This window comes from Niabella beijingensis, from assembly GCF_020034665.1.
In the GTDB taxonomy this organism is placed as follows: Bacteria; Bacteroidota; Bacteroidia; order Chitinophagales; family Chitinophagaceae; genus Niabella; species Niabella beijingensis.
Genome location: NZ_JAIQDI010000001.1, coordinates 518,396 through 574,882, shown reverse-complemented (window position 1 = coordinate 574,882; position 56,487 = coordinate 518,396). Strand labels below are relative to the sequence as shown.

Sequence of the window (56,487 nt, the reverse complement as noted above, 5' to 3'; positions counted from 1 at the left end):
AAGATTCTTAACAACCCCATTGATGAAATGGATGTGGGATAATTATCTACCTGATTTAAAAGAACGTAATAACAAATATGCTTCTCCATTAAAAGCTTCTTTGGAAGAATTAAAAGGTTTACCACCAGCATTGGTTCAGGTTGCCGAGAATGATATTTTGCACGACGAAGGTGTGGCGTACGGAAGAAAACTGGATGATGCAGGCGTTCCAACAACAATTACAGAATACAAAGGTTTCATCCACGATTATGGAATGCTGAATCCGTTGGCCCATATCCCGGCAGTCCAAAAATCAGTTTTAGATGCCGCAATAGCTTTGAAAGTGGCATTATTTTCAAAATAATGCCAAAAATATTAAAGAAAATCCTGCCTGGTATTTATAGGCAGGATTTATTTTTTTGTGAATTTCTAAATGGTGACTATCTATTGCTTAAAGTAATATTATTTGGACTGTATCCAAAATGCTTTTTAAAGGCATAAGAAAAATGAGATAAATCCTCAAAACCCAAATCAACATAAATTTCTGAAGGCGATTTTTTTTGTTCGTTGATCAGATAATGAGCTTCATCTAAACGTTTCTGTAAAATCCATTTGTGAGGCGATGTGTGAAAGACCTTCTCAAAATCACGCTTGAAAGTCGCTAAACTTCTTCCTGTGAGGTAAGCAAAACGGTCCAAATTGACATTGTACATATAATTTTTAATCATAAACGATTCCAAATCAATTTTAAAAGGCTCTGAAAAATCGAAAAAAATATTTTTGAGTTCAGGCTGCGCTTCTATTAAAATAAATAAGAGTTCCTTTATTTTGAGGTCGATAAAATCTTTGGTAAGCAGTTTCGGATTTTCAAGAATGGTTTTTAATGATGTGATGTAATTTTCAAGTACATCGTTCACTTCAATGGCGATCATTGGTAAAGAGACTTCGGATTGAACGGATACTAAATGATAATCCTTCGCCATCGTTCTCAAAATTTCGTCACTCAGAAAAATATTGAGACTTTCAAAAGTCTTGTTTGTAGCAGGTCGTTTGGTAAATTTTACCAACTGATTTTTTCGCAGTAAATAAAAATCGCCCTCATTAGCAACGTATTTCTTCTGCCCGTAAGACAGGTCAAAACTTCCTGAAATCTGCAAAGTCAAGACGTGTTGCGGTACGAAATTTTCGCCGTTCCTGCTCGTCTCGTGATAGCACGAATAGACAATGTCTGATTTTTCCATTTCAATTTAATGCTAAAAGATAAAGCGTCATTATCAAATAACGCTTTACCAAAAATACAAAATTATTGTAGAACAGCTTTCGGTTCCAAATAAGCCTCCAAACCATACACGCCATATTCACGCCCAATGCCAGACTGTTTAAATCCTCCAAACGGAACCATCGGGTCGTGGCTGAAGCCGTTGATACAAACCCTTCCAGCATCTATCTGTGAAGCCATCTTTTGTGCTCTTTCGATATTAGATGAACTTATATAAGCCGCTAATCCATAAGGTGTATCGTTAGCAATTGAGATTGCTTCCTCATCGGTTTTGTAAGGAATAATGGATAAAACCGGACCAAAAATTTCTTCCTGCGCAATCGTCATATCATTTTTTACATTGGTAAATATAGTAGCTTTTACAAAGTTTCCATCTTCCAATCCATCAGGTTTTCCTATTCCACCCACCAATAAAGAAGCGCCTTCCTCCAATCTAATTTTGATATAGTTTTGAACCCTTTCAAATTGTTTTACACTTACCATTGGGCCAACATTAGTATTTTCGTTTTGAGGCAATCCAACTACGACCTGTTCTGCCGTTACTCTGGCAATTTCATTTACCTTTTCCAATTGACTTTCAGGAACCAAAAGTCTTGTTGGCGCAATACAGGCCTGTCCGCTATTCATATAGGCGCCGAACACCGCTGTCGGAATAGCTTGTTCTAGAATCGCATCGTCTAAAATGATGTTTGGAGATTTTCCGCCGAGTTCAAGGGTTACACGTTTCATCGTATCCACCGCTGCTTTAGCAATTAGCTTTCCCACAACTGTGGAGCCTGTGAAGGAGATTTTGGCTACATCAGGATTAACTGTTAATTCGGTTCTGACTACGCTTCCCAAACCGGTTACAAAATTAATGACTCCTTTCGGTAACCCAGCTTCGTGAAAAGCTTCCATTAATACCTGGGTCTGAAGTGCGCTCATTTCGCTTGGTTTGATGACCACGGTACAACCCGCTGAAATTGCTGTAGCAACCTTACTGCAAATAGATCCATTGCTGGCGTTCCAAGGAGTTATGATTCCCACTACACCAACGGGTTGTAAAAAAACTTTTGATGAATTAATGGTTTGTTCAAATTCAAAACCTTTAACGGACTCAATCATCGAATCAAACCATTGACCTGTAAATTCGTTACTCATCGAAGAGAACTGGAAAGTACCGCCATATTCTTCCACCATCACATCTGTAAACTCTTTCTTTCTTTTTTCGACTGCCGATTTTAGTTTTTCCAAGTAGGAAATTCGTTCCTCAACCGTAGCTTTTGAAAATGTTTTAAAAGCTTCTTTTGCTGATGCGATGGCATTTTGGGTGTCAACTTCATCAGCAAGTGTGACTTCACCAATTTTTTGGTTATTTGAAGGATTTATGATGTCTAAAACTTCTCTGCCGTGGGGTTTTAAAAATTCGCCATTGATGTAAATTTTGTCTACTATTTTCATTTCTAAAATTTTATATGACAAAGTTAGAACAGAAATTAATAGTGAACTTTGTAAAAAAGCTCATTTTTACTTTGTAAAAAAGTCCATCTCAATAACAGTGGATTTTTATTTTAGTCCTATGCTTAAACAACAAAATGAAACTAGGAGATAACTAATTTGGCAGTATCAAATTTAGTAATGGGTGCAGCACCGCTAACACCATTTACTAATGATTGCCAAAAATCGTTTACATTGTTTCCTATGGGAGTTAAAGCTCCAAGTCCTGTAATGACAACTCTTTTCATATCTTCTTTTTTAAATCTTCAATAACTATCAACAATGCAAATGAAATTAACAGACAGCCAATTCCTGCATATAAACTGTAATGAAAGGCTGTAACAAAATCGTTCTTTGCTTTGGCAATCGTAAAAAATAAACCGCCTATGAAACACACCCCCATTGAAGAAGCTGTTTGCTGAATAGTATTATACATACCAGAAGCAATGCCTACAAAATGATGCGATATGTTTTTTAGGGTAAGATTGATTAAAGATGGTAGTACTAAACCACCACAAAAGCCCTGAAAAGATAGCAAAAACAAAAAAGTGATTTCATTTGTTTGGTTATTAAGGAAAATTATTTGCAAAATGTAAACGATTATCATTAGTGCAACACCTATCTGAACAGGCTTTTTACCAAACTTATTTACTAAACGAACCGATAGAAAAGACGATAACATAAACAATACACCGTTTACGACAAAGTACATTCCTGCCTGCATTGATGTAAGGTTTAAGCCGCTTTGTAAATAGAATGTAGACACTAACAAATAGGAAGTGTGCATAGCAAAATAAAAAGCAACTAATATCAATCCTATATTATAATCTCTGATTTTGAACAGGCGTATGTCCATTAAAGGTTTTTGTTGTTTCTTTAATTTGTTTTTTTGATTGACAATGAAAACAAAAAACAATATCAGCGATGCCAACAGCATTGCAAAACTCCATAAGGGATAATCTTGTTCCCTTCCTTCCGTAAGTGGATAAATAAAAAATCCTAGCGCCAATGTGAACAGCGTTACTCCAGAATAATCAAATCTTTCTTGGAAATTGAGTTTGGTGTTTTCAAGATGTTTTTTTGCTAACAAAAAAGCAACAATGCCAATGGGTAAATTCACTAAAAAAATAAAACGCCAACCTTCAATAAAAGTATGTAAGCCTGAAAATAAACCGCCTAAAAATTGTCCCATTACAGAAGCAATACCCAATGTGATACCGATATAACCGATTGCTTTTGTACGTTCTTTACGTTCGGGAAATAAAACTTGCACATACGCTAATGCTTGTGATTGCATAAATGAACCGCTTACACCTTGAAAAAAACGTGCTGCAATCAGTACGATTACATTTGGTGCTAAACCGCAAATACAAGATGTGAGTACAAAGAAAAACATTCCCCATAAAAAAATTTTTTTCCTGCCGAAAATATCGCCTGCCCTACTACCTGTAACCTGAAAAGACGCAAACCCTAACAAATAAGCCGCAACTACCAATTCTATTGCTCCATCTGACGCATTGAAACTTTGCTTTATGGACGGCATTGCTATATTTACTATAAAAATATCTATTACTGTTAGTAACGGTGCGGTAAGCAATATGAAATGTTGTAACCACTTGTTAGAATGTTGCTCCATTATTTGATTATAGTATTATTTGCTTAATGCTTCTAAAAATTATTTGAGTTTAAAAATCGGTTAACATCACTACCAAATATTTCAGGATATTGAAAAAGAAAACCGTGTCCTGCATCGGGATATAAATTCAGTTGGGCATTGGGCAACAGGTTATACAGTTCAACCGAATTATGCGTAGGCATTTGAAGGTCTACTTTTCCGCCCGCAACTAAAATCGGGTTGGTTATGTTTTCGTATTGTATAGAATGAAGTGTGTCATTTCCCCAATTAAATCGGGCAGTGGCTTGAGATTGGGCTGCTTCTTTACTCACTGCCAAATCTTGGGGATATTTACTTGCTAACTTGCGTTGCCAAAATGCTTTTCCCAATTCACGACTTTTATCGGAAGCATTGAAAAAAAGTGATAAAAATTCTTTCATTCCCAATGTGGGTCTTGTAACCAATTCTGCAATTTTCGGGTCTCGCTGATTGATGCTTTTTGCTCCTTTGGGTGAAGTGCCTGCCAATATTGCATTGCGTACTATTTCATTGTGCAATACAAGTAATTCCTGCACTACGCAGCCGCCTATTGAAAAGCCAAGTACATCAACTTTATTATAACCAAGTGCTTTAATGAATAGGTAAGCATCTTCCGCCATTAACGCAAAACTTTCAGGTGTTTGTCCACCTGAACTTGCCACACCACGATTGTTGAACGTAATAACTGTACGTTCTGCTGCCAATTTCTCAAGTAATGCACCGTCCCAACTATCTAAATTGCCACGGGTGTGGATAAACAGAATAAGCGGAATAGTTGTTTTGGTGTTTGCTCCAATTTTTCGATAAGTAAAATAATTGCTATTTACTTTAATACTGTCTGTTTTATATTCATTCTTACTTACAGAAGTTTTTGTTTGTGCTTTTACATTGTTGATAAATCCTGACAACAGGAAAAAAGCACCGCTACTTAACAAAAGGAAAGTTCTTATATTATTCATTATATTTTAAGTTTACTTGTTTATTTTTCAAAAATCATTATCATGTCTTTTCTTCTTACTATACAGTTGGAAATAAAACCTTTACCGCTTCTTTTTTTGTTTAAAAGTTTGGCTAATGTTGTGATAATTCTTCCGCCTGTAGTTGAATTGGGGTTTTAGATTTTTTGCATCAATATTTTCTTTGCTTCTATGGAGTATTCATCATTCATATATCCCGATTTTGGAACAAGACTTGTTTCGACCAAACTATTTAAAACGTTGGGATGAGCACCAACAGAATAGTCGTTTTTGAAATTACAAGTCATTTTTACATTTCTTTTAATTATACATTTACAAAGAATTGATATTATATAACTGCTGTTAATTCCATTTCTACCATTGCGTTTTTTGGTAATCCAGCAACCTGAACAGTTGTTCTCGCAGGTTCGAGTTCAGAAAATATTTCTGCGTATTCTTCGTTCATCGAAGCAAAATCTTTCATATCTGTCAGGTACACATTTACTTTAACCACATCAGACAGCGAATATCCCGCTTCCGAGACAATAGCTTTCATATTACTAAGCACTTGTTTGGTCTGCTCTCTTATTCCTCCAGTAACTAATTCTGTTTCTCCAGGTTTCATACCTATATTTCCAGATACATATAGTAATGCTCCTTGCGCTACGACCCCCTGTGAAAATGGACCTATCGGAGCCGGAGCATCCGAACTAAATATTACTTTTTTCATTTTGATTTTATTTAATTTTTGAGTGTGTATAATTTCTCCGTTGGCAAATGACCAGTTTTTCCAAGCTGTTTTCTGAAAGGAACAAACACATTTATATTAGTTTATCAGTAATTTCTTTGGCTCTGCCAATCATTATATTTCTTTTTTGAAAACTGGCTGTAATTGTGGCTCCCTCTATTAATAGATAGATAGTGTCTGCCAATTCCTCTTTGGTAAGTAGGTTATTTTGGGAACTTATGTCTTTTAGTATTTCCAAAATATAATCCCTAAACTTCATTTTATTTTTTTCAATGATTTGAAACGCTTTTTTATCATCTTGTGGTACCTCCGCACCAGCTTTGATAAAAGGACATCCTCCGAAACCACTTCGAACTTGTCTTTTTATCCTGAAATCAAACAGTCCTAAAATCTTATCTTTCGGTTTGTCAATTTTATCTATATAGGCATGTAATTGGACAAACCAATCGCTGCTACTGTCTTCCAGGTAAGCGTGAAGCAATTCTGTTTTGGATTTGAAATGATTATACAACGAACCTCTCGCAATTCCTGCTTCGTCAATAATCTGATTGATGCCTGTTGAATTATAGCCCTGCTTATAAAACAGGTTTGAAGCTGTTGTCAGGATTTTTTCTTTAACAATTTCAGATGGTGTCATATTATTTTTTCTTTAGTAAGTAAACTCCTAAAAGCACAATAAACGCTCCTAAAAAATCTGATAAAACGATGGGTTCTTTGCCTATAAATGCACCGATGATAAGAGCAACTATCGGGGGAATATATGTAACCGATGATGCTTTAACACCACCCAATTTATCAATGATAAAATAGTAAATAAGAAATGCCAATCCTGTACCTAAAAAGCTAAGACCGATAATCAAGCCTAAAGCAGCGTTTGTATTTGAAAACACGTTACTCATCCCCTCGAATGGAGTAATGGCAAGCAGAATAATGGTTGCTCCAATCAGTTGATAGGAGGTCAATGCAACACTCGGAATTTGTAAAGGGCTGACGAATTTTTTTGCATAGATAAAAGATGCCCCAAAACTTAACGAACCAACAACCATATAGGCTATTCCTTCCCAAGTAGTGGGAGTAAAATCAGCGTTAAAAGGTTTTGCAAGCAGAATGATACCGAGCAAACCAAGCAATAGTCCCAAAACTTTACGAAATGTGAGTTTTTCTTCATTCAAGAAAAGCATACCAAGTACAAACGAAAACAACGGAGTGGAACCACTCATTGCTCCGGCGATACCGGAATATAACAGATGCGACCCCATTACAAAGCAATAGTAATAAACCACTGCTGCCAGTAACGACATTACCAAAAAGTGATACCAATACTTTAAATGTTCTTTTTTGAATGAGTGGGTAAATATACCGTATGCGATAATAGGCAGTACAGATAAAGCCACTCTAAGAAATACAACTTGCATAGAGGCGATATAATGAGATACGAGCCTCATATAAATAAAATTACTCCCCCAGATTAAGCCTAATGCCCAAAATGCAAAAACGGGTAGCATTTTTTTTGAAGTTAGATTTTCCATTGTTGAATTAATATTTTCTATTCGAACAAAGATAGTAAAAAAACAATTAGATAGACAAGTCTATCTATCTTTAAATTATAACAAGGTCAGAAAAGGGCTATTCTGTTATAGAAATTTGCTATTATTCCTCTTCCTGCTCTTCCATCCGCTTTATCAGTGCATCACGCAGGCTGTCAAGAAATTTCGTTCGGTTTACCTTCCGGTTTTTAAGCTCCATAAAGGTATAATAGAAGTCGCCCAGGTCAATATGAAAGATGCTTTCAAAAGTTTTGGCAATGATTTTAATATCGGCATTATCGAATGCACCCTGAGCGTGAAGGGCGTATATCAGTTCGGTTAATGCAGTCTTGCTTCCCGCCCAGTTTAGTTTTGGCAGGTTGGTAGATTTTTCTTTATACACCGTTTTATGAAGCTGGTCTTCGAGATAGACTTGTATCAGGTCATTGGCGATAATCTTTGCTGCCTTGTAATCGTGAGAGGTAGAAAAGTCCGGGTCTGCTTCAAAATAAAACGTGTCCAGACTTAGCTTTATATCGTATTTGTTCCTTGAAAAACAACTGATCGTCAATGAAGGAATTATTGGTGCGGTAGTATTTATAAACTTCGAGGTTGTTATCAAAGTACCGTTTCAGCTTTTTCAGTTCATTGTTGAGGTAATTCCTGATAGGTTTTGCACCATAAGGCTTCTTTGTTTCGATTTTATAAATCGCATTATAATAAATCAGCTTTGATACGATGACAGGTTTCTGGTGTTTGAAAAAACGGATTTCTTCATCTGTATTCTTAAATCCTCTGTTCACTACATACTCTTTTACATTCGCCAGGCATTTGATGATAAGCCTGATTACGGTTTCAACCTGTTGTATGGAGCTATCTGCTTCCATTTCCAATTCTTTGATGTCCGTTTCGAGTTTTCTAATGTTTCATTGTAAAATTTTTCCATTCGGCTTTTGCTAAGTTCTGATTTGGGGAGATTAAAAAAAGTACGCAGGCATTACTTCCAAGCCAATAGTACGGTTCCGATGATAATAAGGCTTGCTCCTGCAAATGTCTTTAGCGTAAGCTGCTCGCCTAAAAACAGGACGGCAATGATGATTGTAAGGGCTACACTTAGCTTATCAACGGCTGCTACCTGCGATACTTTCCCTAATTGCAAGGCTTTAAAATAGAATAGCCACGATAAGCCTGTGGCTATTCCTGAAATGATAAGAAAAGTGATATTCTGTTTTGATAAAATGCTCATTCCTTTTGCTTCGCCTCTTGCCATTATGATGCTCCATATCATTATCAATATGACAACCGTCCGTATCCCGGTTGCAAGATTGGAATTGACGTTCGCTACGCCCAGCTTACCGAATATGGCGGTAAGTGCAGCAAATAAGGCGGATAATAAAGCATAAACTAACCACATAATACACTGATTTAAAAATTCTGTACTAAGCCGATACCGAAACCTTTGTTCTGATAGTAAGGCATAACCATCGTTGCCGTTCTCTTTTCCTTACCCGTAAGCAAGCCATTGATTTTAGGGAAAAGCCAGTAAGCCAGCTCCGTGGAGAGAATGCCAAATCCTGCTCCTGCTACCACATCGCTTACCCAATGTTTATCGTTTACAGTTCTGTACACTCCGGTAAAAACCGCAGTGTTCTTAAACCCTCTTTTCAGAACACGCTCTTTTACTTCGGACAAGCTTTTTACAATCGTATTGATAATGGCTTCTAACCGTTTGGTTGGGCAATCCTCCTCAATTTCAAGTTCTATTATTCCTGTTCCCAAGTTTTGCAACATTTCTTTGTAGAATTTGTCCATCTAACATCATGTTTAATGTATCTTATTATTCATGATTCTTAACATTATTTATATTTCTGACATCAGGCGAAAATATGTAAGTATCCCAAAATTTATCAATGCTCCAAAAAATCTATCATGAGTTCAACTGTCTCCGTTGGCTTTTCAGTTAAAAGGAAATGCCCGCTATTTTCTATTTTTTTTAGTTTTACATTGCTTATCATTTTAGGAAGAGACATTGCCAACATATCGTATCCGCTACCGCCAATTCCGAGTGTAGGAACCGAAAGTTTATTGTATGTCTTCATGTCTTGTATATCTTGAGGAAATGCTTGATACCAACCATTTGAAGCCCTTATAGCATCTTTATTATTATACGCTGCGGCATAGACCGATTTATGAAAATCACTTATACTGTTTACATCTTTCAATAAATGATTAAATAACCATTCTATAACAACATCCATACGCCCTTCAAGAAGTCGTTCAGGTAATTCTTTGACCTGATTAAAAGAAAGCCACCAAGGGTAAAGATAATTAGCACCTAATATAGGTAGCATTGGTAATTGATACATCCCTTCGTCAGGATGAGGGGTGTCTAACATAATAAGTTTAGCAACTATGTCTGAATAATTTACAGCGAAACTAAATGCAACATGAGCACCTATATCATGTCCAGCAATCGATATTCTTTTTAATCCCAAATGCTGTACGAGTTCAAAGACATCTTTAGCCATATTTCGCTTGTCGTATCCTTCAAAAGGTTTATCTGAACTTCCCATGCCACGAATATCGATAACAATAACGCGATATTTTTTTATGAGTATTGGCATTACCTTATTATAAGCCCACCATGTTTCGGGATAGCCGGGGATTAAAACCAAAGGATCTCCTTGACCACCTATTACATAATGTAGTTGAATGCCATTTACATTAATAAAATGATTATTGAAATTCGGTAGTAATTTTATAAGTTCCTCGTCTGAATATTGCATATACATTTCCTTTGTTATCATATAGTTTACCGATTCAATCCAGAAACAAAAATATTCACCGAAGTACATAATAGGACAGAATATATGTTTCCAAAGAGTGTGTTTTTGTAGTATAAATTATTTAACTGCGAAGGCTTCCATGTGTATAATAAGGTCGAGTATTTTGTTGGAAAAACCATACTCGTTATCATACCAGCTAATCAACTTTACAAAATTTGGAGACAACGATATTCCTGCCTTTGTATCGAATACGGACGTTCTTGTTTCTCCTATAAAGTCTGTGGAAACAACTTCATCTTCGGTATATCCTAATATTCCTTTCATTTCATTTTTTGAAGCTTCTTTAATTGTTTGGCATATTTCCTCATAAGTTGCAGGTTTTTTAAGTCTGCATGTTAAATCTACCACAGAAACATCTAATACGGGTACCCTAAAAGATAACCCAGTAATTTTACCCGAAAGTTCTGGGATTACTTTTCCTACAGCTTTTGCCGCTCCTGTAGAAGATGGTATAATATTTCCCGTCACTGCCCGTCCACCTCGCCAATCTTTCACAGAGGGGCTGTCAACAGTCTTTTGTGATGCTGTAGCTGCATGTATGGCAGTCATCAACGCTTCCGCTACTCCAAATTTATCATTTATTACTTTCACCAACGGGGCAACACAATTGGTAGTACAAGAGGCATTTGACACAAAAACTTCTCCATTATACATTTTCTCATTTACCCCCATAACAAACATGGGAGTATCATCTTTCGGAGGGCCTGACATTACTACCCGTTTAGCACCTGCATTTATGTGACCTTGTGCATTTTCCTTTGTCAAGAATATGCCTGTTGCTTCAATAATGTATTCTGCATTAATTTCATTCCATTTTAAATCTTCTGGATTTTTCTCGGATGTAATTCGGATGATTTGTCCATTTACTAATAAATTACCGTCCTTTACGCTGATTTCCCCGTCAAAATGTCCATGTACAGTATCATATTTTAGCATATAAGCCAAATAATCTACACTGGTCAAGTCATTAATGCCTACAACTTGGATGTTCTCGTATTTTTGAACTGCACGAAAGACAAGACGACCTATTCGTCCAAATCCATTAATACCAATTTTTATCGTTTTCATAATTAAAATATCTTTTTTGCAAAATTACTTTTTTATTGATTTGACAGAAAAGACATACTATATACAAATACTGCCAATATAAAAAGAATTACTATTTTTGTGAAAACAGTTGAAATGAAGAATACCAAAGATATTAGGCACGTTGTAGTGTTAGTCCACCCATACTCCACAATGTTAAGCGTATCTGCGCCAATAGAAGTTTTTCAAAGTGCTATCGACAATATGGAGCATTTAAAAAATGATGTTAGTTTTTCCTATGAAATACACGTTGTATCAGCTGTTATAAGTAAGAAACTTGAGATGAAACCAAGAATATCCATTAACTGTGAAAGCAATTATCATGAAATTGATTATCCGATAGATACACTAATAGTTGCAGGCGCTCCTCGAAAGAACGGATTTAAAGAAGATATTCTTATTTGGTTAAAACTACAGTCGAAAATTGTACGCCGCATATGTTCCATGTGTGCAGGAGCATTCATATTGGCTGAGGCCGGTATATTACGGAATAAAAATGCGGTAACCCACTGGCAGCTTTGTGAAGAAATGGCCAAAACCTATCCTGATGTATACGTAAATCAAGAAGCTATTTTCATTAAACAAGGAAATGTATACACTTCTGCCGGTGTTACGGCAGGATTTGATTTAGCATTGGCGTTAGTAGAAGAGGATTTAGGAAAAACGTTCGCATTGAGGATAGCAAAATTAATGGTGCTTTTTTTAAAACGCCCAGGTAATCAAACTCAATATAGCATGATGTTAGAATCCCAAAACATAGATTATCAACCGATAAATAATATTTTGAATTGGATTCACGACCATATACATGAAGATATTACTGTAGAAAAATTAGCAGGATTGTCATCAATGAGTCCTCGAAACTTTGCAAGGGTTTTTGTTAAAGAACTAAATACAAGTCCTATTAAATATGTGGAAAAACTAAGGACTGAAACAGCATGTCGTTATTTGACAGATACACAGTTGACAATAGATGAGATAGCCAATATATGCGGTTTTAGTAATTCTCTAAATATGAATCGCATATTTCTAAAAACATTTCATGTTACTCCTTCTCAATATAGAAAAAATTTCAGTTCATCCTTTAGTTATCCAAATCAATATTAATTTGATTAATCATTAATCCTGCTGTATCAAATGCTGTAAATCGGGGTCGTTCTTAATCCGCTCCATTTCACTTTCTACAATCTGCACAACGTCCGCTTTGACCTGCCTGTAATTGGCTTCAATGACCTGTTTCATATTATCGTTGCCGAGTTCATCAGTAAAGGATAATATCTGCGGTATCTTCTTATAGGCTTTGGTTTCGGCAGAAACCTTTTCGTTATCCACGACAATTTCAGCGTGGAAAATTTTCTGGTCGATACGCTCATCAAAGTTATCCGATACAGAACCGACAAACATACCTTGTGTAAGCGTTGAGATTTTGGAAGCTGGTATTAGGCTATCGAGCTGTGTGGATATAGAAGTAGATTTATCGTTGCGGTTAATCGTCATACTTTGGCGTTTCTGCAATACTTTCCCAAAGCGTTCCGAAAGGCTCTTTGCAGTTTCTCCGACAACCTGACCGGAGAAAATATTACCGACTGTGTTTTGAATAACTTTAGCCTCTTTGTCGCCATAATCACGTATTAATTGCGAAAAATCTTGAAAGCCCAAACATACCGCCACCTTATTACTTCTCGCCGTTGCGATAAGATTGTCCAGTCCTCGAAAATATATTGTTGGCAACTCATCTATAATCACGGAACTCTTTAATTGACCTTTCTTATTAATGAGTTTTACAATTCTTGAATTGTACAAACCTAATGCCGCCGAATAAATATTTTGTCGGTCGGGATTATTACCCACGCATAAAATCTTTGGCTCTTTGGGATTGTTGATGTCCAGCGAAAAATCATCGCCTGTCATTACCCAATACAACTGTGGCGAAATCATACGAGATAGAGGAATTTTCGCAGATGCAATTTGCCCCTGTAATTGGTCTTGTGCGCCACCTTGCCACGCATCCATAAAAGGAGATAAATAATTTTCCAGTTCGGGGTACGATGTAAGAATGGTAAATACATCGGCGTATTTCTTGTTCAGCAGTTCAATAGCGTGTGGGAATGTGCAATGCTTGCCGTTGTCATAAATTTTCAGGAACCAAATAATGGCAGCAAGCAATATAATCGGGCTTTCCACGAAAAAATCGCCTTGCTTCTGTATCCACGACCTGTTGAGGTTTAGCATTATGGTATAAGCCGCTTCGTAGGCATCTGAAATATCTGTCATAAAATCAGGATTGAGTGGATTGCAACGGTGGCTTTTACGTGGGTCGTCAAAATTTATCACGTAAAATTTCGGCTGAACTTTGTACTTATTCCTGTGTTTCAGCAAATGATTGTAGGCAATGGTAGAAAGGTCGTCGAACTTGAAATCGTAGATGTACATACTAAAGCCTTTCTCAATCTGCTGTTTGATGTAATTATTTACGATGGCATACGATTTTCCTGAACCCGGCGTACCCAACACAATCGAGGCTCGAAAAGGATTGACTATGTTAATCCAGCCGTTGTTCCATTTGCCTTTGTAATAAAACTTTGTGGGAAGATTGACAGAATATTCGTTTTCCATCAATTTAGTTTCCTGCTGAAAACTTTCGTTCTCGTTGTTGAAAACATCATCCATCAGATTGGTACGAAGCAAACGGCTCATCCAAACTCCGGCTACCATTAAAGCGATATAGCCTAAGCCTGTGGTAAGGATATAAAGGATTGTAGCGATTAATAATGGTAGCTTTAGTAAAGGGAAATTTAGAAAAAACAGGATAATACCAATCGCTAAAGCCACATAGATTTTAGACCAGGTTATCTTTTCATTTTTAACTCCCTTAGAACCCAAACAGCTCAAAGCCAGCAATACCAAAGCAAACAGCTTGGTATATAGGGTATGCGAAAACAGCCCTGCCGTTCGCTGAAAATTACCCAATATTTTGTTGATGATTTCTAATGTCCAGCCACGTTCTAAAAAGAAACCGTAACAGAACCAGTAAAAGTGCATCAGCATCAAAAGGATGCTTACAGCCCTCATAAAAGCCATAATCTTGGCTAAACCTCTTAAATCGTCTTCTCCTTGCATATTTCAATAAATTCAATTTTTGTAAGTGAATTTAGAGGTTTTACAGAGTGGCTATAAGAATATGGCAGTCTGTGGCATTAGCTGGAAGTGTTTGACCATAATAATGCTAAAAAATAAGAGTTAGATTGTAAGAATAATAAACGTATAGGAGTAGTCTAATTTCATTCTTCTGTATTTCCAATATTGCTTTTACATAAAGCAATTTGTTTTTTCATTGTCTTTAATTCTTTTATTTTTTGATCGATTTGTGCTAATTTGAGATCAAGAACTTGAATTTGTGCTTTTTGTGAAAGCTCTTTTTTATACCAAACATCGATAACTTCCTTTATTTCTGACAATGTGAACCCAACGGCTTTTGCCATTTGTATAAACCTAAGCTTTTCTACAACTTCATCTCCATAATAAACATAATTATTAGTGGTTACTTCCTTTTTTGTTTCTCCACTAAAAAGCCCGCTTTTTTCATAGAAACGTATTGTTCCAATCGGGATACCTGTTTCCTTGGAAAGTTGATTTATTAATTTCATTTGTTAAATATATTAAAAATATAAACCATACAGTATACTGCATACTTGTGTGTTGTAAAATTAGTTCCTACTTTTGTTTATCACAAGCTGGCAATCAAACAATTATCGTGTTGTACAGATTTGAGATAGTTAAATAATTTTGATTTTAATACCAATGCTTTTTTAATATGATAAATACCAAAAATCCTCACACCGATGAGCTAATCAAATTAGTTCCAAATTTCACTAACCATTATGCAGATGTAAATGGCGTAAAGCTCCATTATGTAATGGGTGGACAAGGAGAGCCTTTAGTTTTGATTCCGGGCTATCCCGAAACCTGGTGGGCATATCATAAGGTAATGCCTATCCTTGCGACTAAATACCATGTTATTGTTGTCGAAATGAGAGGAATGGGAAATTCGGACAAACCAATAGATGGCTATGAAAAAAAACATGGCCAAAGATATATTTGAACTCGTGAAAAAATTAGGATTTGAAAAGGTTTACATTGGCGGACACGACATCGGTGCACACGTAGCATTAAGTTTTGCAGTAAATCATCCAGAAACTGCTGCTAAATTGATCATGTTGGATACCCCGCATCCGGATACAGGAATGTATCATTTGCCAATGTTACCTGTATTCGGTGCAAACTATCTCTATCCTTGGTGGCTTGCATTTAATCAAGTAAAAGAACTGCCCGAACAACTACTTGAGGGACGAATGGATATTGTTATTGAGTGGTTATTTAAAAACCTATTGAAAGATCAGGAAAGCATAAGCGATTTTGATAAAGCTGTTTATAGCTCTGCTTATAATGATAAAAATGCTATCCGAGCGTCAAACGCTTGGTATCAAGCATTTCCAAAAGACATTGAAGATAGTAAAACCTATGATAAGCTTAAAATCCCTGTAATTGGAATTGGAGGAAGCGGATATGACCTGTTACAAATGTCGTTGCCCAATACTGCAACCAATCTACAATTAAAAAAAATAGAAGATTGCGGACATTTTATACTTTCTGAAAAACCAAATGAAACAGCTGAATTAATGATTAATTTCTTGATGCAGTAATATAAAGTACAAAACAAATATCATTTCAGTAATCGTGTAAATTGAAAATTTAAGGCTTTATTTCTTTGTAAATAGAGCTTTTTTTAATATAAGAATATTTAATAATTACCGATATACAGTCCATTAGTGCAAACCTCTTTTTCTTTTCTTCTTCATCTTGTTGGCAAAATCCTGTTCTTCGTAATCTTCACCCTGGGCTTCGGGAAGCAAACCACCCAATGCCTCAATCAAACCGTCTTCATGTTTCTCAGGGATAGGCTCTGTATTGAGGAAGTCGAATAAATGATGTGGTTTTTCTGAAGGCAGATCTTCGATATCTTTTGCGTATGTTTTTTTTGATTGATTCACTGCGGGCTCTTTTACTTCTGGTTGAATATTCTTATTCCAATAGTCATTGAAAATGTTGGCTGAAAGTTCCTTTGCTAAACGGGAACCGTTCCAAACGGTTTTGGAATTGTGGTCTATAAATGTCATTCCATAAATACGCCTTGCATCATTCCTCCGTACTACTACGTTAATGCCCTGTTCTGCCAACTGCTTTTTAAAGCTCAACTCATCGCTGGTAGTTTTCAGGGCAATGGTAATGGCGGATTTTAGGGTTTGTTTGGTTGAGCTGTCTTTCAAAGCTGTTTTGCATTTTGAAAAATGCAATTCCAAAGCAGGAAGCCCCGCACTCTTCCCGAAAAGGGAAGCCTTGAACGGATGCCCGGCTCTTTCGCCTTTTTCATTCAAGGGAATATACAACAAGCCCTGCTGTGCCTTACCGTGTAATTCTCCCTCAACTTTTTCAGTGGTAATATTAAAAAGGGAAAGCAAGGTATTGTATTCGCCCAAAGTCTGGTATTGGTAATAATTCGGCAGGTGGCGGACTACTGAAGCAATCTGGCTCTTGACGTCGCCTGCATGATAATCTACCGGACGGAAAATCTGCTCATTCTGCTTATGCTCCTTATCCGTTGCAGGTATCAATCCGTGTTGCTTTTCAAGTTCACGGCATACATTCATAGACCGCATTTTCTCGAACTTATCCGAGATCTTTTTACCCTCTTCATCCACACAAACTGATACGATATGGATATGGCTGCGGTCAATATCGGTATGCTTGAATACTACAAAAGGTTGTTCCCCGTAGCCCATTTCCCGCATATACTGTTCTGCCATTTCCCGAAACTTGTCATCGCTAACCTTATCATTCGGGTCGGGATTGAGCGAAATATGCAACGTATGCTTTTCGGTATTGCGGTTTACGATGAGGTAAGGAGCAAAAGATTGGGCTAATTGTGCAACGGAGTAATGACCATTAGTGGTTTCAATTATCCTATTGGTAAACAAAATCTGCCCATTTTCATGTTCCACTTTGAGCTGATTGTACGCCAATGCTCCATACAAATTTCCGCTTCTGCCAATTTTCGCTATCATTTCTAAGGCTGGTTTTTCAGGTGTTTCGCTTCAAACTCTTCCGTTAGCTGGATGATTTTTTGGCATAGCATCGCCATTTCAGCCGTCTGTTTTTCCAATTTGTATAGAAATGCTGCCGCTTTTTTCTCGGAGAAATGCTTGTACAGCAGCTTTACAATCTGGTTATAATTCACGCCTACGGAGCGAAATTGACCGTGAAACGAAGTCAGTCGCATATAGAAATCAACTGTTCCTTTGTCAATCTTAACCGATTTCATTTCCTTACCAAACAGTAGGGAAATGATAAACTTCGCTTTATTGGTCATTCCAGATGCTTCAAAAAGCGATAAAAGTTTGGCGTTTTCTTCATCGGTAAGACGGAAAACATGGCGGTGGATGCTTGGGTCGGTTTTAGGTGTCCGTCCGCCCTTATTCTTTTTACTGTTACTGTTCTCGCTCATCACAAATCCATTTTTAAATTCACACAAAACCCTGACTTCGGAAGGTGTTTTCTGCCCCCTGCAAAGGGCAAGTTGTTTTGAGGCACGAACTCGGTTTCGAGTGCCTCAAAACACAACTTGCCGTGTTCCGGTGAACACAAAAATCCGCCCTGCGGGACGGATTGGATGTAACAGGGAAAAACGGCTTGTTGCCGTTACCGTTACCTACCAATATGTCAAAAGTCATTTGCATAAATCCGTTAATAAAAATCACAATACAAAGTAAAGCCCTGTTCCCGATAGCGTTGCACTGTGCCACAGAGCCAAACAGTGCCTCTGACCGCCAAACAATGCCACAGGCATACAATCGAATGAAATTGATTGGTTCTTTGCTATTGAATGATGGCAGGAAGACAGGCAGCCCGTGCTTCAGGAAGAGCAGACAGCACGCATTCAGAAACGCAGGCAATCCTGCCTGCCTGATTGCAAGAAAGCAAGAAAGCAAGAAAGCAAGATTGTACGACTGCCGGAAAGCGTGAACACTTGCTATCCAACTATACGGCTCGCCTGAATGATTGGTTGATTGACGGAATGAAAGAATGACGGCAAGCCTGCCTGATAAGCTACCGGAATGATTGCAGGGCTGCTGTACTGCAAGGAAGCAGGCAATCAGGTAGGAACGTAGGCAACCCTGATAGCTTTCCTGAATGAAAGTGTGAAATCAGAACGGCTTTCTGGAACGCCTGCAAGACTGAAAACAAAATTATGTACACTTTAAATTTTTAAAATATGGACACAAAAAAGAAACCTCTGTTTATCGCCTTTTCTTCTCAAAAAGGCGGTGTTGGCAAAAGCACATTTACCACGCTTGTGGCAAGTACGATGCACTATCGGTTGGGCTACAACGTAGCCGTATTTGATGCGGATTTTCCGCAGCATAGTTTAATGAAAATGAAAGCCCGTGATTTGGCAATGGTAATGGAAAACGAGGCTTTGAAAAAATTGGCGTACAAGCAGTTTACCACCATCAACAAGAAAGCCTATCCCATTACACAGCATAAAGCAGATAGCGTACTGGATGCTGTACACGAATTTGTAACGGCTTCCGCCGTTCCGATCGACGTGGTGTTTTTTGACCTGCCTGGAACTGTGAACACGCCCGGCATTCTGAAAGCACTCGCAGGAATGCACCATATTTTTACGCCTATTACCGCAGACCGTGTGGTAATGGAAAGTACGCTCATCTTCACCCAGCTTTTACAGGATGTGATTATGAAAAAGGGCGAAACTTCCATACAGACCATTAACCTGTTTTGGAACCAGGTGGACGGCAGGGAAAGCACTCCCTTATATGACGTGTACAATCAGCTTATTGAGCAGCTGGGATTAAGCCTGATGCAGAGCCAAGTAAAGAACAGTACCCGCTTTCGCAAAGAAAGCGAAGCCGACAGTAAAACGGTTTTCCGTTCTACCGTAATGCCACCTGATGAACGTTTGATGAAAGCCTGCCAGTTAGACCTGTTCATCAATGAATTTCTAAAAATCATTCAATCATAGTCTTATGGAAAAAGATAATAAAAGAAAAGTCACGCCCGACATTAACGAAGAGTTGATGATGAACCTGATGGTGGACGGCGTTAAAAAAGAGGGCTTACAGCTTCCACCTGAACTGCCGGAAGAACCGGAAAAGGAAACTGTAAAAGAAGAAGTGAAACAGGAAGAATTGCTACCAAGCAAACCTGCACAACGGGAAAGGAACCGCACCAAGAAACATCTTGACGGCAGCTATGGCGAACATTTTTTGAAAACGCACTCGATGACAAAGCGGGGCGATAAAAGCATTTATATCCGACAGGAATACCACGAACGCTTATCCCGTATTGTACAGGTCATTGGTAAAGATGAGATCCCACTGTATGCCTATCTTGATAACATACTGGAGCATCATTTTGAAATGTTTGAGAAAGCAATTACCGATGATTTCAACGAAAAGTTTAAACCCATTTTTTAAAGCCTCTGATTATGGAAATAGTAATTGTGATATGCCTGCTCATCGTCATTGTTCTGCTTTTGCAGGACAAGATTGTCATTAAAAAAAGGTCGGAGCAAAAGCCTGTGCAGGAAAAAGTTAACCCGAAACTGCCCGATATTATGGGACAGCCAAAGCCAGCAAGAAGCCTTTCAGTGCCAAACACTGCCAATGAAAGCCAAATAACGGAACCGGAGATAAACCCCGATAATTTAGACATCGAATACGACGAGAACGAAATCGTCGGTAAGCAAATTCCGCAGGAAGAACTGGACGAAGTTTTTAGCAATATGCCTGATTTGGAAGATGAGGAAGAAGAATGGAACAGGTACGGAATATCCGGTGGTAATGACAGTCTTGCCCAAGGGGTTACCTACGACGAACTAAGCTCAGTAGGGGCGTTGCTCCAAAAAGAAAATTTGGAACAGGCTCAAAAGGAAATAGCGGTAGCCATAGTTCAGAAATTACAGGGAACTGAATTATTCAGCTTACTGGAAAATTCCATAGAGGGTGCTTCCCGAAGAATTGCCGAGCTTTTAGATAGCACACTTTCATCTGAAAGCGACGACGGTTCTTCCACCTTGCGGAAAAGTGATTTGAGTGATTTTGACATTGGGGAGTTTGTGTGAACAAACTCCCTTTTGTTAGTTACAATTATGATAAACTATGTTCCAATCGTTCTTTCCATTTTTTCCAGTCTGGCATTAGGCTTTTCTGGAGATCATAGAAATGCTTGGTATGATTATGATGTATCAAGTGACAAAGTTCATGTATAACAACGTACTCGATACTTCCTTTAGGAGCTTTAATCAATTCAGGGTTTAATATAACTTTGCCATCCGGGGTGCAACTTCCCCAGCGTTTTTCCATTTGTCTTATCTGTAAATCTGGCTTTGAAATTTTAAATTTACTGAGTAAAGGAAAGGTTTTATCCAGCATTTCCTTGAAATGTATCACGGCTCTTTCTCTATACCATTTATCTAATATCTCTTTGGCATCTTCTTTTTTACCACAATATATTATTAAATGACCCCGATAGAGTTTAACATCATTTATACTTTCTGTTTCTATTCGAAGTTTATATTGCCTGCCTAAATAAAGATGAGTTTCACCATTAATATATAAACGGGCGGGTGTTAATGGATGGTAAGATAAAAACTCACGTCGCTGTTTAATTATCCATGGGGCTTTTTTCTTTAAATAATTTTTTATCTCTATTTCTATTGTATCAAACGGTGCAGCGACTTTTACGCTACCATCAGGGTAAACTTTAATACCAAGGGTTTTTCGCTTCTGATAGGCAAGACTATATTTGATAACCGTAGAACCAAATGCTATTGATTGAAGTATTTCAGTCATCATACAAATTTAATCTTCGCTACATTTAGGACATCCTCAACAACCTTATCAATATCGTCAAATGAAAACTCGATATCGTATTTACTTTTTAAATCAAAAATATAATCATCAATATCGATACGTATCTTGCCCTCAATATCAGGTTTGCCTTGCCAGTCAACTACCAATTGATCATTTTGTATAACAATAGAACGGATAACATCTTCAATTCCTAAAGATAATTCTGTTGCCACATTCTGTTTTCCACTTAGCGTATCCTTAAAAGTATCTGATGCTATATTGTAGATAGCGATGCCAATATCATTACCTCTGAGAGAGTCGGGAATATTGTCTTTCTGTCCATGAAGAAAAGAAGCCTCATACTCTTTTGCCTTTCTTAAAAATTCTGCTTCATCGATTCGCTGCTGATGATATTCTTCAATTGCTTCCCGAATTAGTTTAGAAAGCTTTTTATAGAAAACAGGATCTTCATTCATTTTAATATTTATAGCCCTTATCGTTCTGCTGGCAATATGGTCAGCCTTTGCTGCCTTGCTAGTAAGTTTTTCAACTTCTGCTTCCCGTTGTTCCTTGTCAAAAATATCAACCAATTCTGTAATGCGAAGTACTTCTCCTTCAGTAGTAATATGCTTGTCAATGAGTTTTTGTACCTGCGGTTCGTATTCTTTATAGTCAATATCGTCAGAAAACCTTCTTTTTACAGATATTCTTAAGGCAAGGAAGAATTTTAGATCTGATTTATACTTGTCAATTTGTTTTTCTGGTGTAGAATTAGAGAAGTCAATACTTGATAATGCTAATTTTAGCAAACGGGCAAAGACAGAAACTTTCTCATAAAATTGATGTCGTATTGCCTCATCACTTAATAATTCCTCATAAGCTGGTTCATCATATTTGTTTTTAATCGTTTTAAAAATATCCCAGACTTCTGAGTGAGCTTGAGGTAATTTTTTAATTTCTTCTCCTATATTGGTCCAGCTTCCAACTAAATCTCCCTCATCAAACATGCTATCTCCCGAATATGTCTGTATTGCATTGTCAAGATTTTCAAGATTGCCGAAATAATCGATGATATATCCGTAATCCTTTCCAGGATAAACACGATTTACTCGGGCAATAGCTTGCAATAACGTGTGCTCTTTCAATTGTCGGGTTAAGTAGAGGACAATATTTTTTGGGGCATCAAATCCAGTTAATAGTTTATCCACTACTATAATAAGTTCCGGGATGTCCTGCTTTTTAAATGCACCGATGACCGATTTTTCATACTTATCCTGTGTCCCGTACTTATCCATACGGGCATTCCAGAATTTTTTCACCTTGTCATCAGATACATCAAAAGCATCTTCTTCACCTTCCCGGGTGTCGGGAGCCGACATAATTACTTCTGAAGTTACTTTTCCTATTTCATCTAAATACTCTTTGTACTTAATAGCTGTTGCTTTGTTAGGCGTAACTATTTGCCCTTTAAAACACGTACCCTGAAAATTATCGACAAAATGTTCAGTAATATCCCAAGCTCTTGCGTATATGATCTGGTCAGCTTTATTAAGAATATTTTTAGAGCTATATTTTCTTTTCAAAGCGGCTTTTCCATACGGAGTCAGTGGCTCGGACACTTTATCAAAATAGTTGTCAAGCGGCTTTTCGTTAACTTCAATCAAATTATGCCTCCCTTCATATAGCAATGGCACTACAGCACCGTCTTCAACAGCATCTGTAATGGAATACACATCAATAATGCCACCAAATTTATTTGCAGTGCTTTTCTCTTTCCTCATCAAAGGTGTACCTGTAAATGCGATAAAACAGGCATTCGGAAACACTTTTTGCATTTTCACATTGAAGGAGCCGTACTGGGAGCGATGACCTTCGTCTATTAAAATATAGATTTCGAGAGACTCGAATCCATCTTTAGCTTGATTTATCGCAGCTTCAAATTTGTGAATGAGTGTGGTTATAACAGCATCATCCGGGCTTCGTACAAGCTCCACCAGATGTTTTCCGGTCTGTGCATTTTCTACCGGGACATGACATTTCCTAAACGTTTCAGTAATTTGGTCATCAAGATCAATTCGGTCGGTTACTAAAAGTATTTTTGGATTTTTTATTTGAGGATGCGAAGCAATTAACTGGGCAAGCATCACCATCGTTAAAGATTTCCCACTTCCTTGCGTGTGCCAGATTACACCTCCTTCGTGTCGGCCTTTGACATCTGTTTTTAGGATTTTTGACAAGGTATTTTTAATAGCAAAATACTGTTGATAACGAGCTACCTTCTTGATCCCATCATCATATAATATGAAATTATAAATGATTTCTAATAACCGTTGAGGATGGCAAAAGCTAAAGAGCAATTTATCCTGAATAGTTACAACCTGTTCAGCCTGCTCTAAATTTTCAAAATAATGCAATACATTTTTAAATCGCTCTTTAAACAGCAAAGTACGATCACCCTTAGGCAGAGGACTATGTTTTATTTTCCCAATTTCATTTTCCCATAAACGTTCTTCCTCTTTAGTCCGAAAAATCTCTTTCCAAACACCCCAAAATTCTTTACTGGTTGCGGTGGTGCCATACTTTGCCTCATTACATGCAAGAGCAATGGTAAGATTGGAATATAAGTATAAGCTACGAATACCATTTTCCTGCTGGTTTCTCAAATGCTGTTCAATGGCCTTTTCTACTGGGTCTTTAATTTTAGGTGATTTGCATTCTATTATCACCATTGGAATACCATTGATAAACAAAACAATGTCCGGGCGATAATGGTCTGTACGATCTGAACGCAGTACGCTGTATTCTTCTGTAATATGATACACATTATTCTCCAGATTATTCCAGTCGATGTACTTAAAGGAGAAACTCTTCTTATCTCCTAAAACAGTCTGGTCAAAACTCTTACCTAAAGTAATAAGTTCATAATAAGCTTTATTAGCTGCCAGGAATCCGTCTTGTACAGGCAAATCGCGGATAGCAAGTATCGCGTTATTGATGGTGGATTCTGAAAAGGAGAATTCCTTTTGCTTGTATTCAATTTTGTTAATTTTTCCTAATTGCACTTTCAAGATGCCTTCCAGCAAAACATTTGAACTTCTACCTCCACGAGCTACCAAAGCTTCATCAGGAGACAGGTATTTCCAGCCCATATTCATCAGCAGTTTTAATGCTGGAATCTGGGAGATATGATCTTCTTTAAATGAAGGTGTGTCCATAATTATTTCTTAATTAGCATTTTCAACTACCCAGGAGATAAATCCGTTACATAATTTCTCCATTTCCTTTCTATTTAAGTTCTTCTTAGTAAAGTCACTCACTTTTGTAATATTTCCTGAAATGTTATTCTTTTTCGTTGCATGTAGATTAAAAACATCACCTGCTTTAGCTTCTATTTCAAATTGGTATAAATATTTTTTCCCTATTCCAACTAATTCTGATGAAGCATCTGTTGTCCAATAACCTGGGAAGTGAAGTTTCTCTAACTTTCTTCTCATTTCAAGCGCTGAAGAATATCGTTGTCCGGGATCCACATTTAGTGATTTATTAATTATAGTTTTTAATCTTGAAGGTATAAATGGTTGATAATTTCCGATATTAGGTATTTTGCCTTTAGCCTTTTCACTTTCATAAGCTATTGGACCTAAGGCATGGAATTCATTTTTTAAATGAGTTATACCATTCAACAACCGATAAGCAGTACAGCCCACCTGATATATGTCAGAATGAATACTAATTATCGGGGTTCCTCCGGCAGTCTCTGGTGCACGGTGAACTTTATATGAGTTTTTAGGTGTAATAGGAGTTATACTTGGAGAAAAACCTGCAATACCATAATCCGCTAATATAGCATTGTGCTGGTCATCGACTAAAATATTACCGGGCTTAATGTCATTATGATAAAAGCCACTGTTGTGTAAGTATTCTAATCCGAATAAAATATCCTGTAACACTTTTAATGCCTGTGGTAAAGGCAAAAAATTATGAGCATTCAACTGATTCGTAATCGCTCCATTTTTATAATACTCTTGTGAGATAAGTGTATATACCGTGCTTCCAACAGTAGCTACATCAGCATAATGAATGGGCAAAAGGTTTTTGTGATTAAACTTATTACCAATTCTTGCCTCATCTAATAATTTAGCGATAGGTTCAAATGATGGTTCCAGAATTTTTAAGGCAACTTCCTTATTGATAGAATTATCATTTGCATGCCAAACTTCACCAAAGTTACCGCCCAACTTTTTGATAAGGGTAAATTTGTAAATATTATCTCCAACGTTAAAACTCATTATAGTAAATTTTTTATTGCGGCTGCAATGGCATCTGCCATTTGTACATCCCAGTTGGTTTTGGATTTAGTAACCTTTGATTCAATAAAGGAAACGACTTCTTTACTTTTTGTACCTAATGAATTATAGGCATGTGACGAAAAAGGGGTGTTATTTTCAATTGCTATCATAGTTACCAGACAGTCCAGAAACATAACAGGCTTCACACTACTGTATCTTGTAGGTACGTTCTCATTTTGCTTAATAGCCATATGGTCGAAGGGACCATATTTGTCAAAAATTCTTTTATATTCACTTTTTACCCATTGATACATTTCAGCCTCTGTTTTGAGCGATTTAGGCATATCAATTTTGTTTTCATTATCATGATTACTAAAAGTAAATGTAGTCTTATCCCCATCTATTATACAAAATCTAATTTTAGAAGGAGCATTTCTAATCCCAAGTATTTTCATAATTTAATTCTCTTTTTTCCGGTTAACAACTGCTGCATCAAACCCTTTTTTTGAAGTTTGATTGCTTCTATTTTCTGTTTTTGGAGTTCGATTTCTTTATCAGCGGCATTCAGTAATCGGACTATTTTCTTTTGTTCTTCAATTGGAGGAACTGGAATTTTGAGCTTTAAAAACTCAGACTGACCCAAAGTCTTGTTTCGTCCTGCGCCACCAGGGGAAGCCAGTTCCAACAAATTTTTACCTTTTGCTGACTTGAAGAAGTACAATAGGTAATCCAAATCTAAAACACCTTCTTTAGGCTTATACATGGGAAAGCGATGAGAAGCAATCATTCCGACTTCAGCTTCTGTAGTTTTAGCTACAGCTTGCTCCCAGGCAAAAACAATGTTGACTACAAAGCAATCGGGTTCTATCCAAAACACGGATTTATTACCCAAACTCTTGCCTGTTACAGGTTCTTTATGAAATATCCCTTTAGCGTGAGACCTTATGCCGATTTCTTGGTAAAAAGCTTCATTTTCAGGGGTAAATCCTCTCTTTATTTTATTTACAAGGGAATTTATCGGAAAATATTTAACACATGAACTACTCCCTAGGTGATAGATAAATATCTGTCCTGTATGTTTTCTATGTTCGCTTAAACTCTCTAGTAGCTTTAGATTTAATTGAAGTGCTTGATGCCATTTAATAAGTACTTCACTGATTTCCTTTTGCTCTCTTAATGGCGGTAATAATGCAACAACGTTCTCTATCGAGTTTTTTGAAATCGTATATCTTGTCGACCCTGTTGCTAATTTTGTCAATCGTCGTAAAACATCAGGAGAATTAAATACATATCCTCTAAATTTATGGTCTATTAAACTCTGGTCAAAAAGTCTATATCTTACCAAATGGTAGCTGTAAAGAGTATCTGGTAAATCTTCTAAGACAGCTGCAGAATGTCCAATATCTTCAGGAGTTTCAGATGAAGGTGTAAATAATATGTCTCCTTTTATGATATTAAAACTTAACTTTTCTCTGTGCGAAGCTGACGTAATTGAAAGTTTAGTATTTGAATCAATAAAATGGTTTTTATAAACATCCATATAATTTATTAATGAAACCGTATCTTCACCATCCTCAATAACTTTATCAACACTACTTGTTTTAATAATCCCATGATCTCCTAAGCGAATTTGGCTCCATCCTTTAGGTATAGTTATCTCTGTCATTTCTAATCAATATTTACAAAAAATTCAGCGCTACGGGCTACGCAGACACCATTCTTAACAATAAAACACTCAACCCAATGCAATCCACTGTAGGATGAATATTCCTTTTGGTTTAAGCCGCCCTTACCGGCTGTTTGTGAGTGGAAAATTCCTCCCCGCAAACTGCCAGCTCTGGCTGCTTCATCACCAGTATTTACAACCTGCCAGTACACATCAAAAGGCTTCGGAACATTTGTTGAAGCAACAAAATAGATGTTGCAGTTTTTCGGAATCTGTGAGCGATTTGTGATAGTAACATGCTTACCATAATGGTTTTTATAATGCCCATGTACCTCAACGTTATATTGCAATTGTTGCAACCAGCTCGGGCGTTGGCGATGACTTACACTTAACAATGCAGGTGAGTAATTTACAGGCTGGTAGCTTTCATTTATTAAATTACTATAACCAACTTTTCTAATTGCTTCGTTTACCGCTCTTGTACCTAGTAGTTCTTTCAGATACCTATACGCTGTTGTTAAATCCATGGTACGGATTTGAGCAAAATCTGCTTTCGCTTTTTCATACCAATTGAAAAATGACTTTTCTCTTTCTGGATCTTCGAGCCATCTGTCTGCAAAATTCTCTTCAGGATTTACTGGATTCGAAATCCACCATATTTCCTTTCCGTGCTCAGCACTATATTTCTTGTAGATATATTGTGTATTGAGAAAATTTTCTAAAACGTTGGTTAGAGCTTGAATTAAGTCAGTTTCCTTGTTATAAGCATAAGCAGCCAATGTTGTGATTATGCATGATATAGGTCTGGTTTCGTTTGAACCAAACATAATATCTCTATGTCGTTTCAAAATCTGAACTACTCTAACAAGTATCTCTTTATCTGTTTGATATGCAGGGAGAGGTTCTACAGCTTCATTTAGAACGACCGATTTATAAAATGATGTGTTAGCTCTTTCTTTAAACCATGCTGCATACCCAAAGGGATTGCTTTTCATCCAATTGGATGAATTTGTTTCAGTCTTGTAATTCTTCCATCGTTTATCGGTAATTCGTATAGCCAGCTCCTCGATTTGGTCAGGTCGCAGACTATTAAATGATTTTTCCATGAGATTAACCACACCAACATTTACGACTGCAGGCAATATATCCATATGGAATTTTGCCGCTTCATGGTAAACAAGCGTCCAGCATCTATTCCCTTCTTCATCAAGCATTCTTTCATAATCAGCATTAGTTATTAGCTGATCTTTTACCGCATGCTTCAAATCGTATTGTGTCCACCAAGAGTTCTTTCCCTTTAGACGACAAACCACATCTACGTCAAGTTCATCATCCTCAATTAAAGGACGTATCATTGTGCCCAAAAGAAATGATCCTTGCGGTTTTATATCAGGCATATATCTGCTTAATGCAGATCCTTCTTGTGATAAATGATTGGAAACAGCTGTGTACCTGTTGACAACTTCTTTATACTGTGCTTCTGTTATATCTAAAGCTATGCCTACGTTTTCGAGAAGGTAACTTATGCTGGGTGTAGTAGTATTAAACATAGGCATTACTCTATTTTCAATGTTTTAAAAAATCCTCCTTTTGCTCTGTTTTGTTCATAAATGGTGAAAGCTAAATCAGCTTTGGGCATCCAAACCCTACCGAATTCTACGGCTGCAGCAACCGGCATCGCTGGAAAAATATGAAGTTCTGCATCTTCACCATGTTTACTCTTTATATTATCGAATATTTGCCTGAAGCATCTTCTCAATTCTTGTAATTGAGTTCTACTTCTCAAAAAATCATTATGAGGAGAAGGGATCGTTATCATCCATATTGCTGCATCGTCGCTTAGCACAGACGTTATTCTGTCATCTGAAACAGATGCGCTCAACGCTATTTTAAGAGCTACTTTTTTGGAGTTAATAACTGGTTCAGTGACAAGATAATTAATCTGCTCTGTCTCTTCCAGCCAATTCCAAGTCGCCGGTTCTCTATGTAATTGATAAATATTCGCAGGATAGATATCATTAAGCAATGTTCCTAACATTATCAATAATGGTTGCGGAGCAAGTGCAAATACTGAATAATGTTGAACACTATCATTCGCTTTGGTAAATGCAACATGTTCTCTAAACAGGTTTTTGAGATTTTCTGCTTCTACGATCCAGTAAGTGTCATCGGCATCATTAAAAGAGCTGTTTTTCAAGCTCAACTCAATCGCATTAGATTTTACCGGGTAGTAGTCTGGCAACAGAGCCAAAACAGCTCCTTTAAAATGGAGAGGAGATGTATGTTCACCTATTCTTGCTCCATATAATATAATGTGGCTTTTTTTGTCTGGCTGTATAGCTGTCAAAAGTTCAATCCTGTCTTCATGATCTTTCTTCATTTTTTGCAACCTAGAAGCCGGATACTCGCCTTCTAATTCTTTATCATCGAATGTTCTGTGGCAAACATCGCAAACCAACATTAAGTTACTGAAGTCCTTTTCTAGTTTGGGAGATAAATCCGCATCATAACGTGGCCCATTCTCTGAAAAAGCATATATATGAGCTATGTATGACGCATTCATTCTGCCCATCGTTAATTCATTTCTCCACAGTGGCTTGTTGCAATTATCAAACTGACATCTTCCGGCGGCAGATGTCCATAACTGAATCTTAACTTTTTCCGGTATTGGTGGCCTTCCACTATTTCCTGTTTCCTTTTTTGCCATATTAATAACCCAACTCTTTTAAATATTTTTCCATATCACTCTCCACATCAGCAATCTGATTCTTTAACAGGTTGATTTCGTCTTGCACAGCCTTAATATCAACTTCCTCTTCTTCTTCAAACGTATCCACATAACGAGGAATGTTCAGATTAAAGTCATTCTCTTTGATTTCGTTAAAGGTCGCTCTGTAAGCGTATTTATCTTCAATTACAACTCCTTCATCTTTCAGAGGGGCTTCAGCCTTAAATGCTTTATACGTTGTTACAATGTGCGCAATATCTTCTTCACGCAGTCTATTCTGGTTTTTTCCAGTCTCGAAACCTTTACTTGCATCAATAAATAGCACATCTGTATTAGCACCTTTGGCTTTATCAAATATTAGCATGGTCGCAGGAATACTGGTTCCGTAAAATAGGTTAGCAGGAAGACCTATTACAGCTTCCAATAAATTTTCTTCGATTAATTGCTGACGAATCTTAGCTTCACTGCTTCCTCTAAACAATACTCCATGGGGCATAATGACACCTACACGGCCTGTATCTGCGTAAGTAGTTTCGATCATGTGGCTGATAAAAGCATAATCTCCTTTACTCTTTGGTGGTATCCCGCGATGAAAGCGGCTATATTGGTCAGCAACCGCATTCTCAGCTCCCCATTTATCTAAAGAAAAGGGTGGGTTGGCAGCAACAATGTCAAATTTCATTAGCTCATCTCCTTCCAAAAGACGTGGATTGTTAAGTGTATCACCCCATTCAATAGTAGCATTATCTATTTCGTGAAGAAACATATTCATTCTGGCTAATGCCCTTCGTATTGGATATTCTTCCTGCTGACATTTGGACGGTATTGACATTTGGAGATTTGATATATACTTAGGAGAACAAATTTACCATTAATTGTTTTGTTGAAATAAAAGACGAAATATTTATTTTCGAACTATCATTCCCACCAACCCAGGTGTATTCATAATCCTATCCATTTCATCTTCCACTATCGTTTTTGCTTCCCATTTCACGCGCAGAGAATTTTCCCGGGTGACTTTTTTATCTTACTGCTCTTTCGGCAAATGTTCATACCGAAAAGTGCTGGGGATTTATTAACGAGTTGTTAAAAGAGGAAAATCCGACTTGACATTTATATAAAAGAATTGTCGTATTGAAAAAATTCTTATTTTTAAAATGAATATTATTGTTTTTCTGAACAGTGATTTTGATACAAGGCTAGTCATCATATGAGAATAGGAAACCTGGGAATAAGAAAGACCAAAATGAAAATTAGAGCTGCTGGTATTTAAAAATTATGCTTCTTCAGTATTGATTTTGTAAAGATTTAGGTTCGTAAATTAATTACAGGCTTTATAATAATGGACTGTTTAATATGTTTGAATTTGCAACAATATTAGCTGCGGGAAAGGGAGAACGTCTCTTAGGCTCTACGGAGAATTTACCAAAAGCACTAATTGAAGTGGGCGGGAAACCTCTAATTTGGGATGGGCTAAGTCAATTAATAGATAAGGTTTCGAACATCGTGGTTACTGTTGGGCGGAATTCATCTAGTCTTGTCAATTTTGTATTTAGTTCTGGGGTCAAAACTGTTCTAAATACAACAAACCAAGGCAACGCCTGGTGGATATTCAATACTTTTTTTAAGGTTGTTAATAGCCCGGTATTAGTCATTCCATGTGACAACATAGCATTTCTGGATCTCGACTTTATATATAGTAGTTACAGAATATTACATAGTCCTCCATGTATGATTGTTCCCGTGGTTGCGAACCCTGAGATTGAAGGAGATTATATACATCGTAAGGGTGGAGTTGTTAAACAAATTTCAAGGGGTGAAAAAGCTGAAATATATAGTTCCGGGATGCAGGTAATTAATCCACGGCTAATCGTGGAAGCGGTAAACGATAGTGCTATGGAAGACTTTATTAATGTTTGGTCCTTTTTACTTGAAAAACGCCTTTTAAAGTGCTCTGAGTTGTACCCTCACCAGTGGTATTCGGTAAATACGCCAACTCAATTAGTTAATGCTGATCTGATGCTTAGAACTCAATAATGAAGCGGTTATGAAGATATATAGAATTATACTGCCGGATAAGAAAATGGAGTTTGTCAATAAATCTAATCAAATTGGAGAAAAGATTGGAGCAAGAAATATTGTTGACATAACCATGAATGATCTAAATCCAGAGAGAGAAGTGACCGTTGATCAAACATGGCATCTCCGTAAATACGGGTTTAAGCTTTCGAAAACAGAAATAGATATTGTTCGATTGCATCGGAGGGCATGGGAGATGTTGATGGAGTCTGGTGATAATTGGGCTATAGTAATTGAAAACAGCGCTATATTAGAGAGTGTAATTGACTTCGATGAACTAATTGAGCATCTTCATACTTTTGATTGGGATGTTTGCTTTCCCTTTAAATCTGAGGAAATTTTAAATAGCTGCGATGAACTTGCTGAAAAACAAATCCTGAATGTAAATACCCGTGAAGACAATGATTATGAATCCTATTTTTTAGGTAGAAAATGGTTGAGTTGTGTATATTTAATCAGCCAAAAATTTGTAAAATCGATAAACCTTTGTGGTGAAATCTCCAGAAATATTGAGGATGAGTTAATAATACTTCCATTGTTGTTTAAACTAAATGTGTTTAGCATAATGGTATCTTGGTTTGATGTTAAAAAACAGCAACAAATAATCAATAGGGATAGAGAAAATGAGATCTTTTTGGCAATTACAAAAAATGATACCTGGACAGAAAGAGGGTTGTCAGATGTGCGACGTCTGCTCGTTATTCTTGGTGAAGTTGCAAAACAGAATAAAATAGATTTGCTTTTACAGGGTGGGACACACCTCGCTTATATCAGGCATGGAGAAATCATGGCATGGGATGACGATATCGACCTGGGGATACAGGAGGATAGGCTCAATGACTTCTTAAATCTAATTGATAAAATTAATGGGGTTTCTTGGGGGCGTTTCGTTGAAGGTTGGAGTAAAAAGCCGTTTTACAAGATTTGGCTCATAGAATCACCAAAAATTAGGGATCTTAATTATTCGTTCCCTTATATCGATCTATGGGTTTACAACGTTTCAGGAAGTGATGTAGTGTTTTTAAATGGTATAGTATGTCCTAATTCGATGCTACAGCCATTTTTGGAGGTTAATTTTGAAGGCGCTCCTTTGAAAATTCCCGCGAATACATTTGAATGCCTTGATGCGCGATATAAGGACTGGAAGAGCCTTATTAGGGTATATTCATGGAAGCATAGTTTAGAGTTATTTGGATTCCATCGTCTAAAGACAAAAATTCAGGTTGATGAAGATGGCAGAATCAAAAATTACATTTTTGATAACTGACCTTTTTGAACATTGGGCGAAAAGCTTTTTTAGGATTTAGGTGGGTATTGTCTGAATGAAGGATATTTTAATGTTATAAAATTTGTATCGCAGCCTAAAGATCCAGGAAGGAGGGAGCAGTTGCTGGAAAAGGTGTATATGTGTTTTCCTATTTGGTTTTTTTGTGTTGATGTTAAAAAGTATAAGTAATGAGTATTCCTACTTATGTAATTAATTTAAAGAGTAGAACAGACCGTAAGGCGCATATTCTTAAAGAGTTTGAGGGGCGAGACGAATTTAATGTCAATATTGTTGAAGCTCATGAACATCAGGTGGGTGCTGTTGGATTATGGAATAGTATTATTCATATAATAAGGGATTTGGCTAAGCCGGATGATAATTATGTGCTTATCTGTGAAGATGATCATGTTTTTACTGAAAACTATTCCGAAAAGAAGTTATTTGAGTACATTGAAAGCGCTCGTTCAATGAAGGCTGATGTACTTTTGGGAGGCGTAAGTTGGTTTGAAGATGGGGTACAGGTTTCCGATGAGTTTTTCAGAATGAAGAATTTTTCAGGTACTCAGTTTCTGATAATTTTTAGAAAATTTTTCGCTACTCTGCTTGACGTATCCTTTTCTAATCATGATTGTGCCGACTATAAAATGATTTCGCTTTCTAGTAGAATTTATTTTTTGTATCCCTTTATTTCTATTCAAAAGGAATTTGGATATTCAGATGCAACTGCGAAAAACAATGGCACAGGAAGAGTAGAAAGCCTGTTTTGGCATAGTTCTAAATCTGCGCGTGTTCTTACCAATGTGCGAAATGCTTTTAAAGGTTGTCTGCTGGATATTGATACACTTCTGATTGATGAAGGAAAATATGAAAATTTTGTGCTTCCAGTATACGTAATTAATCTTCCGGAAAGGATGGAAAGAAGGAAACATATTATGAAGCAATTTGAGGGACGATCTGAATTTGATGTTAGATTAATTGATGCGATGAAAAGACCAGTTGGAGCGTTAGGCTTGTGGGAAAGTATTCGCAAAGTTATTCTATTGGCCACAGAAAGAAATGAAGATGTAATTATTATTTGCGAGGATGATCATGAATTTACATCTGACTATTCGAAAGAAGTTTTGTTCAAAACTATTGTTCAGGCACATCTTCAGGGTTGTGAATATATGTCAGGAGGGAGTGGCAAGTTTGATGTCGCTGTGCCGTTAGATAACAACAGGTTGTGGACTAATCATTGTTTGTCAACTCAATTTATTATTTTATATCGCCGTTTTTTTAATAAGATTTTGGAGGCACCTTTTGATGAAAATGTGATTGGTGATATTAAGCTTTCAGGTTTAACAAAGGATAAAATGTTACTCTATCCTCCTGTTTCTACTCAAAGGGATTTTGGATATTCAGATGTGACTTCTCTTCACAACCACCACAAAGGAATCGTTCAGAATATGTTTCGAAAAACATTTGAAAGACTTGATGGTATTATGAAAATGCATTTTGATTATCATCAGATTTAGTAGTTCTATATGGCGATGAGTTTGAAATCAGTTCCGATGATATACCAGAGGCATAAAAAAGATTGTGGACCGGCTTGTGTGTGTATGGTTGCTCAGTTTTATGGGAAAGAATGCACTTTGGAAGCGGTAGTGTCGTTTTGTAATGTTACAGATAAGGGTATTACAATGAGTGCTTTGCAAGCTGCAATTGAAAAATTGGGGTTAGAATCTGTTATTATCAAATGCACGATTGGCGATCTCTATGAAGTTCCGTTACCTGCAATTGTTTTATGGAATAGACGCCATTTTGTAGTCCTATGTGAAGCAAGTGAAAGTTCTTTCAAAGTACTAGATCCTACATTAGGCGAGAAAAATTATTCGTACTCTATGTTTGCCAAGGGGTGGGAAAGGTCTGTTGGATATGGGATTGTGGTTGCCATCGAGAACAGCGACTATTGAAGCGTCCTAAAAATGCCTAAAATATGAGAAATTTTTTTTACTATTTGATGATAATTTTTAATGAAAGATTTTTTTATTATATTTAAAATTAAAACTTAACTGTATTATGAAAAAGCAGCAATTAAATCTGCCAGAATTGGCAAAAAAGTTTAGCTTATTAGATAGTGTAGATTTGTACGGTCTTTGGGCTGGTGATGGGGGAAGTGGATCTGGATCGGGGACTGGTTCTGGGTCGGGGACGGGTTCCGGTTCTGGAAGCGGTTCTGGTTCTGGGCCTGTATGGGTTAAACTCGATGAAGTGACAGTTTCCGCAAAAACCAAAGTTGTGGATGCTTTTAAAGAGATGGGAATTCCAGTTACTACGAATAGTGCGGGCGATTTTTTTATCGGCGGACAAGAAGTTTTGGATCCTGTTGCCATTGTAGGAAGTTACGGTACAACCGGTTCAACTGCGGTTTTGGATGCGTATTTGAATTTTTTAGCTGAAGTTGGTTATACATTACAAGGTAACAATGACGGAGAGTATTCATTATATACATATAGCCCTCCCCCTCCGCAGCCTACGCCCTGTGACGGTGCCACTATGCTGGGAACTGAACAATATTTTAGAGATGTGTTGGGCGCCCTAAAGGCGAATGCTACTACTGAACATAGAGAGCGAGGGTGGACATATACGATTAGATCAACTGGGGAAACAGATAATTGGCTTCCACTTGCTGGTGAATTGAATACTCCTGGTATAGAATTTAATATTCCATCTCCAATAACAGGACTCATACATAATCACTATGAAGGATTGTTGTCGATATTTTCGGTTGACGATATTTTTGCTATTGGACAATTATTTGCTCAAAATAAGATAGCTAATGTTCAAAAATTTTCGATGACTCTTGTAACACAAAATACCCAATACATGTTAATGATTGATAATATTGGCAAGTTTGCAAATTTTGTGCAAGATAACGTTAGAAATAGCACACTAAATGAGTTTTCTCTCGTGTATAACCTTTACGGAATATCACCTCAAAATACTGTGGAGAATAACGAAAAACTTTTTTTGAATTTTATTGCAGCAGGGAATACCGGTTTGCGATTGTTTAAGGGAAATAATGCATTTACTGCGTGGAATCCGATAAAAGTTGATGATAATAATAACGTTGTCAATAATCCTTGTTAAAAATGCAAAAAAAAATCGTGTTGTTTTTTCTCGGACTATTGGCTGCTTCGATAGTGACCTATTCGCAGCCGCCTAAACCAAACAGCTATATTAGAAACGCTCGACTGAATCGGTTTGTAGGCACCTGGATAGGAAACATAGGGAGTGATACCATTCGATTTGTCCTCCTTAAAAAAAAGAAGGTACTGATGCCGCTGAATACCAATGTACGTGTGGATTTGATAGTAGGTTTTCATTCTTATACAAGGGGCGACAGTATTATAGAAAGCTCTCTTGAATATTCGAAGACACCATACGCCGATAAAAAATTTTCTATATCGGGAATCGGGAAAAAAGAATCAGGGCGGGATATTATTCTAGGAACGATAACGGATATTACGAAAGGCGGCAAATTATTTGATTTAAAACTTATCCTAAATTCCAAACGGAAAAGAATGGAGGTGGAGCTGGCCAACCGGGAGGGTATTCACATTGGTTGGGCTCCGGGAAGAACGCTACCTGAAAAGTTTATATTGTATAAATGTAGATAACGATAATCCTCGTTCTGGAATGTTGACCTATCCTTTAATGGTCTGTTGGCCCAGTAAAGATTTCTTGTTTTGATTAAGTGAAAGGGGGCTACGGGTGTCATGAACATTTCCTTTTCTGAAAGTCATTTTTTTGTAATCAAATTTTTCTTATTCAAATTAAAATTTTAACTGTGTTATGAAAAAGCAACAATTAAATCTGCCAGAATTGGCAAAGAAGTATAGCCTATTAGATGCCGTAGATTTATATGGTCTATGGGCGGGGGATGGAGGGAGCGGTTCAGGCTCTGGGAGTGGATCAGGCTCTGGGAGCGGATCTGGTTCTGGTTCCGGTGCAGGAAGTGGTTCAGGTTCTGGTGTGAATTGGGTTCCTTTAGATGAAGTGACTGTATCTGCTTCTAAAGCTAGTGCGATTCAAGCATTTATAACTATCGGAATACCATTTACTCAAAATGCTAATGGTGATTACTTCATTGGGGGGCAAGAAGTGATGGACCCCGTAACCGTCTCGGCAACGTATGGTACGCAGGGTTCGACGGTGTTGGATAGCTATCTTGATTACTTTTCTATATTGGGCTACCCTATTTCAACAGATGGTTATGGAGGATATCTCTATATACCCAATAGTCAGTCTTCTGCCGACCCTTGTTACAGAACTATGTTTGGAAGTCAAAGAGCCAACAGTTTTTCAAGTTCTGGACTTTTTACAACAACATTGACAGCATTAAGAAATGCTGCGGCGGCTAAACCGACCAAAGAATTTTCTGTGGCTTTTGGAAGAGATGAAAATAATGGTGGTAATATAGCCAGTAATATTTTAGAAGGCGGGACTATGAGTGGTGACATCCCAACGATTAATAGACCTTTTGCTGATCTCCACAGCCACCCAAATGTTCTCCCTGCCTCGGCTGCGGATGTGTATAGTATGATAGAGCGAGCCATATTGTATGGTGGTGAATATCAGAGATTTATCACTACTTCTAACGACGTAGAATATGCTTTAATTATTGAAAATTTGGGATACGCTAGAACTTTTGAGGAACGTTATCCAAAGGTTCCTGCTGTAAGAAATCCTCAAACAAATGAAATTACAAGGGGTCCCGAGTTTCCAACTGCTCAAACTGATGAGTATAATGAAATAGTAGAGAAGGAAAAGGGACTATATTATAAAACTTCTCAACAAGCTAATGAAACAGCACTATCTTATTTGTTAGCTAAAATGATGTCAGGTGTGGCATTATTGAAAAAGGATGCTAATGGGAATTTTAAAGCGGTTAATACAGCCTTCGATGCTAACGCTGCGGAAGAAACTAGTCCATTTACTACCACAGTCTGTCCCTAAAACAAACTTTATGAAAAAAGAGCTGTTTTTTTTATTGGCATTCATTTTATTGTCGGCTTCATGCTCCACTAAGGTCGCAAAGTCTATTGATGATTTACCTTTGATAGTAAAAAATCAAAAAAAGTATGTACATCATCCATTGAGTAAATTATTAAAGGATATAAAACCTGAAATAAAATTATTTATGACCAATGAGTCTGCTGATCAGCCTGTGGGGGGGAGGATTTCATTTTTTTTTGTTGATTATAAGCATTTTGTTGAATTGGGGAGAGCTAAGGTGAAGCAGGCAGTACTAAGAGTGGATGTTTTGGGAAAAATAGCTATTAATGATGAAAAGTTGCCCAAGGAAGAGCGTTTTTTGTGGACCCGGGAGTATTTTGAAAAAAATAAAAATCTGATTGTTACGCGAGTTGCTGTTTCTGATTTTTAAAGACTGGAATCTGTTCGCAAAGACCTTATAGTTCGAGTTGTTGTTCCCGTATCAATTTAATAATTGAAAGAAATGAGTTACATGTTTAGTTGAAAGGCACAGGTCCCTTTGAACGGGGACAACCTATAAATCAAAAAACTGGAGGTAGTTAAATCAATTATTGGCGCGGGTACTAAATTATTGTTATTCTTTATTTGAAGAAAAATTAAAGAGCAATAAATTTTAGTCTTCAAGGTTGTCAATACATCAGGTGAGAATTTATGGTTACAGTAAATCTTTTGGGTGGGCTAGGCAACCAGATGTTTCAATATGCATTTGGAAGATATCTATCCGAATTGTTGAACCAGGACTTATTTTTAAATACGAACATTTATCAACAAGGCAAAAGTAATAGGAAATTTGACCTCGATATTTTTCACCTCTCGGAATGCCGAATTGGGGATGTAGAAGATAGTCTTTATAAAGATCTGGCTTTGGGATCCAATCGCGTAAATATTAATGAACGCTTTTTTCATTTTGATGATCTTCTGATAAAAATGGTGAAAGAGCATGCTGCAACTCGACCAGCCAACGGGGATTTTAATCTAGTTCTTTCCGGATACTGGCAATCCTTTAAGTATTTTCAATGTATTGTCGATACTTTAAAAAGCGATTTCGAGTTTTGCAATTCCCCGCAAATTCATTGGAAAGCTTTAGGTGAGGAAATTCTGCGCACAAACTCAGTCATGGTTAATGTGAGGCGCGGAGATTATCTGCAAAAACTGGATTATCATGGCGTAGTGAATAAAGAATATATTGAAAAGTCTATTGCTTTCATGAAAAGTAAAGTAGAACACCCTGTTTTCTATATTTTCTCGGATGATATGCAATGGTGTAGAGGAAATATTGAGATAGCGGCTGATTTTGTATTTGTTGATGAGGCTTACTATGACGACAAGTATCAATTTTACTTGCAATTAATGGCTCAGTGTAAGTATTTTGTTATATCAAACAGTTCGTTTGCCTGGTGGTCTGCATGGTTGAGTACTTTTAAAGATAAGATAGTTATTGCTCCTAAACAATGGTTTACTAATAAAGAATTAAATACGAAGGACCTTTTGCCTGTGGATTGGCTGACGTTCTAAAAATTGTCGGCAGGATTGATGTTTGCTAAGAATGTATGGGCAAATAGTAAATAGACCTTGCGCTTCATTTTTTGAGGACAAAATGAGCCAATCCCGGAGTATTCATAATCCTATCCATTTCATCTTCCACTATCGCTTTTGATTCCCGTTTGACGCGCAGGAAATTCTCCCGGATGACTTTTTTATCAACCTGCTCTTTCGGCAAGGGCTCATACCCTGCTTCTTCCTTTTTGATCGCATTAAAATCATGCCTTACACGGGAATGAAACATCTTCTGCGGGATGCGCTGATCGGGATTGTCAGCTACCATACCCACGACTTCACCGGCAGAAAGCCCCGATATAGTAGATTGGGGTATTGCGTAGTCCAATTGTTTGGATTTGTTGATGGATGTATCGCTGCTGTTGATGGTAAGGCTTTGGCGGTCCTGCAAGATCTTGCCGAACCGTTCCGAAAGGGATTTGGAGCTGTTTCCTGTAACCTGGCCAGAGATAATGTTACCAGCCATAGATAATATAACATTCGCCTGCTTTTCACCGTAATGCAAAACTAGCTGGCTGGCGTCCTGTATTACCAGGGTTACGTTCACCAGAAAGCTTCTGCAAATCGATAGAAATTTGTCTGCGCTATGCCAGGTTATATTAGCAAACTCCTCCAATAAAATCCCGCAGGGCTGTTCCTCCTGTTCCTTCAAAAGTTTTTGCAGGGTATTCAGGTATAAGGAGATTATCGCACAGTAAACATTTGATACTTGCGGGTTATTGGCAAGGCAAACGATTTGTGGTGCTTTGGGATCGTTAATGGTCATCGTAAAGTCATTGCCAGATAGAACAAAGTAAAGCTTTTCACTGGCAAGCGACCCCAGGCTGATTGCAGCCCCCGAAATTTGGCCGATGAGCTGTTTGCCGGCATCTTCCTGGTACGCCCGGACAAAAGGGGTGGCAATTACCTCCAGGGTCGGTTCAGCAATCAGAATAGTAAACAATTTATCCAGCGGCGTTTGAGCCAGTTCTATAACATGTGGCAAGGTGCAGAATCTGCCCTCCTGGTAAATACGTAAAAACCAGATCAGGGCCGTGATAAAACTGATACTCGATTCCACCCAGAAATCGCCCTGCTGGTCGATCCATTTCTGATTTAATCCCAATAAAATTGCCCGTGAAGCAGATGCAGCATCCGTAATGGAATTAATTGACCCCGGTAATAGAGGATTGCACCGTTCCTGTACTTGCTCGAAATTCAGAATATGGAACTTCGGAGGAACTTTATAACGGTGCTTATTTTGCAGGAAATGGTTATAGGCGACTTTTGTAAGATCAGGGTATTTGAAGTCATGAATGAATAGCGCATAGCCCTTCGCGATCTGCTGTTTGAGTATCTCTTTTGCTATCAGGGTTTTCCCGGAACCGGGTAACCCCATCAAAAGAACACCGCCCCTGAATCCGTTAATGATATTAATCCATCCGTTACGCTCTTTGTTCTTTAATTGATACCGGGTTGGAATGTTTACGGAGTATTTATTTTCCAGTTTCCTTTCTTCCTGGGGAAATGTTTCGTTAAGCGTGTTAAACACGTCGCCGTTGAGTTTTTTTTTAATAATGCGAAACAATAATGTACCGCCGGTCAAAATGAAAATAAACCCGATTGCTGTTACTCCCATATAGGACAGGGCAATAATAATATTAGTGGCCTGCAGCCAGAACAGCAAGCCACTGATAAAATAAAGCGTCAGGCCTGTTATCAGGTAGGCAATTGCCAGCCGGTAATTAAATTCCTCGCCCTTTTTTGCTTTCACACCCAACAGCGATAAAGCCAGGAAGCCCAGCGCAATAAATTTCGCTTTATGAAAGCTTGTAAATAGTCCTGCACGATGGATATTGTCTAATATTTTATTGCTGATTGCATGTGTCCAGCCTCTTTCCTGGAAGAAAACATAACAGCTATCATAAAAGTGTAGCAATAGTACTACTACACTGATCAGCCGGGTCATGTCCATAATCTTCCTTAACCCCATTTCATTTTCATTGGTATTCATTGCCATATTATACGATTTTTGAACGAGTGATTATATTTCCCATTGTTTTGTAAAACCCTTCTTCTTTTTCCGTTGTTCCTCGGTTAGCATTTCTTTATTAATCGCCCAGCTTTCTCCACTATCGGGATCTACTACCTGTTCAATGATTTTAGATGCAGATTTCCCCAGGTTTTCGTTGGCCGGTTCCTTTTCATCGGCTTTGGCTTTATTGGCCTTTGTCTGCTGTTTCTGTAGCTCCTTTTCCTGTTGCAGCTGTGAATTCAGGCCCAGGCGTTCCATCATTTTTTTTGCAGCATATTCTTTATCGATATCGCTGCCATTAAAAACGGTTTTCTTTACATGATCTATAAAGGTCATACCAAATACCCGCCCCTGTTCATTACGTCGGACGACCAGATCAATTCGTTCGCGTTTTAAAAGTTTCGCCAGTTCTGCCATTGAACCTGGGCCTGACTGCATCGCCCAATCAATAGCCGTTTTGATGTGCTTTTTATCAGGCAGGCGTTTTTTTTCGTTCTTCTTGCATTTTTCTTCGATATAATCCAGGGTCGGTTTACTGTGAAATATCGAGGCTTTTAGGGGCTTTGTCAGAGTCTTACCTTCCTTGTCAATTACCACATAAGTTAGTCCGCGGTGCTTATAAATCCGGCCATCTTCTGAACCGCGATCTGCCTTTACGTTGTATAGTCGTAAAACCGCGTTCAGTTCATGGATAGAGGTGTATTTATAGCGATCGATCACATGATCCAGTACATTGGTGATGCTCCGCGTGGTGGCCGATTTGCCAGCCTGTATTTTTTGAGGAGTAATCGCCAGTTGTTTTTCTTCCTCCCGCGTTTGTTCTTTCTTATCTGCTGGAATAAAGCCGTACTGTTTTTCCATTTCTTTACGCACCGGCTCGGAAACATTTTTTCCGATAAAATGCGTGGAGATCCGCACCCCATCTTCCTGTATTAGGGGCGACAGCACATGGATGTGCGGATGGCCGGCGTCGTCATGCTGATAAACAAGGTAGGGCTGGTCTCCAAAACCAATCTTATGCATATATTCATCTGCCAGGTGAATAAGGAATGTTTTGTCCAGACGCTCTTTTTCTGACGGGTGAAAGTTCAGCGATATATGAATCAGCTTTGTTTGTGCGGTTTCATGAAGCGCCATCAGGTCTTTAAACCGCTGTTCCTTGTCATAAAAATTCAGGTCCCTTGGCAGCTTGAAAAAGTTATGTGCATGGAGCAGTTCAGCAGCGCCTTTCTGCACTTTTTTTTCATGATAATTGAGCGCTCTTTTCAGGCTTTTTGGAAAGGTTATTTGAGGACGCATTGCTGGCGGATTTGATTCATTGAAATACGTATCTCTTCGATTTTTTTTAGCAGGTTTTGCCTGCCGGATTCGGTCAATTCTGCCCATATTTTTATCTCGGGAATATGGTCCAAAGTATGCAGTTTGTGAACGGTCTGATTGAAATTATTGCCGATGGCCGAAAGCTCCCTGGAAAGCTGATTTAAGACTGACAAAATTTCACGGGATGCTTCATCTTTATAAAGAATAATCACCGGTTTTTGCAGCAATACTTTGCGCACATATTGGCTGAGTTTGGTACAGGTCGTTTGCTCATATAATTTATGAATGGCCCTGTATTCTTCTGGTTTTACCCGGATGGTAACCCATCTTTTAGGCGTTGGTTTTTCTTCATTCATCACTGTTTCATTTTCACTTTTCACAAATTTCCCGCATGAGTTCCGAGTGCGGGAGACTAAATATCTCTTTGTCCTTTTTTCCCGAAGCGACTCCGGAGCGAAGGGCAAGGTCCAAAAGTTGCACTTTTGGTACACCTTGCCATCCCCAAGCCAGCGAGGGGGATTGAGTGCCTGCCGGCACCAGAAGGGTGCAGCAGGCTTGTTCAATACCACGGCGGTCAATTCATTGACAGTTGTTCCGCTTTTTCGCGCTCAGGCCGAAGGCCTGGCACCAGAACCAAAGTTCTGATGCCATTCGCTGAGGTCTTTATACCCAGCGAATAGCGCGCGTTCGTCGCTGAACAGGTGAGGATCTCTAGCAAGGGCACGTTTGATGCATTTAGTTCCGGTCTTATCGTTATCCAAATACAAATAAACCCGCTGGTAAGTCTGCATAAATGACAGTTGCATTTCAAAAAAGGAAGTACTGTTGAGAATCAGAAAGTCCATTTCCGGGACCTGCTGGTTCAGATGTATTGTCTGGTAAGAAAGGAAGTCAAAAAATCCCTCAAAAACGGCTAGGGAAGTAGCCTTATTTCCGATCGTGGTAGGCGCTTTGGGATGGCTGCTTCCTTTAAAATTGATAGTCCGGAGTTCAAATCCGCGTGCATTATTTTTAAATCCTAAAGCGTAATAATTTTTGCCGCCATTTTCATAATGTATTTCATGGAGGTATCTGGCCGCTATTTCGTTTGCAATACGGCGGGATTGATAATAGCGAATTAATGGAGCTGCACTGATTGGAAGAATGGAAATAATTTGTATTGCAGGTTTTTCAGGTGAAAATAATTCAGGGGGATGCCCAGGTAACTGGCAGGCATTTTCTAATTGGGTTAATGCTTCTGAAATAGAAATGTTTTCATAAAGGAGGATAAAATCTATTAGGTTGCCGCCCCTGCCTTCACCAAAATCATACCATTGATTACGCCTGCGGCTCACCTTAAAGGAAGGTGTTTTTTCGTTCCGGAACGGGGAATGGTACCAGTAATTTTCTCCACGGATTTTCGCGGGTTCAATACCTGCTACTGACAGGTAGGCCACCATATCGATGGCGTTTGCTTCTTTGATTGTCATAACTCACATTTTCAGATTCACAAATCATTTGAGCAACAAAAGTATGGAGGGCAAAAGCTTCATAATTCAGCCGTGTCGTACAACGTCACAGTACGGTGAGTAAGTTGTTTCAGCAAATATTAAAATTCTGGACATTTTGTTACTGCTCGATATTTGTTTTAAATTCGGATGAAGAATAATTGTATTGATCAAATTTTTAGAAGGCAAGATGAATAAACTGATGCTATTAGGAAACGGGTTTGATCTGGCGCATGGGATGCGGACCGGGTATAAGGATTTTTTAATTCACTTGTTAAGAGAATGTACAAACGAAGCCCTTGATAAAAGAGTTCATTCAAGCGCTGATTTTAAAATTACCAGTAGGTTTGAGTATTTTACCAATATGGACTTTAAAAAGGCTATTAACAATCCTGACAATTGGGAAATGCTGCTTGGCTACTTTGTTTCAAACGAGAGTTTAATTACTACAGGTAATAAAGAGCCTGCTAGGGAATTTATTGCTCATTGTTTAAATCCCATATTGAAAAAAGCGATAAAGTCGTGTTCAACGTTAGGATGGGTAGATATTGAACAAATATATTATGATGAATTAATACGTATTGCTTCATCAGATAACACTGGCTATGATAAGAAATTAAAAGCGTTGAATGATGGGCTGGATAGGGTTAAGATGCATTTGCATACTTATCTGAACAAACTACATGAGCCTAGCTTTAACAACTTTACAAATAGAATATTTGCGTCTGCTTTTAAAAAGTCTGACTTTTTGAGCAGTTCAACGGATCTTAGTAAGTTAGATCATATTCTTGTGATTAACTTCAATTATACGCATACACCTAATCTTTATACAGAAGGTTTAAGCGCTAATTTCAAAGTGGCACCTTCCGTTACTACTATAAATATTCATGGAAAGCTGGATGATGTTGAGAATCCACTGATTTTTGGGTTTGGAGATGAAATGGATGATCATTATAAAGTTCTGGAGAAGAAAAACGACAACCGGTTTCTTGATAATATAAAATCCTTCGGCTATTTCAGAACAGACAACCTGCGTAAGCTTTCCCAATTTTTGGAGGAGGGGGAGTACCAGGTTCAGATAATGGGACATTCCTGCGGACTTTCGGATTGGGTGATGTTAAATCGCATTTTTGAGCATGAGAATTCCCGATCCATAAAAATATTCCACCATCGGAAGGGCGACGATTTTACGGATACAAATTATAAGGAATTAACACAGAATATATCACGTCACTTTAATAAAAAACAAAGAATGAGAGACCTGGTTGTTCCTTATAAATTTGAAAATTTTTTGCCGCAAGTGGATGCATAATTTCTACTTGATTCAATGTGCAGTCAAGTTGGTTGTATTGCCGTGTTATAAGATGGCACGGCTCTGTTTATTGAAAATGAATGGTGAGGATTATTTTTACATAAGGAAATTATTTTTTAGCTATTCAAAATGTGAAAGTATGTTAAGTGAGAAGGAAGTGTCATTGCTCTATGAAACAATTATGAGTGCACCCGGTATGGGAGACCGGATAAAGCTGGATATACGGCTGCCCCGGAAAAATGTTTTATTGCTGGTAAAGGTGATTGAAAAGGGATTGCAAACAAGGCCAGGTGAGGCGTTGGAGGGGTTATTAGAGGCTGCTGGTGATGGCAGTTCGGAGGCGCTCAGGGAGATAGGGTTTGAACTGCTTACGAAAGGCGGGTTGTCGGATATGTACAATAAGCTGAACGCATTACAGCCGACAGGCAAAGAAAAATAATTCAACCGAAGGTTACCCAGGGCATAGAGCGTTTTTCTTTTGGGAACTTTTCTTTTTTGGTAATTGAAAAAAGAAAAGTTGGGATTAGAGCGGTTGCCTGCTTTGTTTACTCGCAAGCCTCCAGATCCACCGAATGAAGATATAAAATAAAGCGAAAACGCCTGTAATCAATGCCCAAAGCAATTTGAACAGGGAAAATATTAAATTGAACAATCCAGTAACCAGCTGTCCGCCCTGTTCGCGGGCAGCTTTGTTTGAGACCGGCATATAGTAGCCTCTTGAATTGTCTTCTTTAAATTCCCAAAAATTCATGACACTAATTTACGAAAAAATACTGCGCCGGAAAAGAAAAAAGCGGTTTATTCCTGTTCATTTATACAGGAATAAACCGCCGGGCAGTGGGTTAAATGCTGCATTAAAGAAATCCTGAATGCGGGGGATCGATTGGCTTTATAGATTCCGGATGATCCCATATATAGGCAAACAATTCCTGTATTTCCTTTTTTGTGAGCTTGCCCATCAACAAAGCGTCTTCGTATTCCTTATGCGTGACCGCAATACGTTTTGGAAAGTAGCCTGTTGCTACCTTGCAATATGTACGTTCGCCTCTTATACATAAGTGCAAAGTGCTGTGATTACGTTGTTGCTCACCAAATATCAGGGTTTCTATCAGCGGCATCGCACCCGGTAACGTTAAGTGAACGTTTTGTTTTTCAAAGGTTAACCGGGCAAGCCGATTATAGTAAAATGCGCCTTCTTCCTCCATATATTGTTTGGCAAAGAAGACCTGTGTTATAGGCCCCTTCAGGTCAGGGGTATTGTAAAGGAGGGGCTGAATGGTAAAGGTAAATTTCGTTTTCATAGCCATTGTTTTTGATTCAGGTTTTCAAATTCTTTTATAGAGATTACAGGGCGTCCATTTACCCACGGATCACCGTCGGGAAGTAATTCAAAATCTCCGTAATACATATTGCCCAAAGGGATGAGATCCTCCGCTTGGGAAAGAAAGGTAAAATCATCCGTTTCGTCATGTAATTTCAGGTTTCCATACGTCCACGAAATAAAGGAGACTGAGACGATCGGGCCATCTTCGCCCCAATCATTTAATTCTTCTTCAATTGTTTTTCTGCCATGATAAAAATGTATGTACATAATTATTGATTTTTAATGATAAATAATAAATGCCTGTGACTACGGATTTACCGTTTAACGGATCTCCTGAAGTTGTCAAGGTCTTTAATGTCTTGTTCTGTCAATTTTGTAGGATGAATAATTTCACCCGGTATCACAATCAGATCATGCCCTTTAATTTTAAAGAAATTTATTCCCGCATTACCGGGGATTTGATATAAATAATTGTATTCCTCGTCCATCAGGTTATACCAATCCGCCCGGAACTTCGAATAGTCGCAGAACTCAGAAATTTCTACAAATGAGTAGTGCCGCCGGTGGGGAATTGGTAAAAGGTCTGCAATGGTAAAGCGGATATTCTGATCCTGCTTGCGTCTCGCTTTAAATATATAGGTTTTCATGATTTTTACTTTTGTGCTTTGATCTGTTTTTTTAAGAAAGTGACCGCTTCTTTAATGCTTTCAAGGGGTTTGGTCACCCGGTTAAAGCCGTTTATTTCCCCGATGGTGCCGGGATCAAATCGTGCGACCTGTTCACCTGTTTCATACAATAATTCTGCATTCTTCAGCTCTCCCGGTATAAAAATGATATGAATACTTTTTTTAGTGGACAGTTGGGAAGAACGCGTGTTCTTTTTTTTATTGAAGAAAACGGATACCCTGCAAGCCAATCCCAATGGAATTAATTGATCATCGTCGTAATCCCAGCCGGGCAGCCTTTTTTTTATTTCATTCACTACGGGCTGCAAAAGGTCTACGGTCCATCGCGGGCCATGAAGTTTTTCCATTTGCATTTTCAGTTTATCGATTTGCCACTGCCGGGCGTATATTTTGCTTTGCAGCTGACGTTGGGAGGCCTTGAATGTTTGAAACTGCGTACAGAAATTGTCTTTGATGGCTGCAAGTGTATTGATCTGTTCCATTTTGAGGTTTTTTTGTTGAAAGAAAAGTTTTGTAGAGTAGTTGTTTTTTATGCAGGATTTAGGCCGCCAGCTACGGCGGTTTTTATTTCCTTTCCTGTCATAGTGATTGTTTTTGAATTGATAATAAAGGGCAGCCGCTGGCTGCTCTTTATTATCGTTTTAGGGGTATCCTATTCATGCGCAGTACCGGAATCTAGGTTTTTAAGAAAGCTTTTTGCCACATATAGGGCACGGGGCGTTAATTGCCGCTGCCATGCTCCCGCGGATCTGCTCCAGTGGAACCCGTTTTGATGTAATTTTTTGCGCACTTCTTTGGGTGGTATTCCGGGAAAGAAAAGCTGTACCCGGTTGGCTTCCGGATTGGTCACAAAACGAACTCCATTTATTTCAGTTTCGGAACCGGGCATTGTTTCCACTTTTTCAAGCAAGGCAATACGCTTTTTGATCCGGGCAATATTGGCATTATTGTTTTGAAGGGAATAACCTGCATAGCCTGTATATCCCAACCGGGAGGGGCTGTTGATCTCTTCCCACAATTCCGGGGTGGCGAATCGCAGCTTTAAAAAACCGTCCCTGTCCTTTTTTTTGATACATTTATTGGCCGCCTTCATGAATTCCTGATTGTTCTTTAATTCCTCCAATCCAATTTATCCAACGCCTGCGGATCGTCGGAAGATATGGCGTTGTTATCGGCGATTGTTTCGGCTTTTTGTTCATAGTATTTGGCCTTGTCCATTGCTTCAAATGCTTTACCGAATGTGTTGTGAATTTTATTGCGATAATTACGGTCCCGTTTTTCGGAATGATGGCCAATTAATATAGGCTGGCCAAAGGGAATTACCGACTGCATTTCTGTTGCATGATTGTACAGGTTGTCGCCTTTCTGCCGGTTTTTTTCGGCCTGCTGTTTGGCGTATTCAATCCTGTTTTGTTTCCGTTGTTCAAAATCGTTTTTCATAACTATAATTTTTAAAGGGTGAAAAATAATTCTACGGCAGTTTTTAAGCGTGGTTCTTTGAGTTCAGTAGTAAGGACAAATTGCTGTAAGCAGTGAACGGAGAATAGAGCAACGTATCCATCGAATAACACAAATGAAAAAAGGCGGCTGCTTTTGGAAAGCTTAACTCCGTGTTTGTCTATTGATTCAGCAACAATTTTTGCCAGTCTTACCCAGGAATCAACGGTTAACAGACAGTTGTTCCATTTTTTGCGTAAGCCTTCGGGATCAGCAGTGACGCGGGCGGAAAGGGCTTTTGTAAATTCGATATATTCCGGAATGTCTGCGGGTAATAGCTCAAATATCAGTTTTGCCCGCTGTGCGTTATTCAGCCTGTTTAAAGTATTCATTTTTTTATGGTTTTAATTCATTGAGATTTAGATTTTCAGGAATGGGCGGCATACAGTCTGCCAGTTTGGGCTGTATGTATTTGTAGTTGTCATCCCATGCAAAGGCTATTCCCATTACCCGCACTTTTACTACTGATATTAATTGCGCGCCCCGCTTCTTTAGTTTATACGTCATATCAAAATGTGCATCGGAATATTTGCTGCCTAATGCAAGTACGCTGTGTGCATTGCGCTTGCGCCCGCTTTTCATAAGGAGTGCAACGGTAAATTCCCATTGATAACAAATTGTCATAGTGTTGTTTTTTATATGGTAACCGTCATTTGACGGTTACCATTGGTTTATAATCTTAATAAATCAATCCTTCATCGGCCATTGAGAAATAACCATCTGAGGTTAGTATAATGTGATCCAACAGACGGATATCGAAGTACTTGGCTGCTGTTCGTACCTTTTCGGTGACAAACTCGTCTGCACAGCTGGGCGAAAGGCTGCCAGATGGATGACTATGGCAAAGAACGATACCAGACGCATTCAGGCGCAATGCTGCCACTAATACCAGTTTTGGATCTATAACAGTTCCCGCTGTTCCCCCTGCGGAAAGGGAGTATAATCCTAATACATGATTGGCACGGTTCAGGTACATTATTTTGCATTCTTCCTGTAGCTCTATATTTTCAGGGTTCCATGCATTACGGAATGTTGTAGCCATGTGGCGGGAATCATTGATCCGGAGACGGTCGCCCGATTTTACTTTAGATTTGTAAACCAATTTTACTTCTGCTACCTGACCATTTAAGAAATCAATTTTGTGTTTCATGCGTTTTGTTTTTAGGTAATGACTATTTTATGAACCCCTGTTCTTTAATAACTGCCAGCCAGTTATTTGCGTAACTCGTATGCTGTCTTTGCATAATGCTTTGCACATGAAATGCGCCGTCTATCAGTTCAATACTTTGCTGATTTATGCCGAATAAGTCTAATTGAAAGGAATACGGATAAGTGCCGCGGTCAATATCGTTTTTGGTATCATCGAAATGATAAAAACAAATTTCCGGCTCGTACATCATTTTACTGTTTACGGTTGAAGTACGCAGCAGGCTATACATTTTTACCGGGCCATAGAAAGAGGAAAATTCTCCAATACGTTCAAAGGACAATGAAGCATACGTTTCAGATTGCAGCCTGATATAATCTTTTTCACCTAATTGCTGGATCAGATGATCCAATATTTGCTGTGCTTTTTCGTTTATTGCTACCATGATATAAATTTTTTTAGGTTAAATCCGCTCCGGCGCTTGTACTCCGGAGCGGATGGGAGATTTAAAAGGGCAGATTCTCTTTATCGGATTCCTGCGTCGGTACTTCGGTGCTTGCGGTTGCTTTTTTAGGGTTGCCGTGCAATTGAATGTATTGCACATGCAGGGTTAAGTGTGCCTTTGGTTCCCCGTCTGTTCCCTTCCATGCTTTTACGCCGATACGGCCAACCGTTTCAACCACCATTCCTTTTTTGAGGTGGGCGGCAATGCCGGTTTTGATCCAATAGGCACAATCGTAAAAATTAGTTACTTGCTTTGCTTTGTCTGAACCTTTTACCCTGAACCGGTAATTTTCGGCGATGGTGAAGTTTACAACCTGGCGGCCATCTTCTAATGTTGTCATTTTTGCGTCTGCGGTTAAACGTCCGATTACTGTTTGCATGAGTGATAAATTTTAAATGTGATTGAATAATGAATGGTTAAAAAAGTGTAAGACTGCGGGTGTCGATCTTCGCTGTGTAGCGTTCCGGGCTGTGTTTCCTAACAAGGTGATATACGGTGATATCTTCGTTCAGGTAGATAGCCCAGGCACTAACTAAGGATTTCGAGCGGTTGGATTTTCTTTGCCTCTGAATCTGCCATGAAAGGCGCATCAATTTTGCTTTTTGTTGTGATTGCATACGAATTGTTTTTTTTGTTTTCTAATTCTCGGCCTATGGCCTCGTCGTCAACCTCGTAGCAACCTGTTCTATAACGGGACTTGGGAAATAGCAAGGTTTTTGGAATAATTTTTACTACCTCCGTAACAAACTCGCCGAAGGCGCTAAATCGAGGTGGAGAAAAATTTTGCAAAACCAGTGGCCAGCAAAAGAAGTGACAGCGATCCTTCTTTTGCGCAGACCTTGCTTTTACTAAGGACAGTTAGGGAAATTTGCGACAGAAGGTCGCAACGAGCCGCAGGCGGAGCTATTAGCGGGAGGAACTGGATGATTCCAGAAGAAATAATTTATTATAAAGAATGGATAGATGTACCACAGTACAAGTGTGCGACGCAACGAAAAATGATAGGAGTGCAATAGCTGGTTACCCAAAGGAAAGTAAATAGGGTCTTATCTGAGGAGCGGTAAAAAATGAAAAAATTGTGCAGGTATTAACTGGTAAAAACTGATTTTTTCTTTAAATTGAAGTATGTTTAAAATCGATTTGCGGAACCGTTCTCATATGGAAGTATCCCTGGAAAATGATCAGGCAAGGTTTTATGCAAGTCTGCATTTTCACCACTCGCCGCAAATTGGCGGTCCGGAGCCGGATGTTGACAAAATTCATGGTTACATGCTTGATCCGGACAGAGGGAGTTTACAGTTTACACTTGTATATGATCCTAACTGGTGCTTATATTTCCCCTTACCAGGTGACCCGAGTATTGATACCCTGATCTTAAATGATCTGAACGAAGCAATAAAGAAGTATTTAGAAAATCTGGAGTAATGGCAAACAATATTTTTGATAAGGCAGGGGATCGGTTCAGCTTTGTGGCGCATGGGGTGACGCTAAAGTGTGAGCGGATGAACCTCCCGCGTGTAATAGCTTTCAATATTGTTTTCAGTAGTTCCCGAAAACCAATTGTTATAACCAAAGCAAAAAATGCTGAAAAAAAAGAATTTTGGACGTCCGTACCGGAAGGGAGGCAGCAAGAGGCAGAAGGGGTGGGGCGATTAATTGAGGAATATTTAACGAACAGGGACAAATAATTATGTGTTATTACAACGGTCAAAAAGTGACGCGGGATGAATTTATCCGGTTAAAGCATTTGGAAAAACTGGTTTCCAAATATAAATTCCTGAACCGGGACCTGATTGTAGGCTTTGATTTCTCGAACAGCGCGGTACTGGTGCCTGTGGGGGATGATCAGGGAACGGAGGATTTTGAATTGGTACAGATGGAGTGGGGTTTCATTCCCGATCCTTTAACCTGGCCCTATTGGGAAACCAGGGAGCAGGTGATGATTGGCCGCCGTCCGCACAAGGACCACCGTGGGCAGTTGGTTGCAGGGTTGGATTTTTTAAACGCGGTATCTGAAGAACTTTTAAATAAAGGTAAAGTGTATCGTAACGCCGCACTTGCCCGGAGATGCCTTTTTTTATCTTCAGGTTTTTATGAATGGAGGCATGAGTTTCCAGTAAATAAAAAAACAGGAAAGCGAAGGGTCACACCGGTTAAATACCCCTACCGGGTTATGTTAAAGGGGCGGGAATATTTTTGGCTTGCCGGAATCTGGCAGCAATGGGAAGATGCTGAAACGGGAGAGGTTGTAGATACCTGTTCCATTGTTACCACGAAGGCTAACCTGGTAATGGAGCAGATCCACAATCAAAAGAAACGGCAGCCCACGATGCTGACCGATGACCTTGCGTGGGAGTGGGTATTTGGGGATCTGGATGAAAAAAGGATTCAGGAAATTGCTTCTTACCAGATTCCCTATGAGCAATTAGATTATTATACGTTAGATAGAGGGTTTCTGAATAGTATAGACCCGCTTGCCAGGCGCTTTTACCCGGAACTGCCGCCTCTTGAAATTCCGGGAGTAGACCCGGATTTTGTTGAAGGTATGCAGGGGGCTTTATTTTAAAATGGCGCCGCCTCGTGATAATAGATTTTCTCCAAAGCGTTTTTTTATATAGTCAATGGATTGATATAGATTGATTTGTTCGGTAGTGTCACTAAACAGGTTGATTTGGTGATTGCCAGGTATGAGTTTGGTATAACGTATCCCGATTAGCCGTATCAGCTGCCGCCGGTTATATAGCTGATCAAAAATTTCTTTAGCATATTTGAATAGTACCTCATCCATGTTTGTATAAGGGACTGTTTTTTGTTTAACATGGGTTTCAAAATCGGTATACCTGATTTTTACCGCAATGCATCCGGTTAATCGGTTTTGGCTCCGGAGTTCAAACCCAATTTTTTCTGTCATATGGACCAGCTTGCTTTTAAGCAATTCCGTATTAATGGTATCTTCCTGAAATGTTTGCTCCGTGGATATGCCTTTTTGTTCACGATAAGGAACAACAGGGCTTTCGTCGATGCCGTTGGCCCTTCTCCATAGCTCTGATCCATTTTCTCCCATTAGGTTTTGCAGTAATTCTACCGGAATTTCACTAAGCGTTTTTACGGTTTCTACCCCCATTTTAAGCAGTTTGTAGCCCGTTTCTTTACCGATGCCGGGAATTTTCATAATACTCAATGGTGCTAAAAAGCCTTTTTCAAAACCGGGGAGTATTTCTAACTGGCCATTGGGTTTTACTTCATTGGTGGCAACCTTGCTGATCAGCTTATTGGAAGCCAGTCCCCAGGAAACCGGTAAGCCGCTTTCTTTAAAGATTTTGTCCTTTAATTTTGAAGTGAATTTAAAGCACCCAAAAAATTTGTCCATGCCACTCAGGTCAACATAAAATTCATCGATCGATGCCTTCTCATATAGTGGTACGGTTTCATGTATTATGTCCGTTACTAACTCGGAATATTTGGAATAAGCCTCATAGTCACTTTTTACTATAATGGCATGCTTGCACAACCGTAAAGCTGTTTTCATCGGCATGGCGCTGTGAATGCCAAATCGCCGGGCCTCATAACTGCAAGATGCAACAACCCCTCTGGCGTTGTTACCGCCAATCAGAATGGGCTTGCCTTTTAGCCTGGGATTTCTTAGATGCTCTACGGCCACAAAAAAAGTGTCCATGTCCAGGTGGGCAATATGTCTGTTATCATAGGTTAGCATAGCTTCGTTGTTTATATCCCGTTTGTTCCATATAGGACACTTCGATACTGAAGACGCCAAAATCTTCAACGACCTTCCCGCTGATCTTATAAAACCCGGAGGAATGTAATGGGAACTTTTTAGCGCTATCCGGAAAATGTACGGTGTCGATCCAGTCCAGATTGTGATCTACAAAGGTGCCAAAGAACATTTGATCTTTGCGCTTTGTGGTAACGTGTTTGCGTGTAATAAAGTAGGCAAGAACCGTCACCTTTTGCCCCTTATAATGCTCCAGATCTCTGGCATCTATAAAGCTGGCAGGATCTTCATCAGCCAGTTCAAAAGGATTGGTTAACGGGAAGCCCAAAATTTCCATCTGGTCATAGAGATCGTCGATGCGTAAATCGATTAATTGCGGTAATTCAAACTCAACGGGCTTTTCTTCAAAAAGTGCATGGTGATGTGTTGTGGTGATACGCTTTTGTAAAAAATTGGCTTCCCATAATAATCTCTTTTTAGATTTGCCGGTAAATCCGAATGCGCCGATCTGGATCAATATATTTAGTTGTTCCAATCCTGGGTTGATGCGCTCGATAAATTCCTGTAAATGCAAAAAAGAACCGTGGTTGTCCCGGTTGTCTAATATGGCCTCAGCTAATTTTTTCTGTAAGGATTTAATGTGAATTAATCCTAAATAGATGGTGTTGTCATCAATGCTGGTGTAATACTCACTGTTGTTGATACATGGAGGATGAATTTCTCCCCCGCATTTCAGTAATTCCAGAAAATACAACTCCGTTGTATAAAAGCCACCGAAGTTGTTAATAACGGAAACCATAAATTCTTTAGGATAGTATGTTTTCAGGAAAAGCGATTGATAACTTTCCACCGCAAAGGAGGCGGAATGTGCCTTGTTAAAGCTGTAGCCTGCGAATGACTGCATTTGCCGCCATACCTCCTGTGCCAATTCTGTGCTATGTCCAAGTTTTTCACAATTGGACATAAACTTTTCTTTGATCATCTGGAATTCATTATCCGAGCGATATTTACCCGACATGGCACGGCGTAAGATATCAGCTTCCCCCAGGTCCAGCCCGGCAAAATAATAGCCTATCTTAATGACGTCCTCCTGGTATACCATTACGCCGAATGTTTCGCCCAGGTGCTCTTCAAATAACGGGTGAAGGTACTTGATTGCAGCAGTGTTATGATACCGCTCAATATATTCACGCATCATGCCGCTTTCGGCAACGCCCGGCCGGATAATGGACGAAGCTGCAACTAAAGTGAGATAATCATCACACCGTAGTTTTTTTAACAGCCCGCGCATAGCCGGGGATTCAATGTAAAAGCAGCCGATCGTGTTTGCTTCCCGGATTTGTTTTTTGATTTGCTCATC

At 38.5% G+C, this 56,487-nt stretch carries 64 protein-coding genes and 1 pseudogene (2 of these 65 only partly in view); 21 read left to right on the top strand and 44 right to left on the bottom strand.

Annotated features, from left to right (window positions below; genetic code table 11):
* Positions 1-343, top strand: the 3' portion of a protein-coding gene (locus K7B07_RS02350) for an alpha/beta hydrolase (protein ID WP_223707104.1). Its footprint begins 701 nt before the window's first position; only the last 343 of its 1,044 coding nucleotides appear in the window; its start codon lies beyond the left edge, outside the window; its stop codon occupies positions 341-343.
* A 76-nt stretch (positions 344-419) separates the two neighbouring features.
* Here the strand turns inward: K7B07_RS02350 and K7B07_RS02345 are convergent, their stop codons facing one another.
* The 14 genes and pseudogenes from K7B07_RS02345 to gap all read right to left on the bottom strand — a co-directional run bounded on the left by K7B07_RS02345 (position 420) and on the right by gap (position 11,532).
* Positions 420-1,220 carry a helix-turn-helix domain-containing protein gene (locus tag K7B07_RS02345; RefSeq protein WP_223707102.1) on the bottom strand — a complete coding sequence of 267 codons (801 nt, stop codon included), beginning with the start codon at positions 1,218-1,220 and terminating at the stop codon, positions 420-422.
* A gap of 62 nt (positions 1,221-1,282) precedes the next feature.
* Entirely contained in the window at positions 1,283-2,698 is a 1,416-nt protein-coding gene (locus K7B07_RS02340; protein WP_223707101.1) for an aldehyde dehydrogenase family protein, read from the bottom strand.
* Positions 2,699-2,853: 155 nt separating this feature from the next.
* Positions 2,854-2,982, bottom strand: a pseudogene (locus K7B07_RS02335) (beta-ketoacyl synthase N-terminal-like domain-containing protein); the annotation flags it as partial.
* Positions 2,979-4,370, bottom strand: coding sequence for an MFS transporter (locus tag K7B07_RS02330; RefSeq protein ID WP_223707099.1), 1,392 nt, complete (start codon positions 4,368-4,370; stop codon positions 2,979-2,981). The pseudogene K7B07_RS02335 and the gene K7B07_RS02330, both read right to left, overlap by 4 nt.
* Positions 4,371-4,402: 32 nt before the next feature.
* A complete protein-coding gene (locus K7B07_RS02325; RefSeq protein WP_223707098.1) occupies positions 4,403-5,347 on the bottom strand; it encodes an alpha/beta fold hydrolase in 945 nt (314 codons plus the stop codon).
* Positions 5,348-5,693: 346 nt separating this feature from the next.
* Positions 5,694-6,074, bottom strand: a complete 381-nt coding sequence (locus K7B07_RS02320; protein ID WP_223707096.1) for a Rid family detoxifying hydrolase — start codon at positions 6,072-6,074, stop codon at positions 5,694-5,696.
* 91 nt (positions 6,075-6,165) lie between these two features.
* Positions 6,166-6,729, bottom strand: a complete 564-nt coding sequence (locus tag K7B07_RS02315) for a TetR/AcrR family transcriptional regulator (RefSeq protein WP_089766286.1) — start codon at positions 6,727-6,729, stop codon at positions 6,166-6,168.
* A 1-nt stretch (position 6,730) separates the two neighbouring features.
* Complete coding sequence (locus tag K7B07_RS02310; RefSeq protein WP_089766285.1) at positions 6,731-7,621, bottom strand: DMT family transporter; 891 nt, start codon at positions 7,619-7,621, stop codon at positions 6,731-6,733.
* A 121-nt stretch (positions 7,622-7,742) separates the two neighbouring features.
* Entirely contained in the window at positions 7,743-8,189 is a 447-nt protein-coding gene (locus K7B07_RS27580; RefSeq protein WP_262903492.1) for an RteC domain-containing protein, read from the bottom strand.
* Positions 8,122-8,505 (bottom strand): RteC domain-containing protein, encoded by a 384-nt coding sequence (locus K7B07_RS27575; protein ID WP_258522525.1) that lies wholly within the window; start codon positions 8,503-8,505, stop codon positions 8,122-8,124. The genes K7B07_RS27580 and K7B07_RS27575 overlap by 68 nt, the downstream gene beginning before the upstream one ends.
* Before the next feature lie 110 nt (positions 8,506-8,615).
* Positions 8,616-9,032 (bottom strand): EamA family transporter, encoded by a 417-nt coding sequence (locus tag K7B07_RS02300; protein WP_223707094.1) that lies wholly within the window; start codon positions 9,030-9,032, stop codon positions 8,616-8,618.
* An 11-nt stretch (positions 9,033-9,043) separates the two neighbouring features.
* On the bottom strand, positions 9,044-9,430 hold the full coding sequence (locus K7B07_RS02295) for a phosphatase PAP2 family protein (RefSeq protein WP_211118008.1): 387 nt from the start codon (positions 9,428-9,430) through the stop codon (positions 9,044-9,046).
* Between the two features lie 95 nt (positions 9,431-9,525).
* The gene (locus tag K7B07_RS02290) at positions 9,526-10,425 is read right to left on the bottom strand and encodes an alpha/beta fold hydrolase (RefSeq protein ID WP_223707092.1); all 900 of its coding nucleotides are present in this window, start codon (positions 10,423-10,425) and stop codon (positions 9,526-9,528) included.
* A 96-nt stretch (positions 10,426-10,521) separates the two neighbouring features.
* Positions 10,522-11,532, bottom strand: a complete 1,011-nt coding sequence (gene gap, locus K7B07_RS02285; RefSeq protein WP_223707090.1) for a type I glyceraldehyde-3-phosphate dehydrogenase — start codon at positions 11,530-11,532, stop codon at positions 10,522-10,524.
* Positions 11,533-11,631: 99 nt separating this feature from the next.
* Here gap and K7B07_RS02280 point away from each other — a divergent pair, with 99 nt between their 5' ends.
* Positions 11,632-12,657, top strand: coding sequence for a GlxA family transcriptional regulator (locus K7B07_RS02280; protein ID WP_223707088.1), 1,026 nt, complete (start codon positions 11,632-11,634; stop codon positions 12,655-12,657).
* A 12-nt stretch (positions 12,658-12,669) separates the two neighbouring features.
* On the opposite strand, the gene mobC is transcribed toward K7B07_RS02280, so the two are convergent.
* Together mobC and K7B07_RS02270 are read right to left on the bottom strand one after the other, a co-directional pair.
* Positions 12,670-14,670 carry a conjugal transfer protein MobC gene (gene mobC, locus K7B07_RS02275; protein WP_223707086.1) on the bottom strand — a complete coding sequence of 667 codons (2,001 nt, stop codon included), beginning with the start codon at positions 14,668-14,670 and terminating at the stop codon, positions 12,670-12,672.
* A gap of 161 nt (positions 14,671-14,831) precedes the next feature.
* Positions 14,832-15,197, bottom strand: coding sequence for a MerR family transcriptional regulator (locus K7B07_RS02270; RefSeq protein WP_078769874.1), 366 nt, complete (start codon positions 15,195-15,197; stop codon positions 14,832-14,834).
* 167 nt (positions 15,198-15,364) lie between these two features.
* On the opposite strand from K7B07_RS02270, the gene K7B07_RS02265 reads away from it, so the two are divergent.
* Positions 15,365-15,652 carry an alpha/beta fold hydrolase gene (locus K7B07_RS02265; RefSeq protein ID WP_223707084.1) on the top strand — a complete coding sequence of 96 codons (288 nt, stop codon included), beginning with the start codon at positions 15,365-15,367 and terminating at the stop codon, positions 15,650-15,652.
* Positions 15,621-16,253: an alpha/beta fold hydrolase gene (locus K7B07_RS02260; RefSeq protein ID WP_223707082.1), complete on the top strand. Its 633-nt coding sequence runs from the start codon at positions 15,621-15,623 to the stop codon at positions 16,251-16,253. The genes K7B07_RS02265 and K7B07_RS02260 overlap by 32 nt, the downstream gene beginning before the upstream one ends.
* A gap of 123 nt (positions 16,254-16,376) precedes the next feature.
* Here K7B07_RS02260 and mobB read toward each other — a convergent pair whose 3' ends face one another.
* Both mobB and mobA read right to left on the bottom strand, forming a co-directional pair.
* Positions 16,377-17,672: a conjugal transfer protein MobB gene (gene mobB, locus K7B07_RS02255; protein ID WP_078769872.1), complete on the bottom strand. Its 1,296-nt coding sequence runs from the start codon at positions 17,670-17,672 to the stop codon at positions 16,377-16,379.
* Between the two features lie 2 nt (positions 17,673-17,674).
* Positions 17,675-18,112: a conjugal transfer protein MobA gene (mobA, locus tag K7B07_RS02250; RefSeq protein ID WP_078769871.1), complete on the bottom strand. Its 438-nt coding sequence runs from the start codon at positions 18,110-18,112 to the stop codon at positions 17,675-17,677.
* A 768-nt stretch (positions 18,113-18,880) separates the two neighbouring features.
* On the opposite strand from mobA, the gene K7B07_RS02245 reads away from it, so the two are divergent.
* Genes K7B07_RS02245 through K7B07_RS02235 form a run of 3 tightly spaced genes read left to right on the top strand, consistent with a single transcriptional unit; the run spans position 18,881 to position 20,749 of the window.
* The gene (locus tag K7B07_RS02245) at positions 18,881-19,648 is read left to right on the top strand and encodes a ParA family protein (RefSeq protein WP_223707080.1); all 768 of its coding nucleotides are present in this window, start codon (positions 18,881-18,883) and stop codon (positions 19,646-19,648) included.
* A gap of 4 nt (positions 19,649-19,652) precedes the next feature.
* On the top strand, positions 19,653-20,102 hold the full coding sequence (locus K7B07_RS02240; RefSeq protein WP_223707078.1) for a DUF3408 domain-containing protein: 450 nt from the start codon (positions 19,653-19,655) through the stop codon (positions 20,100-20,102).
* A gap of 11 nt (positions 20,103-20,113) precedes the next feature.
* Positions 20,114-20,749: a conjugal transfer protein TraD gene (locus K7B07_RS02235; RefSeq protein WP_223707076.1), complete on the top strand. Its 636-nt coding sequence runs from the start codon at positions 20,114-20,116 to the stop codon at positions 20,747-20,749.
* Between the two features lie 25 nt (positions 20,750-20,774).
* Here the strand turns inward: K7B07_RS02235 and K7B07_RS02230 are convergent, their stop codons facing one another.
* From K7B07_RS02230 to K7B07_RS02195, 8 genes are read right to left on the bottom strand one after another with little or no spacing between them, the layout of a single operon-like run.
* Entirely contained in the window at positions 20,775-21,482 is a 708-nt protein-coding gene (locus K7B07_RS02230; protein WP_223707074.1) for a M48 family metallopeptidase, read from the bottom strand.
* Entirely contained in the window at positions 21,479-24,694 is a 3,216-nt protein-coding gene (locus K7B07_RS02225; protein WP_223707073.1) for a type I restriction endonuclease subunit R, read from the bottom strand. Before K7B07_RS02225 ends, K7B07_RS02230 begins: the two co-directional genes overlap by 4 nt.
* A 9-nt stretch (positions 24,695-24,703) precedes the next feature.
* Positions 24,704-25,768 carry a serine/threonine-protein kinase gene (locus K7B07_RS02220; RefSeq protein WP_223707071.1) on the bottom strand — a complete coding sequence of 355 codons (1,065 nt, stop codon included), beginning with the start codon at positions 25,766-25,768 and terminating at the stop codon, positions 24,704-24,706.
* Positions 25,768-26,223 carry a hypothetical protein gene (locus K7B07_RS02215; protein WP_223707069.1) on the bottom strand — a complete coding sequence of 152 codons (456 nt, stop codon included), beginning with the start codon at positions 26,221-26,223 and terminating at the stop codon, positions 25,768-25,770. The genes K7B07_RS02220 and K7B07_RS02215 overlap by 1 nt, the downstream gene beginning before the upstream one ends.
* The gene (locus K7B07_RS02210; protein ID WP_223707067.1) at positions 26,220-27,434 is read right to left on the bottom strand and encodes a restriction endonuclease subunit S; all 1,215 of its coding nucleotides are present in this window, start codon (positions 27,432-27,434) and stop codon (positions 26,220-26,222) included. Before K7B07_RS02210 ends, K7B07_RS02215 begins: the two co-directional genes overlap by 4 nt.
* Before the next feature lie 2 nt (positions 27,435-27,436).
* Positions 27,437-28,990: a nucleotidyltransferase gene (locus tag K7B07_RS02205; protein WP_223707065.1), complete on the bottom strand. Its 1,554-nt coding sequence runs from the start codon at positions 28,988-28,990 to the stop codon at positions 27,437-27,439.
* Positions 28,990-30,141 (bottom strand): SAVED domain-containing protein, encoded by a 1,152-nt coding sequence (locus K7B07_RS02200; protein ID WP_223707063.1) that lies wholly within the window; start codon positions 30,139-30,141, stop codon positions 28,990-28,992. Before K7B07_RS02200 ends, K7B07_RS02205 begins: the two co-directional genes overlap by 1 nt.
* Before the next feature lies 1 nt (position 30,142).
* Positions 30,143-30,994 carry an N-6 DNA methylase gene (locus K7B07_RS02195; protein ID WP_223707061.1) on the bottom strand — a complete coding sequence of 284 codons (852 nt, stop codon included), beginning with the start codon at positions 30,992-30,994 and terminating at the stop codon, positions 30,143-30,145.
* 524 nt (positions 30,995-31,518) lie between these two features.
* On the opposite strand from K7B07_RS02195, the gene K7B07_RS02190 reads away from it, so the two are divergent.
* From K7B07_RS02190 to K7B07_RS02150, 9 genes are all read left to right on the top strand, one after another.
* Positions 31,519-32,199 carry a nucleotidyltransferase family protein gene (locus tag K7B07_RS02190; protein WP_223707059.1) on the top strand — a complete coding sequence of 227 codons (681 nt, stop codon included), beginning with the start codon at positions 31,519-31,521 and terminating at the stop codon, positions 32,197-32,199.
* 10 nt (positions 32,200-32,209) lie between these two features.
* The gene (locus K7B07_RS02185) at positions 32,210-33,508 is read left to right on the top strand and encodes a LicD family protein (protein WP_223707057.1); all 1,299 of its coding nucleotides are present in this window, start codon (positions 32,210-32,212) and stop codon (positions 33,506-33,508) included.
* Positions 33,509-33,696: 188 nt separating this feature from the next.
* Positions 33,697-35,022: a glycosyltransferase family 25 protein gene (locus tag K7B07_RS02180; RefSeq protein ID WP_223707056.1), complete on the top strand. Its 1,326-nt coding sequence runs from the start codon at positions 33,697-33,699 to the stop codon at positions 35,020-35,022.
* A 9-nt stretch (positions 35,023-35,031) separates the two neighbouring features.
* Positions 35,032-35,460 carry a cysteine peptidase family C39 domain-containing protein gene (locus K7B07_RS02175; protein WP_223707054.1) on the top strand — a complete coding sequence of 143 codons (429 nt, stop codon included), beginning with the start codon at positions 35,032-35,034 and terminating at the stop codon, positions 35,458-35,460.
* Positions 35,461-35,566: 106 nt separating this feature from the next.
* Entirely contained in the window at positions 35,567-36,637 is a 1,071-nt protein-coding gene (locus K7B07_RS02170; RefSeq protein WP_223707052.1) for a hypothetical protein, read from the top strand.
* Between the two features lie 2 nt (positions 36,638-36,639).
* Entirely contained in the window at positions 36,640-37,167 is a 528-nt protein-coding gene (locus tag K7B07_RS02165) for a DUF6705 family protein (protein WP_223707050.1), read from the top strand.
* 175 nt (positions 37,168-37,342) lie between these two features.
* A complete protein-coding gene (locus K7B07_RS02160; RefSeq protein WP_223707048.1) occupies positions 37,343-38,506 on the top strand; it encodes a hypothetical protein in 1,164 nt (387 codons plus the stop codon).
* 10 nt (positions 38,507-38,516) lie between these two features.
* The gene (locus K7B07_RS02155) at positions 38,517-38,936 is read left to right on the top strand and encodes a hypothetical protein (protein WP_223707047.1); all 420 of its coding nucleotides are present in this window, start codon (positions 38,517-38,519) and stop codon (positions 38,934-38,936) included.
* A gap of 260 nt (positions 38,937-39,196) precedes the next feature.
* Positions 39,197-40,060 carry an alpha-1,2-fucosyltransferase gene (locus K7B07_RS02150; RefSeq protein ID WP_223707045.1) on the top strand — a complete coding sequence of 288 codons (864 nt, stop codon included), beginning with the start codon at positions 39,197-39,199 and terminating at the stop codon, positions 40,058-40,060.
* A gap of 64 nt (positions 40,061-40,124) precedes the next feature.
* Here K7B07_RS02150 and K7B07_RS02145 read toward each other — a convergent pair whose 3' ends face one another.
* From K7B07_RS02145 to K7B07_RS02130, 4 genes are all read right to left on the bottom strand, one after another.
* Entirely contained in the window at positions 40,125-42,101 is a 1,977-nt protein-coding gene (locus K7B07_RS02145; protein WP_223707043.1) for a YWFCY domain-containing protein, read from the bottom strand.
* Between the two features lie 24 nt (positions 42,102-42,125).
* Complete coding sequence (locus K7B07_RS02140) at positions 42,126-43,415, bottom strand: relaxase/mobilization nuclease domain-containing protein (RefSeq protein WP_223707041.1); 1,290 nt, start codon at positions 43,413-43,415, stop codon at positions 42,126-42,128.
* On the bottom strand, positions 43,400-43,792 hold the full coding sequence (locus K7B07_RS02135; protein WP_223707039.1) for a plasmid mobilization protein: 393 nt from the start codon (positions 43,790-43,792) through the stop codon (positions 43,400-43,402). The genes K7B07_RS02140 and K7B07_RS02135 overlap by 16 nt, the downstream gene beginning before the upstream one ends.
* 252 nt (positions 43,793-44,044) lie before the next feature.
* Entirely contained in the window at positions 44,045-44,905 is an 861-nt protein-coding gene (locus K7B07_RS02130; RefSeq protein ID WP_223707037.1) for a CHC2 zinc finger domain-containing protein, read from the bottom strand.
* A 208-nt stretch (positions 44,906-45,113) separates the two neighbouring features.
* On the opposite strand from K7B07_RS02130, the gene K7B07_RS02125 reads away from it, so the two are divergent.
* Together K7B07_RS02125 and K7B07_RS02120 are read left to right on the top strand one after the other, a co-directional pair.
* Positions 45,114-46,235 (top strand): AbiH family protein, encoded by a 1,122-nt coding sequence (locus tag K7B07_RS02125; protein WP_223707035.1) that lies wholly within the window; start codon positions 45,114-45,116, stop codon positions 46,233-46,235.
* Positions 46,236-46,374: 139 nt separating this feature from the next.
* Entirely contained in the window at positions 46,375-46,674 is a 300-nt protein-coding gene (locus tag K7B07_RS02120; protein WP_223707034.1) for a hypothetical protein, read from the top strand.
* A 415-nt stretch (positions 46,675-47,089) separates the two neighbouring features.
* Here K7B07_RS02120 and K7B07_RS02115 read toward each other — a convergent pair whose 3' ends face one another.
* The 12 genes from K7B07_RS02115 to K7B07_RS02060 form a co-directional block, all read right to left on the bottom strand.
* Positions 47,090-47,536 (bottom strand): hypothetical protein, encoded by a 447-nt coding sequence (locus K7B07_RS02115; RefSeq protein WP_223707032.1) that lies wholly within the window; start codon positions 47,534-47,536, stop codon positions 47,090-47,092.
* The gene (locus tag K7B07_RS02110) at positions 47,533-47,826 is read right to left on the bottom strand and encodes a hypothetical protein (protein WP_223707030.1); all 294 of its coding nucleotides are present in this window, start codon (positions 47,824-47,826) and stop codon (positions 47,533-47,535) included. Before K7B07_RS02110 ends, K7B07_RS02115 begins: the two co-directional genes overlap by 4 nt.
* Before the next feature lie 47 nt (positions 47,827-47,873).
* Positions 47,874-48,206, bottom strand: coding sequence for a hypothetical protein (locus K7B07_RS02105; RefSeq protein WP_223707028.1), 333 nt, complete (start codon positions 48,204-48,206; stop codon positions 47,874-47,876).
* Positions 48,207-48,211: 5 nt separating this feature from the next.
* Positions 48,212-48,727: a hypothetical protein gene (locus K7B07_RS02100; RefSeq protein WP_223707026.1), complete on the bottom strand. Its 516-nt coding sequence runs from the start codon at positions 48,725-48,727 to the stop codon at positions 48,212-48,214.
* A gap of 170 nt (positions 48,728-48,897) precedes the next feature.
* The gene (locus tag K7B07_RS02095; protein WP_223707024.1) at positions 48,898-49,368 is read right to left on the bottom strand and encodes a hypothetical protein; all 471 of its coding nucleotides are present in this window, start codon (positions 49,366-49,368) and stop codon (positions 48,898-48,900) included.
* Entirely contained in the window at positions 49,356-49,685 is a 330-nt protein-coding gene (locus tag K7B07_RS02090; RefSeq protein WP_223707022.1) for a DUF3560 domain-containing protein, read from the bottom strand. Before K7B07_RS02090 ends, K7B07_RS02095 begins: the two co-directional genes overlap by 13 nt.
* Before the next feature lie 11 nt (positions 49,686-49,696).
* A complete protein-coding gene (locus K7B07_RS02085; RefSeq protein WP_223707020.1) occupies positions 49,697-50,074 on the bottom strand; it encodes a hypothetical protein in 378 nt (125 codons plus the stop codon).
* A gap of 4 nt (positions 50,075-50,078) precedes the next feature.
* Complete coding sequence (locus K7B07_RS02080) at positions 50,079-50,366, bottom strand: hypothetical protein (protein ID WP_223707019.1); 288 nt, start codon at positions 50,364-50,366, stop codon at positions 50,079-50,081.
* 55 nt (positions 50,367-50,421) lie between these two features.
* Positions 50,422-50,892, bottom strand: coding sequence for a JAB domain-containing protein (locus K7B07_RS02075; protein ID WP_223707017.1), 471 nt, complete (start codon positions 50,890-50,892; stop codon positions 50,422-50,424).
* Between the two features lie 22 nt (positions 50,893-50,914).
* On the bottom strand, positions 50,915-51,334 hold the full coding sequence (locus K7B07_RS02070; RefSeq protein WP_223707015.1) for a DUF6908 domain-containing protein: 420 nt from the start codon (positions 51,332-51,334) through the stop codon (positions 50,915-50,917).
* A gap of 61 nt (positions 51,335-51,395) precedes the next feature.
* Positions 51,396-51,773: a single-stranded DNA-binding protein gene (locus tag K7B07_RS02065; protein ID WP_223707013.1), complete on the bottom strand. Its 378-nt coding sequence runs from the start codon at positions 51,771-51,773 to the stop codon at positions 51,396-51,398.
* Positions 51,774-51,810: 37 nt separating this feature from the next.
* Entirely contained in the window at positions 51,811-52,011 is a 201-nt protein-coding gene (locus K7B07_RS02060) for a hypothetical protein (protein ID WP_223707012.1), read from the bottom strand.
* A 508-nt stretch (positions 52,012-52,519) separates the two neighbouring features.
* Here K7B07_RS02060 and K7B07_RS02055 point away from each other — a divergent pair.
* From K7B07_RS02055 to K7B07_RS02045, 3 genes are read left to right on the top strand one after another with little or no spacing between them, the layout of a single operon-like run.
* The gene (locus tag K7B07_RS02055; RefSeq protein ID WP_223707010.1) at positions 52,520-52,819 is read left to right on the top strand and encodes a hypothetical protein; all 300 of its coding nucleotides are present in this window, start codon (positions 52,520-52,522) and stop codon (positions 52,817-52,819) included.
* Complete coding sequence (locus tag K7B07_RS02050; RefSeq protein WP_223707008.1) at positions 52,819-53,082, top strand: hypothetical protein; 264 nt, start codon at positions 52,819-52,821, stop codon at positions 53,080-53,082. The genes K7B07_RS02055 and K7B07_RS02050 overlap by 1 nt, the downstream gene beginning before the upstream one ends.
* Positions 53,083-53,084: 2 nt before the next feature.
* Positions 53,085-53,960: an SOS response-associated peptidase gene (locus K7B07_RS02045; RefSeq protein ID WP_223707006.1), complete on the top strand. Its 876-nt coding sequence runs from the start codon at positions 53,085-53,087 to the stop codon at positions 53,958-53,960.
* On the opposite strand, the gene dinB is transcribed toward K7B07_RS02045, so the two are convergent.
* The gene (dinB, locus tag K7B07_RS02040; protein ID WP_223707004.1) at positions 53,952-55,109 is read right to left on the bottom strand and encodes a DNA polymerase IV; all 1,158 of its coding nucleotides are present in this window, start codon (positions 55,107-55,109) and stop codon (positions 53,952-53,954) included. The two genes, K7B07_RS02045 and dinB, sit on opposite strands and share 9 nt — an antisense overlap.
* Positions 55,096-56,487: the end of a DNA polymerase III subunit alpha gene (locus K7B07_RS02035; RefSeq protein ID WP_223707003.1), read on the bottom strand. It continues 1,560 nt past the right edge of the window; only the last 1,392 of its 2,952 coding nucleotides appear in the window; its start codon lies off the right edge, out of view; the stop codon is at positions 55,096-55,098. The genes dinB and K7B07_RS02035 overlap by 14 nt, the downstream gene beginning before the upstream one ends.

Excerpts from the sequence above, each read along its gene's own strand:
- K7B07_RS02345 (WP_223707102.1), bottom strand. The coding sequence starts at position 1,220 with ATGGAAAAATCAGACATTGTCTATTCGTGCTATCACGAGACGAGCAGG.
- K7B07_RS02340 (WP_223707101.1), bottom strand. The coding sequence starts at position 2,698 with ATGAAAATAGTAGACAAAATTTACATCAATGGCGAATTTTTAAAACCC.
- K7B07_RS02330 (WP_223707099.1), bottom strand. The coding sequence starts at position 4,370 with ATGGAGCAACATTCTAACAAGTGGTTACAACATTTCATATTGCTTACC.
- K7B07_RS02325 (WP_223707098.1), bottom strand. The coding sequence starts at position 5,347 with ATGAATAATATAAGAACTTTCCTTTTGTTAAGTAGCGGTGCTTTTTTC.
- K7B07_RS02320 (WP_223707096.1), bottom strand. The coding sequence starts at position 6,074 with ATGAAAAAAGTAATATTTAGTTCGGATGCTCCGGCTCCGATAGGTCCA.
- K7B07_RS02315 (WP_089766286.1), bottom strand. The coding sequence starts at position 6,729 with ATGACACCATCTGAAATTGTTAAAGAAAAAATCCTGACAACAGCTTCA.
- K7B07_RS02310 (WP_089766285.1), bottom strand. The coding sequence starts at position 7,621 with ATGGAAAATCTAACTTCAAAAAAAATGCTACCCGTTTTTGCATTTTGG.
- K7B07_RS27575 (WP_258522525.1), bottom strand. The coding sequence starts at position 8,505 with ATGGAAGCAGATAGCTCCATACAACAGGTTGAAACCGTAATCAGGCTT.
- K7B07_RS02300 (WP_223707094.1), bottom strand. The coding sequence starts at position 9,032 with ATGTGGTTAGTTTATGCTTTATTATCCGCCTTATTTGCTGCACTTACC.
- K7B07_RS02295 (WP_211118008.1), bottom strand. The coding sequence starts at position 9,430 with ATGGACAAATTCTACAAAGAAATGTTGCAAAACTTGGGAACAGGAATA.
- K7B07_RS02290 (WP_223707092.1), bottom strand. The coding sequence starts at position 10,425 with ATGATAACAAAGGAAATGTATATGCAATATTCAGACGAGGAACTTATA.
- gap (WP_223707090.1), bottom strand. The coding sequence starts at position 11,532 with ATGAAAACGATAAAAATTGGTATTAATGGATTTGGACGAATAGGTCGT.
- mobC (WP_223707086.1), bottom strand. The coding sequence starts at position 14,670 with ATGCAAGGAGAAGACGATTTAAGAGGTTTAGCCAAGATTATGGCTTTT.
- K7B07_RS02270 (WP_078769874.1), bottom strand. The coding sequence starts at position 15,197 with ATGAAATTAATAAATCAACTTTCCAAGGAAACAGGTATCCCGATTGGA.
- K7B07_RS02265 (WP_223707084.1), top strand. The coding sequence starts at position 15,365 with ATGATAAATACCAAAAATCCTCACACCGATGAGCTAATCAAATTAGTT.
- K7B07_RS02260 (WP_223707082.1), top strand. The coding sequence starts at position 15,621 with ATGAAAAAAAACATGGCCAAAGATATATTTGAACTCGTGAAAAAATTA.
- mobB (WP_078769872.1), bottom strand. The coding sequence starts at position 17,672 with ATGATAGCGAAAATTGGCAGAAGCGGAAATTTGTATGGAGCATTGGCG.
- mobA (WP_078769871.1), bottom strand. The coding sequence starts at position 18,112 with ATGAGCGAGAACAGTAACAGTAAAAAGAATAAGGGCGGACGGACACCT.
- K7B07_RS02245 (WP_223707080.1), top strand. The coding sequence starts at position 18,881 with ATGGACACAAAAAAGAAACCTCTGTTTATCGCCTTTTCTTCTCAAAAA.
- K7B07_RS02240 (WP_223707078.1), top strand. The coding sequence starts at position 19,653 with ATGGAAAAAGATAATAAAAGAAAAGTCACGCCCGACATTAACGAAGAG.
- K7B07_RS02235 (WP_223707076.1), top strand. The coding sequence starts at position 20,114 with ATGGAAATAGTAATTGTGATATGCCTGCTCATCGTCATTGTTCTGCTT.
- K7B07_RS02230 (WP_223707074.1), bottom strand. The coding sequence starts at position 21,482 with ATGATGACTGAAATACTTCAATCAATAGCATTTGGTTCTACGGTTATC.
- K7B07_RS02225 (WP_223707073.1), bottom strand. The coding sequence starts at position 24,694 with ATGGACACACCTTCATTTAAAGAAGATCATATCTCCCAGATTCCAGCA.
- K7B07_RS02220 (WP_223707071.1), bottom strand. The coding sequence starts at position 25,768 with ATGAGTTTTAACGTTGGAGATAATATTTACAAATTTACCCTTATCAAA.
- K7B07_RS02215 (WP_223707069.1), bottom strand. The coding sequence starts at position 26,223 with ATGAAAATACTTGGGATTAGAAATGCTCCTTCTAAAATTAGATTTTGT.
- K7B07_RS02210 (WP_223707067.1), bottom strand. The coding sequence starts at position 27,434 with ATGACAGAGATAACTATACCTAAAGGATGGAGCCAAATTCGCTTAGGA.
- K7B07_RS02205 (WP_223707065.1), bottom strand. The coding sequence starts at position 28,990 with ATGCCTATGTTTAATACTACTACACCCAGCATAAGTTACCTTCTCGAA.
- K7B07_RS02200 (WP_223707063.1), bottom strand. The coding sequence starts at position 30,141 with ATGGCAAAAAAGGAAACAGGAAATAGTGGAAGGCCACCAATACCGGAA.
- K7B07_RS02195 (WP_223707061.1), bottom strand. The coding sequence starts at position 30,994 with ATGTCAATACCGTCCAAATGTCAGCAGGAAGAATATCCAATACGAAGG.
- K7B07_RS02190 (WP_223707059.1), top strand. The coding sequence starts at position 31,519 with ATGTTTGAATTTGCAACAATATTAGCTGCGGGAAAGGGAGAACGTCTC.
- K7B07_RS02185 (WP_223707057.1), top strand. The coding sequence starts at position 32,210 with ATGAAGATATATAGAATTATACTGCCGGATAAGAAAATGGAGTTTGTC.
- K7B07_RS02180 (WP_223707056.1), top strand. The coding sequence starts at position 33,697 with ATGAGTATTCCTACTTATGTAATTAATTTAAAGAGTAGAACAGACCGT.
- K7B07_RS02175 (WP_223707054.1), top strand. The coding sequence starts at position 35,032 with ATGGCGATGAGTTTGAAATCAGTTCCGATGATATACCAGAGGCATAAA.
- K7B07_RS02170 (WP_223707052.1), top strand. The coding sequence starts at position 35,567 with ATGAAAAAGCAGCAATTAAATCTGCCAGAATTGGCAAAAAAGTTTAGC.
- K7B07_RS02165 (WP_223707050.1), top strand. The coding sequence starts at position 36,640 with ATGCAAAAAAAAATCGTGTTGTTTTTTCTCGGACTATTGGCTGCTTCG.
- K7B07_RS02160 (WP_223707048.1), top strand. The coding sequence starts at position 37,343 with ATGAAAAAGCAACAATTAAATCTGCCAGAATTGGCAAAGAAGTATAGC.
- K7B07_RS02155 (WP_223707047.1), top strand. The coding sequence starts at position 38,517 with ATGAAAAAAGAGCTGTTTTTTTTATTGGCATTCATTTTATTGTCGGCT.
- K7B07_RS02150 (WP_223707045.1), top strand. The coding sequence starts at position 39,197 with ATGGTTACAGTAAATCTTTTGGGTGGGCTAGGCAACCAGATGTTTCAA.
- K7B07_RS02145 (WP_223707043.1), bottom strand. The coding sequence starts at position 42,101 with ATGGCAATGAATACCAATGAAAATGAAATGGGGTTAAGGAAGATTATG.
- K7B07_RS02140 (WP_223707041.1), bottom strand. The coding sequence starts at position 43,415 with ATGCGTCCTCAAATAACCTTTCCAAAAAGCCTGAAAAGAGCGCTCAAT.
- K7B07_RS02135 (WP_223707039.1), bottom strand. The coding sequence starts at position 43,792 with ATGAATGAAGAAAAACCAACGCCTAAAAGATGGGTTACCATCCGGGTA.
- K7B07_RS02130 (WP_223707037.1), bottom strand. The coding sequence starts at position 44,905 with ATGACAATCAAAGAAGCAAACGCCATCGATATGGTGGCCTACCTGTCA.
- K7B07_RS02125 (WP_223707035.1), top strand. The coding sequence starts at position 45,114 with ATGAATAAACTGATGCTATTAGGAAACGGGTTTGATCTGGCGCATGGG.
- K7B07_RS02120 (WP_223707034.1), top strand. The coding sequence starts at position 46,375 with ATGTTAAGTGAGAAGGAAGTGTCATTGCTCTATGAAACAATTATGAGT.
- K7B07_RS02115 (WP_223707032.1), bottom strand. The coding sequence starts at position 47,536 with ATGAAAACGAAATTTACCTTTACCATTCAGCCCCTCCTTTACAATACC.
- K7B07_RS02110 (WP_223707030.1), bottom strand. The coding sequence starts at position 47,826 with ATGTACATACATTTTTATCATGGCAGAAAAACAATTGAAGAAGAATTA.
- K7B07_RS02105 (WP_223707028.1), bottom strand. The coding sequence starts at position 48,206 with ATGAAAACCTATATATTTAAAGCGAGACGCAAGCAGGATCAGAATATC.
- K7B07_RS02100 (WP_223707026.1), bottom strand. The coding sequence starts at position 48,727 with ATGGAACAGATCAATACACTTGCAGCCATCAAAGACAATTTCTGTACG.
- K7B07_RS02090 (WP_223707022.1), bottom strand. The coding sequence starts at position 49,685 with ATGAAAAACGATTTTGAACAACGGAAACAAAACAGGATTGAATACGCC.
- K7B07_RS02085 (WP_223707020.1), bottom strand. The coding sequence starts at position 50,074 with ATGAATACTTTAAACAGGCTGAATAACGCACAGCGGGCAAAACTGATA.
- K7B07_RS02080 (WP_223707019.1), bottom strand. The coding sequence starts at position 50,366 with ATGACAATTTGTTATCAATGGGAATTTACCGTTGCACTCCTTATGAAA.
- K7B07_RS02075 (WP_223707017.1), bottom strand. The coding sequence starts at position 50,892 with ATGAAACACAAAATTGATTTCTTAAATGGTCAGGTAGCAGAAGTAAAA.
- K7B07_RS02070 (WP_223707015.1), bottom strand. The coding sequence starts at position 51,334 with ATGGTAGCAATAAACGAAAAAGCACAGCAAATATTGGATCATCTGATC.
- K7B07_RS02065 (WP_223707013.1), bottom strand. The coding sequence starts at position 51,773 with ATGCAAACAGTAATCGGACGTTTAACCGCAGACGCAAAAATGACAACA.
- K7B07_RS02060 (WP_223707012.1), bottom strand. The coding sequence starts at position 52,011 with ATGCAATCACAACAAAAAGCAAAATTGATGCGCCTTTCATGGCAGATT.
- K7B07_RS02055 (WP_223707010.1), top strand. The coding sequence starts at position 52,520 with ATGTTTAAAATCGATTTGCGGAACCGTTCTCATATGGAAGTATCCCTG.
- K7B07_RS02050 (WP_223707008.1), top strand. The coding sequence starts at position 52,819 with ATGGCAAACAATATTTTTGATAAGGCAGGGGATCGGTTCAGCTTTGTG.
- K7B07_RS02045 (WP_223707006.1), top strand. The coding sequence starts at position 53,085 with ATGTGTTATTACAACGGTCAAAAAGTGACGCGGGATGAATTTATCCGG.
- dinB (WP_223707004.1), bottom strand. The coding sequence starts at position 55,109 with ATGCTAACCTATGATAACAGACATATTGCCCACCTGGACATGGACACT.